Here is a 56,284-nt window from a genome sequence, read left to right as displayed (position 1 = left end):
AGCTCCTGCGGCACGCCGCTCAGCTCGGCGACCCCGGCCCGCGTGTGACGCGGCGGCAGGCCGAGCAGCAGCCGCTCGACCTCCTCGGCCGTGGGCCGCCCCTGGCTGCTCAACGGCCGTCGATCTCGCCGTCCGAGGCGTCCTCGACGAGCCGGAACAGGTCGTGGCGGACGTCCTGGATGTGCGGGATGTCGCGCAGCACGATCTCGCCGCGGTCGCTCGCGGACTCGACGGTCAGGGTGCCGCAGCCGAGCATCCGCTCCACCAGGGTCTGGTCGGAGCTGACCGTGTTGACCTTGGCGATCGGGATCTCGTCGGTGGACTTGTTGAGCACGCCCCGGCTGATGGTGAAGCGGTGGGTGGTGAGCACGTAGCCGGTGTTCTTCCAGCGCAGATAGGGCGTGAACGACCAGATCGTCAGCAGGATCAGCGCGATGACGGCGACGGCGGCCCTGGCGTAGAGGGCGAACTGCCAGTCCGACGGGATGAACCACAGCGCCGCGCCGGAGGCGGCGGCGATGAGCACGAGAGCGACGGCCGGTCCGATGAGGCGCTTCCAATGGGGGTGGAAGGACCGGATCCGCCGCTCACCCTGCGTCAGATGGTGGTCGGGAAGGGTCATGGCCCAAATCGTGCCATCAACGCCGCCCGGGGGCCACGCCGATGCCTCATTCCGCGGGACGCACGTGGACGACGTCGCCGGCGCTCAGCGTGTGGAGCCGGTCCGGCCCCTCGACCTCGAGACAGCCGGAGCGGTCGATGCCGCTCGCCCGGCCGATCAGCGCCGGCCGGCCGGGCAGCTCGACCCTGACCTGGCGGCCGACGGTGGCGCTGGCGGCGAGGTAGGCCGCGCGCAGCCCGCACGCCTCGGCGTCGCCGCCCGCCGCCGTCCACTCGCGGTAGTGGACCTCGACCTCGCGCAGGACGGCCCGCAGCAGCGGATCGCGATCGAGGCAGGCCGCCTCCTCGATGGCGAGCGACGTGGCGGTGGCGACCGGCAGCTCGGTGGCGCGCAGCGAGACGTTCAGCCCCATGCCGACGACCACGGCGTCGTCGGCCCGCTCGGCCAGCACCCCGGCCAGCTTGCGCTCGCCGATCAGCAGGTCGTTGGGCCACTTCAGTCGTACGTCCACCTCGGCCAGGCGGCGTACGGCGGAGGCGGCGGCCACGCCGTACAGCAGCGGCAGCCAGCCCTGCGACGCCACCGGCACCTCCGGCCGGAGCAGGATCGAGAACGTCAGCCCCGAGCGCGGTGGCGCGTTCCAGACCCGGCCGAGCCGGCCGCGCCCGGCCTCCTGCGCCTCGGCCACCAGCACCGCGCCTTCGGCCGCGCCTTCCTGGGCGGCGCGGGCGAGGTCGGCGTTCGTGGAGCCGGTGCTCTCCACGACGGTGACGCCCGTCCACAGGCCGCCCGGACGGACGAGGGCGCGGTTGAGCGCGGCCTCCGAGAGCGGCGGACGGTCGAGGTCGGAATAACGCGAGTCGGGCATCCACCTATCTTTGCAGGGAGAGAGGATGGCGATATGAGCAAGCGTCTTGACCCGCGCAACTGGGCCTCGTGGCGGCCGTTCGGCCTGGGGCTGCGCAAGCCGAACAACTACCTGGAGCTGTGGAAGGCGTTCAAGTCGGTCAAGGGCAACAGACGTTACGCCTGGCGCATACTCAACCAGGGCACCTGCGACGGGTGCGCGCTCGGCACGCAGGGCATGCGCGACTGGACGATGGACGAGATCCATCTGTGCAACATCCGGCTGCGGCTGCTGCCGCTCAACACCATGCCCGCCCTGGACGTCTCGCTGCTGGGCGACGTCTCCGCGCTCGCCGGGCGGCGCAGCGCGGAGCTGCGGGAGCTGGGGCGGCTGCCCTACCCGATGCTGCGGCGGGCCGGCGAGCCCGGGTTCACCCGCGTGTCCTGGGACGAGGCGCTGCGCGTGGCGGCGGACGGGCTGCGCGGCAAGCGGTCGGGCACCTACCTGACCAGCCGCGGCGTGCCCAACGAGAACTACTACGCGGCCCAGAAGGCGGTGCGCGCGCTCGGCAGCAACAACGTCGACAACGCCGCCCGCATCTGCCACTCGCCCTCGACGGTCGCGCTCAAGGAGACCATCGGCGCGGCGGCCACGACCTGCTCCTACACCGACTGGATCGGCTCGGACCTCATCGTCTTCGTCGGCTCGAACCCGTCCAACAACCAGCCGGTCGCGATGAAGTACCTCTACCACGCCAAGAAGGCCGGCACCCGGATCGCCATGGTCAACACCTACCGCGAGCCCGGGATGGAACGTTACTGGGTGCCGTCCAACGCCGAGTCCGCGCTGTTCGGCACGAAGATCACCGACGAGTTCTTCGGCGTGAACGTCGGCGGCGACATCGGCTTCCTCAACGGCGTGCTCAAGCACCTGGTCGAGAACGGCTGGGTGGACAAGGAGTTCGTGGACGCGCGGACGACCGGCTTCGACGAAGCCGGTCGGGCCGTCGCCGCGCAGTCGTGGGAGGAGCTGGAGGCGCTGTCGGGAGCCTCCAGGGACGACATGCTCCGCCTGGCGCGGCTGCTCGGCGAGGCCCGCTCGGCCGTGCTCGTCTGGTCGATGGGCATCACGCAGCACGCCTACGGCGAGGACAACGTGCGCGCGATCGTCAACCTGGCACTCGCCCGCGGGTTCCTCGGGCGGGACAACTGCGGGCTGATGCCCATCCGCGGGCACAGCGGGGTGCAGGGCGGCGCCGAGATGGGCGCGTACGCGACCGGCCTGCCCGGCGGCCTGCCCGTCACCCCGGAGAACGCGGCCCGGTTCACCGAGATGTGGGGCTTCGAGGTGCCGGACTCCCCCGGCCTGACCGCCACCGACATGATCGACGCCGCGCACCGGGGCGAGCTGGACGCGCTGATCTCCTCCGGCGGCAACTTCCTGGAGGTGCTGCCCGACCCGGCCTACTGCAGGGAGGCGCTGGAACGGCTGCCGCTCCGCGTCCACGTGGACATCGTGCTGTCGTCGCAGATGCTGGTGCCGGGCGCGGGCGACGTGCTGCTGCTGCCCGCCCAGACCCGCTACGAGATGGTCGGCGGCGTGACCGAGACCTCCACCGAGCGGCGGATCATCTTCTCGCCCGAGGTGGAGGGGCCGCGCGTCGGCGAGGCGTGGCCCGAGTGGAAGATCTTCACCGAGCTGGCCTCCCGGGTGCGGCCCGAGGTCGCCGACCGGGTCAGGTTCACCGGCACGCCGCAGATCCGGGCCGAGATCGAGCAGGCGGTGCCGTTCTACGCGGGCATCGCGGGCCTCGCCCGCTTCGGCGACAACGTGCAGTACGGCGGGCGCCACCTGTTCGCCGACGGCCGCTTCCAGACGTCCGACGGGCGCGGCCGGTTCTCGGCCGTCACGCTGCCCGCGCTGGAGCGGCCGGACGGGACGTTCATGGTGGCGACGCGGCGCGGCAAGCAGTTCAACAGCATGGTCCACGAGCGGCGCGACGGCTTCAACGGAGCGACGCGCGAGGCGGTGCTGATGAGCGCGTACGACGCCGACCGCCTCGGCCTGCCCGACGGCGCGCGGGTCGAGCTGCGCTCGGGCGGGCGGACGTACGAGGGGAGGGTGCTGCGGGCCCCGTTGCAGCCGGGCAACCTGCAGGTCCACTGGCCGGAGGGCAACGTGCTGCTGGACGAGAGCCGGCGCTCGCCGCAGGCGCGCATCCCCGACTACAACGCCGTCGTCACCGTGCGGCCGCTGTGAAGACGCGGCCCGGCCCCACCACCCGCGCCCGGATCCGCGAGCTCAACGGCTCGGCGGTCCGGGAGCGCCGCGACGACCTGGCCACCGAGGAGCCGCTGGAGATCCGGGTCACCGGGGCCGGCGGCGAGCAGCGGACGGTCGCGATCACCATGCGCACGCCCGGCCACGACTTCGAGCTGGCCGCCGGGTTCCTGCACGGTGAGGGGCTGGCCGGGCCGGGTGACATCGCCTCGATCGCGTACTGCACGGACGAGGACCTGCCGCCGGAGGCCCGCTACAACACGGTCACCGTGCGGCTGCGCGGCGCCGTTCCTGACCTGCCCGCGCTGGAGCGGCACTTCGTCACCTCCAGCGCGTGCGGCGTGTGCGGCTCGGCCGGCCTCGACGCGCTGCGCGACCGCTGCCGCCCGCTGCCGGAGGACACGCTGCGGCTCGCCCCCGCCGTCCTGTACGGCCTGCCGGACGCGTTGCGGCGCGGGCAGGGCGTGTTCGGCAAGACCGGCGGGCTGCACGCGGCCGGCCTGTTCACGGGGGCGGGCGAGCCGGTGGCGGTGCGCGAGGACGTGGGCCGCCACAACGCCGTGGACAAGCTGATCGGCTGGGCCGCGCTGAACGGGCGGCTGCCGCTGGCCGGGCACGTGCTCATGGTGAGCGGCCGGACCAGCTACGAGATCATGCAGAAGGCGCTGGCCGCGGGCCTGCCGGTGGTGTGCGCGGTCTCGGCGCCGTCGTCGCTGGCGGTGGAGCTGGCCAGGGAGTTCGGTATGACGCTGGTCGGGTTCCTGCGTGGGGAGCGGTGCAACGTGTACGCGGGCGAGGAGCGCATTTTGATGGAATGAAGCATTCCGTTCTGATACTCTTGGAACAGAACGAACCGTTCCGAGAGGATCTCGTCATGACGACCGTCACCCCCTTCCGCGTCGCCGTCCCGCAGGCCGACCTCGACGACCTCCAGGCCCGCCTCGCCCTCACCCGCTTCACCGACGAGATCCCCGGCACCGACCAGGGCGTGGCCGTCGAGCGGGTGCGGCGCCTGGTCACCCGCTGGCGCGACGGGTTCGACTGGCGCGCGGTGGAGGACCGGCTGAACGCGTACCCGCAGTTCACCACCGAGATCGACGGCCAGAACATCCACTTCGTCCACGTCCGCGCCGCCGACCCCGACGCCCTGCCGCTCCTGCTCACCCACGGCTGGCCCGGCTCGATCATGGAGTACCTCGACGCGATCGAGCCCCTGTCGCGCCACTTCCACCTGGTCGTCCCGTCCCTGCCCGGCTACGGCTTCTCCGGCCCGACCAAGGAGCTCGGCTGGGACAACCAGCGCATCGCCCGCGCCTGGACCGAGCTGATGTCCCGGCTCGGCTACCACCGCTACGGCGCGGCCGGCAACGACGCCGGCTCCATGATCTCCCCCGAGGTCGGCAGGCTCGCCCCCGAGCACGTGGTGGGCGTGCACGTGACGCAGGTGTACTCCTTCCCCTCCGGCGACCCGGCCGAGTTCGCCGGGCTGAGCGAGGAGGAGCAGGCGGGGCTCGCCGTGCTCGACTGGTTCTGGAAGGAGAAGGGCGCCTTCAACGTCCTGCACTCCCAGCAGCCGCAGACCCTCGCCCACGCCCTCGCCGACTCCCCCGCCGGGCTGGTCGGCTGGCTCGCCCAGCTCTTCGACGAGGACCTGGACGACGACTTCGTGCTCGCCAACGCGGCCGTCCACTGGCTCACCGGCACCGCCGGCTCCGCCCTGCGGCTGTACTGGGAGAACGCCCGCATGGAACAGCCGAAGGAGCCGACGACGGTGCCGCTCGCGCTGGCCATGGGCGAGGGCGACTTCAAGTCCATCCGCCGCTTCGCCGACCGCGACCACAGCCGGATCGTCTCCTGGCGTACGCTCCCCGCCCCGGCCCGCGGCCACTACACCGCCCACACCGCCACGGAAGCGCTCACCTCCGACGTCATCGCCTTCTTCACCACCCTCCGCTGACCCCCGGTCAGCCGGTGTTCTGGAGGCCGGCGGCGACGCCGTTGACCGACAGGAGCAGGAGGGTGGACAGCCGCTCGCGTTCGCGCTCCGAGGGGTTCTCGGTGCGGAGCGCGCGCAGGGCGCGCAACTGCAGGTGGGACAGCGCGTCCACGTACGGATCGCGGAGCTGCACGGCACGCGAGAGCACCTTGCGGTTCTCCAGCAACCGGGCGTGGCCGGTCACGCGGAGCACCAGGTCGCGGGTGCGGTCGTACTCCTCCAGGACCTGCCGGGCGAAGTCCTCGCGCCCGCCGAGCGCCAGATAGCGCTTGGCGATCGAGCGGTCGGTCTTGGCCAGCGACATCTCGGCGTTGTCGAGCAGCGCGTTGAACAGCGGCCACTCCGCGTACGCCGCCCGCAGCTCGTCCAGCGAGTCCGCGGCGGCGAGTCCGGAGCCGAGGCCGTACCATCCGGGCAGGTTGACCCGGGTCTGCGCCCAGGCGAACACCCACGGGATGGCCCGCAGATCGTCGAGCGAGCGCGGCGCGCCGAGGCCGCGGCGGGCCGGGCGGGAGCCGAGCCGCAGCGTGCCGATCTCCTCCAGCGGGCTCACCAGGCCGAACCACTCCGGGAAGCCGGGGGCCTCGGTCAGCGCACGGTACGCCTCCTCCGAGGCCACCGCCACCTGCTCGGCCAGCCCCCGGAACCGCTCGGCGGCGGCCGAGGTCGTGGCGCTCACCGTGGGCGAGGAGGCCAGCAGGACCGCGTTGGTGACCTGCTCCAGGTGGCGGCGGGCGATCGCGATGTGACCGTAGCGGGCGAAGATGACCTCGCCCTGCTCGGTGACCTTGAACCGGCCCGCGACCGAGCCGGGCGCCTGGGCCAGCACCGCCCGGTTGGCCGGGCCGCCGCCACGGCCGAGCGCGCCGCCCCTGCCGTGGAACATGCGCAGCTTGACGTCGTGCTCGGCGGCCCAGGCGGTCAGCGCCTCCTGGGCCTCGTACAGGCGCAGGGTGGCCGCGGCCGGGCCGAGCTCCTTGGCCGAGTCGGAGTAGCCGAGCATGATCTCCATGCGCCGGCCGTTGTCGTCCAGCCTGCGCCGCAGCTCGGGGATCTCCAGCATGCCGCTGAGCACGCCGGGCGAGTTGGCGAGGTCCTCGCCGGACTCGAACAGCGGCACCACGTCGAGCACCGGGGCGCGGTCGCCGAGCGCGTGCCTGGCCAGCTCGTAGACGGCGGCGACGTCGTCGGCCGAGCGGGTGAAGGACACGACGTAGCGGGAGCAGGCCGTGACGCCGAACCGCTCCTGGATCCAGGAGATCACCCGGATCGTGGCGAGGACCTCCTCGGTGCGCTCGGACAGCTCGCCGCCGGCCCGCACCTCCTCAAGGGCGCTCGCGTGCACCTGCGAGTGCTGGCGCACCTCCAGCTCGGCCAGGTGGAAGCCGAACGTCTCCACCTGCCAGATGAGGTGCTGCAGCTCGCCGTACGCCTGCCGCGGCGTGGAGGCGGCCAGCGAGTCCTGCACCAGCCGCAGGTCGGCGAGCAGGTCGGCGGGCGAGCGGTAGGCCAGGTCGAGGTGGCGGCGCTGGGTGGCGGCGATGCGGGCGGCCACGAACAGCAGCCACTGCCGGTGCGGCTCGCGCGGCGAACGCGTGGCCAGCTCGGAGACGATCTCCGGGTGCGCGGCCACGGCCGCCGCGAGCGCCCGCTTCAGCTCCGGCGAGCACGGCGTGAACTGGGCGGAGGCGGTCAGCGTGCGGCCGATGCGGGCGCAGGCGGTCTCCAGCGCGGCCAGCACGTGGTCGGACTGGATCTGGATGGTCTCGCGGGTGACCTTGGCCGTCACGTACGGGTTGCCGTCGCGGTCGCCGCCGATCCAGCTGCCGTACCGGATGAAGGGCCTGGCCTGTGGCGGCCGGGTGCCCGTCGCCGGGTCGAGCGCGGCGTCGAGCGCGCGGTAGACCTGGGGCACCATGCGGAAGAGGGTCTCGTCGAAGGCGGCCATGGCGGTGCGCACCTCGTCGAGCGGGTCGAGCTTGGTGGAGCGGAGCTGGGCGGTGCGCCACAGCAGGTCGATCTCCTCCAGCAGGCGGCGCCGGCTCTCGGCGCGCTCGGTGGCCCCGCGACCCGGGGTGTTGTACTCGGTGAGCTGGTGGCTGACGCGCTGGATGGCGGTGACGACGGCCCGCCTGCGCGCCTCGGTCGGGTGCGCGGTGAGCACCGGGTGCAGCTCCAGGCCGGCCAGCAGCTCGGTCACCCGCTCGTGACCCAGCTCGTGGACGGCCTGCGCCAGCGACTCGCGCTGGACCCTGCCCTCGGTGTCCCGCTCGCGCAGCGTGCGGATCCTGTAATGCTCCTCGGCCAGGTTGGCCAGGTGGAAGTAGCAGGTGAAGGCGCGGGCGACCTCGACCGCCCGCTCGATCTCCCAACCGGCGACCATGGCGGTGATCTCGTCGGCCGAGACCTCGCCCCTGCGCGCCGCGATGACGGCCTTGCGCAACCGTTCGACGTCGGCCAGCAGGTCTTCGCCACCTTGCTCCGCGAGCACCTGACCGAGCAGTTTGCCGAGCAGCCGCACGTCGTGGCGCAGCTCGTCCGGCATCTCCGTCACGGCCGCGCTGCGACGTTCGAACCCCTGGTCAATCATGCTTCGAAGGGTAGCGAGTCGGTTTTCGCGAGCGCAGACCGGTCTCACTTATTGGACTAGACCACTGGTCAGGACGCCTTACCCACGGCCGCCATCAGCTCCGGCAGCCGGGCGAAGCCGATCCGCGCCGCGAGCCGGCGGCCGAGCACCTCGACGAGGAGCCCGTAGAAGGGGGCCGCCACGCTCACCCACAGCAGCCCGAACGCGAGCGGCACCAGGAACGGCAGCGACAGCAGCGCGATGCCGGCCATCGCCCCCATCGAGGACGCGAACGCCTGCCCGCCCTGTCCGGGGGCGGCGCTGCTGAAGGCGTTCATCCGCTCGGGCACCCCGTACGGCAGCACCACACTGGTCATCGAGCCGACCCCGAGCCCGATGCCGAGCGCGCCCCACCCGGCCAGCATCGCGGGCAGGATCGAGCCGGGATGCCCGGTGAACAGCCCGGTGGCGACCGCGATCACGGCGAGCAGCGGCGTCGCGATGAGCGCGTTGGCGAGGTGGCGGCCGGCGAGGTCGGTGCCGAGGTCGCGTTCCGAGCCGAACGTCACGGCGTTCATCCAGAGCGAGCGGCCGTCGAAACCGAACGTGTTGCCCGACTGGAGGGCGATCATCAGCGCGCCGAAGGCGGTGATGACGATCGGCAGCGCCGGGCCGCCCGGCCCGCCCTCGCCGGCCGTGCGGCCGAGCGAGAACGACAGGATGAGCGTGACGACGATGGCGCTGAACCAGCCCACCCGGAAGCGCGGCTCGCGCCTGATGTACTTCAGCTCCTTGCCGACGACGGCGGCGAGCGGCCCGTCGGGCAGCACCCGGTCGATCCAGCCGCTGTCCTTGCGCACCGACGCCGCCTGCGTGGAGACGTCCGGCGTCACCAGCGCCCGGCTCAGCGCCTTGATCCACAGCCAGCCGATCGCCGCCGTGAGCAGCGCCAGGAGCGCCAGCTCTCCCAGGCCGGTCAGGCCGCCGTCGGCGATCGCGTGCGCCGCCATGCCGGGCGGGGTCCAGCGCAGGACGCCGGCCAGCCCGGCCAGCAGCGCCTCGGGGTCGCCGAACCCGCGGTTGAGCAGCAGGTTGGGCAGCTGCGCGACCAGGACGACGAAGAGGGCGGCCACGGCCAGCACGTCCCGGCCGCGCCGGGTGCGGAGCGCGCTGGACAGCCCCGTGGTGATCAGGCGCGAGGTCACCACGCAGAGCGCGAACTGCAGCAGCACGGCGGGCACGCCGAGCAGCAATCCGCCGATCCCGGTAGGGAGCGCGATGAGCGCTCCGGAGGTGACGACGAGCATCGTGAGCGGCCACACGCCGGTCACGGACGCGGTGAACATGCCGATCGCGAGGCTGCGGGCGGGCAGCGGGAACAGCGCGAGCTTGGCGGGGTCGAGCGTGTCGTCGAGGCCGAAGGCCAGCAACGGCACGATCATCCAGCCGATCAGGAACAGGGTGAAGGCGACGATCACCAGCTCGACGGCGAGCTCGCGGGGCGCGAGCCGCAGCAGGCTCATCAGGAGGAAGCCGAGCACGGCCGTGCCGAGCGCGACGACCGTGGTGAGCAGGAAGCCGAGCTTGCGCTGGAGGTCGCCGCGCAGGTTGCCGGCGAGCAGGCGCAGCTTCAGCCGCGCGAAGAGGGCGACCGTGCTCACTGCGCGTCCTGCCTTGGTTCGTCGACGGGGGCGGGAGCGGGGGCTGGTTGGCGGGCGCCGGCGCCGAGCCAGGACAGGCCGCCGCCGCGGGCGTGCCCGGTGCCGCCGACCAGCTCCAGGAACGCCTCGTTGAGCCGCCGCCCGCCGCGGACCTGCTCCAGCGGCCCCTGCGCCACGATGTGCCCCTGGTTCATCACCGACACCCAGTCGCACAGCCGCTCGACGAGGTCCATCACGTGGCTGGAGAAGATGACGGTGGAGCCGGAGGCCGTGAAGCCCCGCAGCACCTCGGTGAGCGTGTTGGCGCTGACCGGGTCGACGCCCTCGAACGGCTCGTCCAGGAACAGCACCGACGGGTTGTGCAGCAGCGCCGAGGCCAGCCCGATCTTCTTGCGCATGCCTGTGGAGTAGTCGACGACGAGCTTGTCGGCGGCCCCGGTGAGGTCCATGACGGTGAGCAACTCCTCCGCCCGCCGCTCGACCTCGGCCTTGGGGAGCCCGCGCAGCCTGCCGGAGTAGGTCAGCAGCTCCCGCCCGGACAGCCGCTCGAACAGCCGCAGCCCCTCGGGCAGCACGCCGATGCGAGCTTTGACCTCGACGGGGTCACGCCAGACGTGGAAGCCGTCGATCTCGGCCGTGCCGCCGTCGGGGCGGAGCAGCCCGGTGATCATGCTGAGCGTGGTGGTCTTGCCCGCTCCGTTGGGGCCGACCAGGCCCGCGAAGCTGCCGGCAGGGACCACGAGGTCGACCCCTGCCACCGCGATCTGCTGCCCGTACCTCTTGAACAGGCCGTGGGTGCGTACGGCATCCGTCATGGAACCACTCTAGGAGGAGGTACTAGCCTTGCGCGCATGAGCGCTGCCGCCGAGTCAAAACCGGAGAAGACGGATAAGCCCGACAAGCCGGACATCCACACGACCGCCGGGAAGATCGCCGATCTGGAGCGGCGGCTGGACGAGGCGGTGCACGCCGGATCCGCGTCCGCCGTCGACAAGCAGCACGCCAAGGGCAAGATGACCGCCAGGGAGCGGGTGCTCGCGCTGCTGGACGAGGGCTCGTTCGTGGAGTTCGACGCGTTCGCCAGGCACCGCTCGACGATGTTCGGCCTGGAGCAGCGGCGGCCGTACGGTGACGGCGTGATCGCCGGGCACGGCACGGTCGACGGCCGGCAGGTCTGCGTGTTCTCCCAGGACGTGACGGTCTTCGGCGGCTCCCTCGGCGAGGTGTACGGCGAGAAGATCGTCAAGGTCCTGGACCTGGCGCTCAAGACCGGCTGCCCCATCATCGGCGTCAACGAGGGCGGCGGCGCGCGCATCCAGGAGGGCGTGGTCGCGCTCGGCCTGTACGCCGAGATCTTCAAGCGCAACGTGCACGCCTCCGGCGTGATCCCGCAGATCTCGCTCATCATGGGCGCGGCGGCCGGCGGGCACGTCTACTCCCCCGCGCTGACCGACTTCGTGGTGATGGTGGACCAGACCTCGCACATGTTCATCACCGGGCCCGACGTCATCAAGACGGTGACGGGCGAGGAGGTGACGTTCGAGGAGCTCGGCGGGGCGCACGCGCACAACACGAAGTCGGGCGTGGCCCACTACCAGGCGGCCGACGAGAACGACGCGCTCGACTATGTGCGGGCGCTGCTGTCCTACCTGCCGTCCAACAACCTGGACGACCCCCCGGCCTACCCGGCCGCCGCGGACCTCGATCCCGATCCCGAGCTGGACGAGCTGATCCCCGACTCGCCCAACCAGCCGTACGACATGCACCGGGTGATCGGGCGGGTGCTGGACGACGGGGAGTTCCTGGAGGTCCACGCGCGGTTCGCGCCGAACATCGTGGTCGGCTACGGGCGCGTGGACGGCCGGCCGGTGGGCGTGGTGGCCAACCAGCCCATGCATTTCGCAGGTTGTCTGGATATCAACGCATCCGAGAAAGCGGCACGCTTTATTCGAACATGTGATGCGTTTAATATTCCTATCCTGACTTTTGTGGATGTCCCGGGTTTCCTCCCCGGCACCGATCAGGAATGGAACGGAATCATCCGCCGCGGCGCCAAGCTCCTCTACGCCTACGCCGAGGCCACCGTCCCGCTGGTCACGGTGATCACCCGCAAGGCGTACGGCGGCGCGTACGACGTCATGGGCTCCAAGCACCTCGGCGCGGACGTCAACCTCGCCTGGCCCACCGCCCAGATCGCGGTCATGGGCGCGCAGGGCGCGGTCAACATCCTCTACCGGCGCGAGCTCGCCGCCGCCGACGACCCCGACGACCAGCGCGCCAGGCTCGTCACCGAGTACGAGGACACGCTGGCCAATCCGTACATCGCGGCCGAACGCGGCTACGTGGACACGGTGATCCGGCCGTCCGAAACCCGCCCCCAGATCGTCCGGGCGCTGCGCGCGCTCCGCAACAAGCGCGCCACGCTCCCACCCAAGAAGCACGGGAACATCCCGCTGTGACCCCGCCGCCGGCACCAGGACTGCGCGTCGTCCACGGCGACGCCACGCCCGAGGAGCTCGCCGCCCTGGTGGTCGCGCTGGCCACCCGGCAGGCCCCGCCGGAGCCCGCTCCGCAGGCCCCTCCGCAAAGATGGCGAAACCCAGCTAGAGGTATGCGTAAGCCTGTCGTCCCAGGGAAGTCGGCATGGCGGATGAGCGCCCTGCCCTAGATAGATCCTGGGAATCGGGTGTCAAGTTCCCCGGGAGTTGGGACTATCTAGAGAAAGTAGGCGTATATAGTCAGCCGATCAACTAACACCGCGGCCTGGAGGACGACATGGCCATCCCAGACCTCATGCCGCATCCTGTGGCAGCCAAGTACGCAGTCCTGGTGGATGTCGGTTATCTCTACGCGGCGGCCGGTGAAGTGCTGCTGGGCGCGAAGGAACGCAAGGAATATCGGGTGGCCGCTGATGAGCTCATCCAGAGTCTGCAGAAACATGCAGAGGAACGTATTTCTGGCGAACTCTTGCGGATCTATTGGTATGACGCCGCCCGTGACCGCGTGCCCACCGTCGATCAGCGGGTCATCGCCCAGCTCCCCTGGGTCAAGGTAAGGCTTGGCAACCTCAACGCCCGTGGTCAGCAGAAAGGCGTGGACGCCCAGATCAGGAGCGATCTGGAGGCGCTGGCCAGGCACCATGCCGTCACCGACACCATCCTGCTGGCCGGCGATGAGGACATGGTCCCGGCGGTGGAGGCGGCGCAGGCGTACGGCGTGCGCATCCACCTTTGGGGTGTCGAGCCGCCTTACGGCACCAACCAGGCCGAACGCCTGGTGTGGGAGTCCGACACCGTCGAAGTGATCTCCGCTGATTTCCTGAGGCCCTTTTTCAGCCGTGCTCCGCAGCCCGTGGCGGTCGCCCCGCCGGTCACGCCGTCGCCCGCCCAGGTCTTCGCCGGCCGCGCGCCGGTCAAGCCGCACGCCAAGCCGGGCCAGGTGGCCAAGCTCGGCCCGAGCCGCCCGCGCGTCGAGGACGTCGGCGAGCACGTGGCACAGAAGTGGATCCTCACCCGTGGCCGTGACAACATCCGCGACCTGCTGCCTGGACCGATCCTGCCGACCGTCATCGACACCGAGCTGCTGATCGAGGCCGAGAAGGAGCTCGGTCACTCGCTGCGGCCCTTCCCCGAGGCGCGGGTGTGGCTGCGCGACGGGTTCTGGGCGCGTGTCTACCGGGAGTTCGACCTGGGGGTCGGCGTCTCCTCCAAGTAGCCGAACATCGCGGACGATCAGGTCCGAAAACCGCCGGTCGCCGCCTCCTGGCAGCGCGTACCGTCGAAGTATGTCTCCACTGGAGCTCGACTTCGACTCCTGTTACCGGGCCGTCTCCGCCAGGGACGCCCGGTTCGACGGGCGCTTCTACACGGCGGTGACGACGACGCGCATCTACTGCCGTCCGATCTGCCCGGCGCGTACGCCTGCGTCCAGGAACGTACGTTTCTACCGGCACGCGGCCTCGGCGGAGGCGGCCGGGTTCCGGCCGTGCAAGCGCTGCCGCCCCGAGCTGTCGCCCGGCGATCCCGGCTGGGACCTGCGGGGCGACCTCGTGGGCCGGGCGCTGCGGCTCATCGACGACGGCGCGGCCGACGAGCAGGGCGTGGCCGGGCTGGCCAGGCGGCTGCACATCACCGAACGGCACCTGCACCGGCTGTTCGTGGCCGAGCTGGGCGCCGGGCCGCTCGCGGTGGCGCGGACGAAACGGCTGCTGCTGGCCAAGCAACTGCTGACGGAGACCGTGCTGCCGATCACGGACGTGGCGTTCGCGGCCGGGTTCGGCAGCGTACGGCAGTTCAACGCGACGATGCGGGAGACGTACGGGTTCACGCCGAGCGAGCTGCGCGCCACGGCCGGGAGCCGTCCGGTCGCCGTGCGCGACCCCGGGGCGGAGAGCGCCGGGCCCGCGCCGCTGCGGTTGCGGCTGCACCGGCGGGAGCCGTACGACGTGGACGGCGTCTTCGCGTTCCTCACCGCCCGGGCGATCCCGAGGCTGGAGAGCGCGGACCGGACCTCGTACGCGCGGGCGGTGCCCGGCGGGACGATCACGCTCACGCCCCGGCCCGACCACGTCGCGCTCGACGTGGCGGTGGACGACACGCGGCAGCTCGCCCGCGTCGTGGCCCGCTGCCGCCGGCTGCTCGACCTGGACGCCGACCCGGAGGCGATCTCCGAGGCGCTCGGCCGGACCTCGCTCGGGCCGCTGGTCGCGGCCCGGCCGGGGCTGCGGGTGCCGGGGACGTTCGACGGGTTCGAGCTGGCCGTGCGGGCGGTCGTGGGGCAGCAGGTCTCGGTGGCCGGGGCCCGTACGCTGCTCGGGCGCATCGTCGCCCGCGCCGCCGCGCCCGACGGCCTCTTCCCCGCCCCCGGCCACCTGCTGGAGACCGACCTCACCGGGCTCGGCCTCACCGGCCGCCGCATCACCACGCTCAAGGAACTGGCCACCAGGATCACCGAGGGCCACCTCGACCTCGACGGCGGCCAGGACCCCGCCGAGGCCGTCGCGGCACTGCTCGACGTGCCCGGCATCGGCCCGTGGACCGCCGGCTACGTCGCGCTGCGGGCACTGCGCGACCCCGACGCCTGGCCCGCGGGCGACCTGGTGCTCAGGAAGCGGATGGCCGCCCTGGGCATCCCCGACGACGAAACCGAGCGGTGGCGGCCCTGGCGGGCCTACGCCGCGCTGCACCTCTGGAGCTCATCATGATCGCTGCACAGCTCGTCCCGACCCCGATCGGCCCGCTCGCCCTGCTGGCCCGCGAGGGGGTGCTGGTGGCGGCCGGCTTCACGGCCGACCCCGAGCAGATGTTCGCCCGGCTCGCTCCCGAGCGGCGCGCGGAGGGGCTGGAGGTGGTGGACGACCTCGGGCCGGCCGCGGAGGCGGTGCGCGCGTACTTCGCGGGCGACCTCGGCGCGCTGGACGGCGTACCCGTCGAGCAGCCCGGCTCGCCCACCCGCAAGCGGCTGCACGCGGTGCTGCGCGAGGTCCCGGCCGGCACCACCGTCTCCTACGCCGAGCTGGCCGAACGCGCCGGACTCCCGCGTACGGCGGCCCGCGCGGCCGGCTCCGCCTGCGCCCAGAATCTCATCGCCCCGTTCGTGCCGTGCCACCGGGTCCTGCCGAGCACGGGCGGCTACGGCGGCTACTACTACGGCGTTCCGGTCAAGGAGTGGCTGCTCGCCCACGAATCGGGAGGAATTACTAACTGAGTGTGATGGATCAATCGCATTCGGTAATGTGTTCGGCATGTCCCCCACACAGGAACACGAGTTCCTGCTCGAACTAGTACGCAACCGCCCATCGCTGGTGGCCACGCTGCTCACCGAGATGGGCGTGCCGGTGCCCGACTTCGACGAGGCCCGGCTGGAGAGCCCCGACTTCACCGACTGCGTCCCGACCGAATACCGCGCGGACTCGGTCGTGGTCCTGGCCGACGGCAAGCCGCTGTCCGGCATCGTGCTGGAGGTCCAGCGCGCTTATCGCGACGAGAAGACCTGGTCCTGGCCGGTCTACCTGGCCACGCTACGGGCTCGGCTCAAATGTCCGTGCACGCTGCTCGTCTTCTGCCCGGACACGCGGGTGGCGGTCAAGTGCGGCCGGCCGATCGACATGGGTCACCCGGGATGGTCCCTCCGGCCGATCGTCCTCGGCCCGGAGCAGGTTCCGATGATCACCGACCTCGAGAGGGCCGTCGCCGAGCCGGAGCTCACCGCTCTCTCCGCGATCGTGCACGGCTCGACCGAGGAGGGTTTCAAGGTCCTGCAGACATTCCACGATGCGCATGAGCACCTGCCCGAGGAGCTCAAAAGTTATTCTGACCTCGTGCTCTCGGTGCTGCCGGAGTTCGTCGTCGCCAAGTTCAAGGAGATCTCGATGGCCATGGGCACCAACTACGAGCCCCGAAGCAAACTGGTCCGCGAGTGGGTCGACCATGGCATCGCTCAGGGGATCGCGCAGGGGGAGGCCAAGGCCGTCCTACGCATCCTCGAAGGGCGGGGGCTCGCCGTTTCCGAGGAGGCGCGGGAACGCATCCACACCTGCGAGGACCCCGACCTCCTGCTCGCCTGGGTCGACAGGGCCCTCACCGTCGAGAGCGCCGACGAGCTCTTCGAGAAGGAGGCCGGTTCCGGTCACTGAGGCCGGACGTTGCTCTGGATCTCGCCGACCGGCACGTCCCGGCTCGTGCCCACTTCGACGGGCGCGAACTGGACCGCCACGTCCCCCTGGACGGCGACCGGCCAGACGGTGGTGACGGTGAGCGTGTACTTCTCCTGCGGCTGGTCCACGGACGAGCGCAGATAGCGCACGCCGCAGGAGAACGTGCCGCCCTTCACGTACGGCTTGCCCTGGGCGCCGCAGCCGCTCACGGTGACCTCGGCCCGGTCGCCGCTGGTGCCCGGGTCGATCTTGATCTCCTGGAGGGTGGCGACCACGGTCGCGCTCATGACCCCGGGGATCGTCGCCGTCACCGACCTGCGCGGCGCGCCGATGCCCTCCACCCACACCCAGGTCGGCAGGTTGACGTAGCTCTTGGCGTCGGGGCTCAGCCTGACCGTCGGCTCGGGCACGGTCAGCGCGGCCCGCGCGATCTCGGCCAGCTCCCGCACGGTGATCCCGGCCGGCGGCGTCTGCCCCGGCGGCACGAACACGAACGGGTCCAGCGCGCTGAAGCACGCCAGGCCCTTGGGGTCGGAGGAGTCGTACGCGGGGCCCCACCAGCGGCCCTGCTGCCCGACCCGCTCCTTGAACTGCTCCAGGAACTTCTCGAACTTCTCGTCGGTCGCGTCCTTCGTGAACTTGAAGAAGAAGTCGCGCAGGCTCTCCTGCGTCTTCAGCATCTCCTCGGCCCCCTGGCCGGGCTCGTACCAGCAGGGCCGCTTGAGCACGTAGCCGTCGGCCTTCCCGCCCTTGGCGTCACCCGAGATGACGATCTTCGAGTGGGTGAGCACGACGCCCTTCGTCCGCCCCTCGTCGATCGTCCGGCCGGGGTCCGGTTTGGGCGCCAGCCCGGCGGTGAGGGCGAGCAGGCCCGCGACGGTCGCGGAAAGGAGGGGGTTCATGCGGGGCACCCTTTCAGGTCGGCGCGGACGTCCCTGATCCGCCACACGTCGTCGTCGCCACGATGCATGGCGAGGGACTGGAGGTACGGGGTGTCGAGCCAGTCGGGGCGGGGCGAGATGGCCTTACCGGTGCGCGCCGAGACGAACCGCATGCCCGCCTCGTCCACGCACATGTCGATCACCGCGCCTTTGCCCGTCCTGGAGACGCGCAGGTCGTAGAGCCGGGCGACGCCGCGCACCGTCTGTTTCCTGTCGAGGAAGTACTTCACCCACTCGTACGCGGCCTGGGCGGCGGTGAGTTCAATGTCGATGTCCTGCAAAGGCCGATCGCTGCCGGCGACGAGCGCCTTGCGCATGGCCACCATGTAAGCGGCGCCCACCTCTGCCAGCGGGTCCCGCTTCGCGGGCCAGTCGATCTCCACCCGGAACTTGCCGCCGCCCATGGCGACGGTCTCCTTGCCCTTCCCTTTGAGGGTCTCCTCCTCGCCGGTCCCCTCCTGGGGGCTTTCCGTAGGCGCCGCCGCGCGGGCGGTGCCGCTGCCGTCCGCCGAGGGCTCGGCCCCCGGCGAGTACGGCCGCTCCGGCTGGCCGCAGCCCGCCAGAACCAGTAAGACCAGCACCATCGCTGCTCGTCTCATGCCGATGACTCCCTCACGACGTGGATGCGCCACGTGGGCAGCAGTTCTTCGATCAGCGCCTCGGTCTCCGGGGCGAGTGCGCCGCCGTACGGGTGCGAGGCGGCCCGCCGGGTCAGGCCCTCGACGACGGCCCGCAGCCGGACGCCGTCCTGGGTGGCGTGCGTGGCCCGCAGCAGGTCGCGCCAGAGCCCTTCGTCGTCTGCCGCGAGCAGCAGCGCCTGGCGGACGGCGGCGACCGCGGCGTCCGGCCGGTCCTGGGCGAGCCGGAGCTCGCAGAGCTGGTGGGCGGCGTCGGCCACCCCGGCGGCCACGTCGTACTCCAGGTCCTCGGCGGCCAGCCAGGCGTACCTGCCGGGCGGCCGTCCGGCCAGCAGCGGGCCCCTGACCAGGCCGAGCGCCTTCTCCAGGAGGACGGGCCTGGCCATCGCGTCGCCGCGCGCGCGGCGGACGAGCTCGCGGAACAACATCCAGTCCGTACGCACCTCGGGCCCCAGCCGCAGCCGCCCGGCCTCGTCCGTGAGCAGGTGGTCGGGCCCGAGCCACTCCGCGACCCGGGCGATCGTGGCGTCTCTGACCAGGTCCTGTACGCCGCGCGGCCATAACACGCCGCCGAGCACGACGGGGTGCACGCCGCCGGGATGCGTGGCCAGGTAGACCAGCATCTCGGCGGCCAGCGCCAGCCGGCCCTCCTCCAGCGGGCGCAGGCCCCGTACCTCGACCGGGCCGAGCAGGCGGATCTCGACGGCCGGCGGGTGCAGCCCGACCAGCGGCTCCGGCTCGGGGATCGGCTCGCCCTCCATGCGGCCGGCGGTGCGGAACAGCTCGACCAGCGCCCGGTAGTGGCGGCGGGGCAGGAGCTGGGCCTCCACCTCGAAGCCGAGCTCGGCGATGCGGGCCTTGCCGTCGTCGGTGATCTCCAGGGTCCAGGTGGCGTGCGGGATGTCGCCCGCGACGACGTACCCGGCGGTGTCCCTGCGGGCCAGCAGCGCCAGCCGGCGCGCCTCCTCGTGCGTGGGCGCGACCGCCGACAGCAGGTAGTGGGCCTCGCGCGGGCTGCCGGTGACCCGGCCGGTCAGCACCTGCTCGCGCGGCGCCGCGGCGGCCTCCAGCTCGGGCAGCACCTCGGCCAGGCCGCCGACGGCCCTGATCCGGTCGGGAGCGATGGCGGTCAGCTCCTCGCCGAACCCGACGAGCGTCACCCGCATGCGGTCGGACCAGCGGTTCGTGGCCAGTTCGACGGCGATCGCGGCCAGGGCGGCCGTGGTCTGCGGGCCGCGTACGTTGATCAGGCCCTGCGCCGCCTCCAGGTCCACGAGCACCCGGCCGCCCGCGTTGACGCCGATGGACACGAGCCCCGGGTACGGCGCGCCGCCCGGCTGGTCCTCCAGCAGCCGGCCCTCGTGGGCGGGCAGCCGCCACACCTGGCCGCCGTCCTGGGCGGTCCAGGGCGCGGGCGGGTCGGGGTCGGGCGGGTGCACCCACAGGTCGAGCGTGCGCGCGGACAGGTGGGCGGCGTACACGGTGGGCGGGGTGCGGTGCCGGGCGGCCAGCTCGGCGCCGAGCAGCCGCAGGCCGATGTCGAGGATGCGGGCCCCGGGCGCGTCGCCGCCCAGCCGGAGCGCGATCTCGGCCTCGGCGGCGTCGCCGTGCGGGCGGACGACGCGGCGGCCGGGCAGCCGGCTCCACAGTTGCTCGCGGCGGCGGCGGGAGAGCACGAACAGCAGCCCGGCGGCGGCCAGCGAGGCGGGGGCGAGGTAGTCCATGAGCTCGCCGGACTGGGCCTCGCGCACCACCGGCTGCTCCCGCCGCTCCTGCTCGGGGAGCCGACGGTCCTGCTCGGGCAGGCGGTGTTTGGCCCCGCCCCTGTTCTCGGCGCGGCGCTCGACGTCCTTCTTCTGTTCGGCCTTCTGCTCGGCCTTCTGCTCGGCCTTCTGCTCGGCGCGGTCGGCGCGTTGCTCGACCGAGCGGGAGACCTCCGCGCGGCCGGGATGGTCGCGCAGCGTCTGCTCGCGCGGCTGGCCGACAGGGACGGTGTGCGTGTGGCGGGCGTCGTCCGGCATGTCGAGCACCCAGCCGGGCCTGATCAGGTCGGCCATCCGCAGCCGGGAGCCGTCGGGCTGCTCCTTGGCCTGGTTGAGGCGGTAGATCTCGTGGTAGCGGCGGCCGTCGCCGAGGCACTTCTCGGCGATCTCCCACAGGCTCTCGTGGTGGCGCCCGTGCGGCGGCTGCACCACGTACACCTTCTTGGTCTGCTGGGTGTCGAGCGTCGCCTTCTCGACGATCGGCGCCGAGTACGCCACCGTCGTCACCGGCGGCGCGACGGGCGCCGGCGCCAGCTTCGCGAACGGCGCGACCATGGCCCCGGCGGTGAACAGCAGCAGCACGGCCCCGACGAGCTTGTTGGCCAGCGCCTGGGTGCCGCCGGACAGCGGCACGCGGGCGGGCATGCCGACCCTGCGGACGCCGGCGTACACCTCGACGAGCACGCACACGAACAGCTGGAACCAGGCCAGCCACACGAGCAGGACCAGCACCGCCGTGATCGTGCTCGGCCCGGCCTGGCTGAGCAGCGTCCGCACGTCGAACTGTTCGGGGTCGATCGGCGGCCCGACGAACCTGAGCAGCGCGTACGGCACCCCGCCCACGAGCGCGACCAGCAGGACCAGCGCGCCGAGCCCGGCGAGCACGTCGCCGGGGCCGCGCCTGGCCGGGATGCGCGCGGGGCTGTGCCGCCCGTGGGCACGCCCGGCAGTGCGCCCACCGGGGCGCCCGGCGGGACGCCCGTGGGGCCGCGCCGGCTCTCGCGTCGGCATCGCCTCTCCTTTCGCCCGCTCAGCGTGGTGCCTCGCGCGTTCCGCGTGCCACTGAGTGAAGCCATTCGGTCTATCTCGCTTGGGGCGCGGCTGTGGCCTCGCCGGTCATGTCCGATCCGGGGAAGCCGATCGCGCCGAGGAAGAACGCCTGCCAGCGCACCGACACGCTCACCGTCACCTGCTCCTGCTGCACCGCGCAGCGGCCGGCGCGTACGTCGTCGCCCTGGGCCGCGACGATCTCGTCGGCCCGCGCGCACACGCGGTCCTCGCCGAGCAGCCGGGTCTCGCCACTGGTGCGCAGCACGTCCTCGTCGATCTGGTCGGCGCCGGCCCGCGCGGCCTGCTCGGCCACGTCGGCGGCCCGCAGCCGGGCGTTGATCGCCCCGCCGCCGTCCACCAGCAGCCCCGCCAGCAGGAACGCGACCACCGAGAACAGCACGGTGAACACCGACATGGACCCCCGCTCGCTCACTCGACCCTCCTGAACTGCTCCAGGGGCACGACGGCGGTGCCGGTGAGCCGCTTGGCGCCGAACCCGGCGAAGCCGAGGTCCAGCTCGCAGGTGACGACGGCCTCCACCTGCCCGCCCTGCTCCCACTCGGAGCCGTCCAGCGACACGGCCGGCGAGCCGCAGGGGCCGGTGAGCGTCGCCCGGGTGATGGCGTCGGCGGCCCCCTGGGCGTCGTCGAACGTACGCTGCACGGAGGCGGCGCGGGCGGCGTCCCTGGCCGCGCCGTTGACCCGGCCCTGCGACTCCACCAGCACCCCGGCCCCGGCCAGGAACAGCAGGAACAGCAGGAAGACCGGGGCCAGCATGACCGTCTCGACGGCCATGGACCCGCGCTCGCGATCGGCCCTCATTCGCAGTCCTCGCCCCCGTTGTCGGGGCGGAAGCACTCGACGGGCCCGCCGGCGGTCGCGCTGATCGTGAACGTCAGTGACGGCAGCAGCGGGATGACCTGTACGGCGCTGCCGGTCACGGTGACGAACCGTTCGTCGGGCTCCCTCTCGGACGTCGTGGCGGTCGCGCCGCCGAGCAGCCGTGGCCCGATCGCGCGGACGATCTCGGTGGCCTTGGCCGTGGCCGTGCCCTCCCAGCCGGCCGAGTCGATCGGCGCCGCCCTGGCCACGCGCGCCCCCTCCTGGGCGGCCGCCTCGGCGACCTGACGCGCGTGGAACCAGAGCGCCACCTGCACGATGAGCAGTGCCACCGCGAGAATGACCGGCATGAGCAGCGCCAGCTCTACCGCGCTGGCGCCACGTTCGCGGGCGCGGCGGCGCGGGCTACTCGTCGCCGCCACCGCCGCCACCGCCGAAGCTCTGCTCGATCTGGCCCTGCTGCTGCTCCACCAGCGTTCTGATCAGCGTGGCCAGCCCGAGCGCGACGCCCGCGATGATGGCGGTGATGATCACCCACTCGACGGCGGAGGCGCCCCGGGTGGGGGCGGTCCTGGCCCGGTGGACGCGTACGGCGAGGCACGCACGGAGATAGACGATCCAGGGATGGTTCATGAGACCCCCAACATCTTCATCGCGGCGGGATAACTGAGAAAGATCACGAAACCGGCGCAGAGCAGGAGCTGGGCGACGAGCATCGACTGCGAGCGCTCGCCCGCGCGTCCCTCGATCTCGGCCAGCTCCCGGCGGCGCAGGGTGGCGGCCCTGGCCGTGAGGGACGAGCGGACCTTGGCGCCGTCGTCGGCCACCAGGCCGAGCGCCGCCGACAGGTCGCGCAGCTCGTCGACGTTGATCTCCTCCCCGAGCTGGCCGAGCGCCTGCCAGGGGGTGATGCCGACGATGCGCGCGCCGCTCAGCGCGTCGCGGATGCGGCCCATCGCCCAGTTGGGCTGCTCGCCGCTGATCGTCACCGCCATCATCAGCGCCTCGGGGACGCCGCGCCCGCCGGCCAGGTTCATGGACACGAGGTCGAGGAACGCGCCGACGACGTGACGGAAGTCGCGTCTGCGCGCCGCGGCCTCCTTGCGGATCTGCAGGTCGGGCAGGAAGAAGAAGACGACCGCGGCCAGCACCGCCACCCAGAACGGGATGGCCGGCGAGCTGCCCCACCCCATCAGCATCAGCCAGCCGAGCAGCAGCGGGAACGCCAGCAGGCCGGCGGCGCCGAGCAGCGCCTTGGTCGCGAGGAACGCCTCGAAGGAACGGCCGAGCAGCGCCAGGTCCGAGCGTACGGACCTGACCTCCCAGCCGCGGGCGGCGTAGAGGGCGGCCAGCCGTACGCCGAGGTTGCGGCGGAACGCGCCGACCTCCTCCTCGGGCAGCAGGAGCTGGATGCGCGGCGCGCCGGCGTCCTCGCGTACGGCGTCCAGCGCGAGCAGCCGCGCCACCAGCCCGGGGCGGGCCGGGAAGATCGCGCGTACCAGTACGAACAGGCCGAGCCCGAGCGCGGCTCCGGCCAGCGCGCCCTCAACCATCGCCGCCCCTTCCGGTCAGCAGCCGCGTCGGCTTGTCGAACCCGGCCAGCCGGCGCATCCACGCGAACCCCGCGCCGAACAGCGCGGCGACGACCACCAGGACGGCCTGGCCGAGCGGGTCGTCGTACTCCTCGACGTAGTCGCCGTTGAACAGCACGAGGAGCGCGGCGAAGCCCAGCGCGGTGATCACCACGATCTGCACGCTGCGCCGGGTGGCGCGGCGCTCGGCCTCGACGCGGCGGCGCATGTCGAGCTCCTCGCGGGCCGAGACGGCGAGCGCGCCGAGCACGTCGCGCAGGCCGGGGCCGCGCAGCTTGGAGTTGAGGATGAGCGCGGCCACCACCAGGTCGGCGGAGGGGTCGTCGAGCTCGTCGGCGAAGATCGCGAGCGCCTCGGGCAGCGCCATCCTGGTGTGCAGCCGGTCGATCATGGCCCGCAGGTGCGGGCGGAGCGTCGGCGCGGCGGCCCTGATCGACGACGGGATCGCCTGCTCCAGCCCGGCCGCGCCGGCGATGGTGTCGCGCAGCGACTCGGTCCAGGCGGCGAGCCCTTCGAGGCGGCGCATGGCGGCCCGCTCCTCGGCCGCGCCGCCCGACAGCCCGCGCCAGGCGAACACCAGCAGCACGGTGCCCACCGCCGCGACCGGCCACCGGGTGATGAGCAGGACCAGCGAGGCGGCCACGGCGGCGACCGCGCCGCGCGTGGTCAGCATCCTGACCAGGTGGCGTTGGGGCTGCGGCGGGCGGGGGCGCATGCCGTACAGGGAGAGGATCAGCAGGAACAGTCCGCCGCCGGCCAGGGCGCCGGCGAGCAGGGCGAACGGGTCCATGGTCAGGCCCATCGGTCACCATCCTCCCGGGGTGTAGCCGTGCGCCATGAGCTCGTCCAGGCACGAGACGGGCGCGTGCGGCACGGCGGAGCCGTCGGGGCCCGGCGCGAACACCTCGCTCGACAGGACGCGGCCGTCGCAGCCGTTGACCTCGCGGACGCTGGAGACGTAGCGGCGCAGGGTGCCGCCGCGGTGGTAGTCGTTGCGCTTCTCGACGAAGACCACGAAGTCGATCGCGCCGGCGATGAGCATGTGGGTGGCGTCGATGGGCAGGCGCTCGCCGGCCTGGAGCGCGTAGGTGGCGATGCGGTTGAAGACCTCCATGCTGGAGTTGGCGTGGATGGTCGACAGGGAGCCGTCGTTGCCCTGCGTCATCGCGTTGAGCATGGTGACGATCTCGTCGCCGAGCACCTCGCCGACGATGACGCGGCTGGGGTTCATCCGCAGCGAGCGGCGGACCAGCTCGGCCATGGAGATCTCGCCCTGGCCCTCGGAGTTGGGCAGGCGCTGCTCGAACGCGACGACGTTGGGATGCAGCTCGGGGAACTGGTCGAGGCCCAGCTCCAGGGCGCGCTCGACGGTGATGAGGCGCTCGCCGGCCGGGATCTCGTTGGCCAGGGCCCGCAGCAGGGTGGTCTTGCCGGCATTGGTGGACCCGGCGATCATGATGTTCTTGCGGGCGGCGACGGCCGCGCTGAGGAACCTGCCGAGGTCGGGGCCGACCGTGCCGTTGCCGACGAGGTCGCTGAGGAAGACCTTGCCGAGGCGGGCGCGGCGGATGGAGATCGCGGGGCGGACGGTGACGTCCATGACCGCGCTCAGCCGCGAACCGTCGGGCAGGCGCAGGTCGAGCTGCGGGTTGGCGGTGTCGAACGGCCGGCTCGACAACCCTGAGTACGCGGCCAGGATCTGGATCAGCTCGACGAGCTCGTCGTCGGACTCGGCGACCGGGTCGTGCATGGCCTCCTGGCCGTCGGCGTAGCTGACGAAGACGCGGTCGCAGCCGTTGATGTCGATGTTCTCGACCTGGGCGTCGTCGAGCAGCGGCTGGAGGCGGCCGACGCCGAACAGCGCGGCGTGGATGCCGGCCGCCAGCGCCTCCTCCTCCTCGACCGTGGGCGGCGTGCGGCCGAGGCCGATCTCGTTGCGCGCGTGCTCCTCCAGGACCTGCGAGATCAGCGCCCTGGCGAACTGGCGCTCGTCCTCGCCGGTCATGGCGGGCAGGCCGTTGGCCTGGTCGAGCCGGCGCTGGTGGGCCAGGCGGTCGCCGACCTCCTGGCGGAAGCGCTTGACCAGCAGGTGATCGATCATCGGTGGCTCACCAGCCTCGCCGCGAGGTCGCGGGCCGTACGGATGAGGAGGGAACGGTCGAGCCGGCCGCCCCACTGGCCGCGCAGCAGCTCGGCGCCCTTGGGGTCGTGGGCCAGGCCGTAGACGAACTGGACGCTCGGGCCGACGATCCTGCGTACGTCGTCGATGGAGGCGCGGTAGGCGCGCGGGTCGGCGATGACGACGACGCCGTGCGCCTTGGTGACCTGGAGGCGTTCGCGCAGGTGGGCGACGTGGTCGAGGGTGGCCCTGGTGAGCAGCACGACCTGCTCGGCCTCGGCCAGCAGGTCGCCGAGCTGGGGGTGGGCGCCGAGCCGGCCGCAGTCGGCGATGACGTCGGCGTCGGGGATCGCGGCCAGCGCCCGGCCGAGCGGGCCCCAGAGCCAGGTGAGGCCGGCGGCCTGCTCGGCGTGGGTGAGCCCGGCCAGCACGTCGAGCCCGCCGATGATCTTCTGGGTGTGCTGGTGGATCTGGGCGGGCTCCAGGCCGCGCCGGGCGGTGGCGCCCAGGGTGAGCAGGCCCTTGCCGGGGTTGAGCACCCCGCCGTCGGCGGCGGGCAGGCGGTAGGCGAGGTCGCCGCCGGCCGGGTCGCACTCGGCCAGCAGCACCGGCCGCGGCCATACGGCGGCCAGTGCCGTCGCGGCCGTGGTGACGCCCGGCGCGCCCTTGTCGGCGGCCAGCACGATCAGTCCCACGTCAGCGTGCCCCCGGAAGCTCGGCGACGGCGATCTCGCCACTGGAGGCGAAACCCACTATTTCCGGTGCGGCCGTTGAATCCACCACTACCGTGATCTGGCCGGAATTTCCTGACCTGGACTTGTCGCCACCGGCGGAGAAGACGAGCGCGTTGGGGGCGAGAACGCGGGTTTGCCCCTGACTGGTGCGGCTGGGCACGTAAATGACCTGAACGCGGTCTCCCCGCTCAATGCCCGCCGGCATTTGGCCGGGTTTAAGTGCCAATCCGACGGTGGCCTTTCCCTCGCCGAGCTCGGTGCTGGCGCGGACGCCCATCCGGTTGGTCAGCAGGGTGCCGGGGAGGATCGTGACCGTCGCGAAGCTGTTCGTGACCAGCTCGCGCTGCGACCAGCTCACGTAGTCGACGCCCTCGCCGGCCACCTTGACCTCTTCGAGCGCCTCGGGCGGGAACTTCTGACCGGCCCCGACCTGCTGTATGACCCTGATGGCCGAGACGCGGCCGCCGCTGTTGAGCACGAGCAGGGTCGTGGCGAGCGCGCCGCCGAGTATGAGCAGGACGGCGAGCGCGGCCAGAGCCGGCTTGCGTTCTCTGGGTGGCACGGGGAGCTTGCGCGAGGCCGGGCCGGACAACCCCGCCGCCGCGTTGACGGCAGGCTTTTCACTGGTCCTCATGGGTGGGGGGCTCCCAAAGTGAATTAAGGAATCCCCGCCATTATGTGGGGCATGTCGGTGCGGCGTGGCCGGAATGCGAGGACCAATGCTCGTTTCGCAGGTGGCGAGATGTCAAGAGGCGATAATCGATGCCTATTTTTTCTATCCAGTTGACGGAAGGGCATTTTCCCCGTTATGCCGGTCACTTGCGTCACATAAGTCACTCCACTCGCGCGCGTTTATCCACAGAACCGCGTTCTCATGCCGGTGACGTCAACCGGCGGGTCTAATCTCGCCGCGGGCGTTACCTTGGCGCCCGGCAGCCATGCCGTACGACAGCTAGTGCCGTCCGACACCTATGCCTCAGGCATCCATGCCGTCCGGCGTCGAGCGAGGGGACCCAAGCGATGCGGATCATGCTCACCGTGCTCGGCGGGCAGGGCGAGCGCGACGTCGTGATCGACGGCGACGACGACGCCACCGTGGCCGCGATCGGCGCGGCGCTCGGCGACCCCGCGCCCCTGGCGCAGGTCGTCCGGCTGCCCAAGTCCCGCGCCCCCTATGGGGCGGCGCCCGGCGCCGACGCGATGCGCGTGCCGCCGCCGCGCCGGGCCGAGTTCGCCGCCCCGCCCGTCGAGCACGAGCCGGTCGTGTGGCGCGACGGGCGGCCGCTCGACCCGCGGGCCAGGGCCGCGTCCGTGCTGCGCGACGGCGACAAGGTCACCCTCGACCCCCGCCTGGCCAGGGCAACGGTGATCGAGGAGCCTGGCGGGGTGGCCGAGGTGCGCGTGGTGGGCGGTCCCGGCGCGGGAGCCGTCCACCGGCTGGGGCTCGGGGCGCACGTCATCGGTGCCGACCCCATGTGCGCGATCGCCGTCCCTGATCCCGCGCTCGCGCCCGAGGCGGTCACCGTCCGCGTGACGCCCGACGCGATCACCGTCGAGCGCACCTGGCGGGCCCGCGACGAGGCCCCCAAGCCCAAGCTCAAGGGGCGGTGGGCCGACGAGGTGGCCGAGCTGACGGCGCGGGTCGCCGAGCGCGAGGCGGCCGAGCACGCCGCCGGCTACACCGAGGTGCCCGAGCTCGATGGCCGGCCGCTCACCGAGCCCGTTGCCTGGCTCGACCAGGCGGTGCTCACCTGCGGCTCGTCGGTGTTCGTGCTGACCGCGGTCGAGCCCAAGGACGCTCACCTGGCGCCGCTCGGCGAGGGCGGCGTGGCCTACAACCGGCCGCCGCGGCTGCGCAGGCCCGAGCCGCAGCGCGCGTTCGTCCGGCCGAAGGAGCCGTCCAGGAGCGAGGGGATGCGGCTGCAGCTGCTGGCCGCGTTCCTGCCGGCCGTGCTGGGAGTGACCCTCGCCCTGGCCCTCCAGGTCTGGTACTACCTGCTCGTCGCGCTCATGACGCCGGTCATCATGATCGGCCAGTGGTGGAGCGACCGCCGCCACGGCAAGAAGCAGCACAAGAAGGCGCTCAAGGAGCACCGCGAACGGCTCGCGGAATACGACGCCGCCGTCGAGCGCGCCCGCGTGGCCGACGAGGCCGCCCGCCGTGCCGACGCGCCCGACCCCGCCCAGGTGCTGCTCACGGCCACCGGGCCGCGGCGGCGGCTGTGGGAGCGCCGCATCCACGACACCGACGCGCTGCGGCTCCGGGTCGGCCTCGCCGACCTGCCCGCCGACCTGCAGCTGACGGAGGAGCAGGGCGGGCCGCTCGACCCGCCGACGTGCCGCTCGGTGCCGGTGGCGCTGCCGATGCGGCGGCTCGGCGTGGCCGGCGTCACCGGCCCGCGCGCCTTCGCCGGCGGCCTGGCGAGCTGGCTCGTCGCCCAGGCCGCCACCCTGCACAGTCCGCGCGACCTCGCCATCGTGCTCATCTCGGCGCACCCCGACGCCGAGGACCGCTGGGGCTGGCTGCGCTGGCTCCCCCACTGCGGGCCGCGCGGCGGCGAGGAGTGCCTGGCGCTGATCGGCGTCGATCCCGAGTCGGCCGCCCGCCGCGTCGCCGAGCTGGCCGCCCTCATCGACGAGCGCCAGAACACCAAGATCCCCGAGCTGGGCAAGATCCCCACCGGCTGGGACGACCTCGGCGGCACCGGCGCCGACCAACCGGCCTTCTCCTCCTACGACGTACGCCCCTACGACATCCTGGTGATCCTCGACGGCGCCCAGGTGCTGCGCGGCCTGCCCCACATGCCGCAGGTGCTGCGCCAGGGGCCGCGCTCCGGCGTCTACACCCTCGCCATCGACGACGACCAGCGCCTGCTGCCCGAGGAGTGCCAGACGGTGGCGGCCTGCGGCCCCGACGGGCTGGTCCACCTGCGCGGCGGCGGCCTCGATGTCATCGGCCCGGTGCTGGGCGACGCCGTCTCGCCCGCCTGGTGCGATCGCCTGGCCCGGGCCCTCTCCCCCATCCGCGACGTCAGCCGCGACGCCCCCGGGGGCGACCTGCCCGACGCGGTCCGCCTGCTCGACCTGATGGGCCTGCCGAGCCCGTCCGGCCCGGAGCTGGCCGCCCGATGGCGGGCCCACGGCTCCACGCAGGCGCTCATCGGCGTCGGCCCCGACGGGCCGTTCACCGTCGACCTCCGGCTCGACGGCCCCCACGGGCTGATCGCCGGCACCACCGGCGCCGGCAAGTCCGAGCTGCTGCAGACGCTGATCTGCGCGCTGGCCGTCGCCAACCGGCCCGACCAGCTCACGTTCGTGCTGATCGACTACAAGGGCGGGGCGGCTTTCAAGGAGTGCGTACGCCTGCCGCACACAGTCGGCATGGTCAGCGACCTCGACGGCCACCTGACGCAGCGGGCACTCGACTCGCTGGCCGCCGAGATCCGCCGCCGCGAGCGCCTGCTGTTCCAGGCGGGCGCGAAGGACCTCGACGACTACGCCGGGCCCGTCTCCCTGCCGCGGCTGGTGCTGATCATCGACGAGTTCGCCGCGCTGGTGGCCGAGCTGCCCGACTTCGTCACCGGGCTGGTCGACATCGCCCGCCGGGGCCGTTCACTGGGCATCCACCTGATCCTCGCCACGCAGCGGCCCGCCGGGGTGGTGACCGCCGACATCCAGGCCAACACGTCGCTGCGCATCGCGCTGCGGGTCACCGAGCCCGCCGAGTCGTCCGACGTCATCGACCTGCCCGACGCCGCCCAGATCTCCAAGAACACCCCCGGCCGGTGCTACGTGCGCTCCGGGGTGGGGGCGGCGGTCGCCGTACAGACGGCCCGGGTCGGCGGACGCAGCCCCGCCCTGCCCGCCGCCGGGGGCGGGACGCCGACCGCCGACGTCCGGGTGATCGACGTGGGCTGGCGCGCCCTGGGCCGCGCCCTTCCCCGGGCGCCGCGGTCCGAGGAGGAGTCGGCGGTCACTGACCTCACGCTGGTGGCCGACGCCCTGATCGAGGCCGCCCGGCTGACCGGCGTCCCACCACAGCCCAGCCCCTGGCTCGACCCCCTCCCCACCCTGTTCGTCCTCCCCCTGCCCGCCCCTGCCCGCGCACCTGCACCCGCCCTCGGCGGAACGCCCGCGTACGACGCCTCCGGCCCGCTCTCGGAGAACGCCGCTGGAGCGCCGGCAGGCGACGGCGCTGGGACGTCTGCGCACGACGGGGCTGGAACGTCTGCGCACGACGGGGCTGGAACGTCTGCGCACGACGGGGCTGGAGCATCCACACACGAGGATGCTGGAACGTCTGCGCGCGACGGCGCTGGGGGGCCTTTGCGCGACGCTGGCGGGGCACCTGCCCCCGGTGCTGCCGATGGGCCGCCGTTGCAGGCGTCGGGGGTGCCCTTCCGTGGTGACCCGCTTCAGGCGCGGGCCCGGGTGAAAGGCTCCGGGCAGCCGTCGTTCGACAGCTCCGGCCGGCCGGGGAAGGCGAACGTGCATCCGGCGTCCGTGACCGGAGCACCGCCCGTGTCCCGGCCCGGCCCGACGCCACCCTCCGGCTTCGGCGCCCCACCCGCCACTGACCCCACGGCCCCGGCGGCCACCGACCCGGCCGCCCCCGACCTCGGCATACCGCCTGCCACCGGCCCCGCCATCTCGGCGGTCGCTGATCTCGGTGCCGACTCCCGCGTGGGTTTCCGTGGGGTGGAGGAGGACGTGTTCGTGGAAGTGGAGCCGGTGCCGTTCGGGATCACTGACCGCCCGTGGGCGCAGGACCGGAAGCCGCTGACGCTGGACCTGGCGCACGGCGGGCATCTGCTCATCGCGGGCGCCGCGCGCAGCGGCAGGTCCACGGCGTTGCGGACGATCGCCGGCTCCATCGCCGCTCACACCTCTCCCGCCGACGTCCACCTGCACGCGATCGACTGCGGGTCCGGGGCGCTGCTGCCGCTGGTGGCGATGCCGCATTGCGGCGCGGTGGTGACGCGGGACCAGCTCGACCGGGTCGAACGCCTGCTCAACCGGCTTCGCGCCGAGATCGGCCGCCGCCAGCAGCTCCTGGCCGAAGCGGGCCATGCCTCGCTGGCCGAATACCGGCAGGCCGGGCATCGGCTGCCCTGGCTGGTGTTCATGATGGACCGGTGGGAGGGCTTCGTGGCCGCCTTCGAGAGCTACGACTACGGGCGGCTGATAGAGGCGCTGCTGCAGCTGCTGCGCGAGGGCCCGGCTGTGGGGCTGCGCGCCGTGATCACCAGCGACCGGTCAGGGCTGCTGGGCCAGGTGTCCACGGTGTTCGACGACCGGCTGCTGCTCCGCCTGTCCGACTCCGCCGACTACGGGCTCGCCGGGTTCCCGCTGAAGGGGCTGCCCTCTTCGGTGCCGCCGGGGCGTGCGCTGTCCCTCGGCGACCACGGCATCATCGAGCATCACATCGCCCTGCTCTCCCCCGATCCGGCGGGGCCCGCGCAGGTGGCGGCGTTGCAGTCACTCGCCCGCGCCGTCCCCGTCCCCCTTTCGTACGACTCCGCCACTGGCACTGGTACGGGGGCGGGCGGCGGGTACGGGCGGGGCGGGGCGGCGCACGCGGTCTCGTCGTCCGGAGGGCGGGGCGGGTGGCGGTGGCCCGGGCAGCCGCCGCTGCGGGTGGACGCGCTGCCGATGCGCATCACCGTGGCCGAGACGTTCGGCCTGGATCCGTCGTTCAGGCCGCCGTCGCCGCTGTGGGCCCTTGTGGGCGCCGGGGGCGACGCTCTGGCGCCGCTGGGGCTCGATCTGCTCGCCCACGGCCCGGCCGCCGTGATCGCCGGGCCGGCCCGCTCGGGGCGGTCGTCGGCGCTGCTGACGGCAGCCCGGTCCCTGATCGAGCGGGGGACGCCGGTCATCGCCGTCACGCCCCGCCGCAGCCCACTGCGCGGCCTTGACGGGCTGCTGGCGGTGCTGGACGGCAACGCGGGCAACCTGGCGGAGCTCGTCGCCGACCTGCACGACTACGTCGTCCTCGTGGACGATGCCGAGCTGGTCAACGCCGACTCTCCCTTGGGGATGGCTCTGGAGGAGGTGCTGCGTTCTGGGCGCGATGGTGATCACGCCCTGCTCGTCGCGGGCACGACCGGGGACCTGGCCGTCGCCTACCGCGGGTTCGTCGCCGAGGCCCGCAAGTCCCGTACGGGGGTGCTGCTCGCGGTGCAGGGACAGACGGACGGGGACCTGTTCAACATCCGGTTACCTCGGGGGACGGTGGGCGGGCCGCCCGGACGTGGCTTCCTGGTGACGACCGGCACCATCACGCCCATCCAGGCCGCCCTTCCCGACATCGGCTGATTCGTCGGTGGGAGGAGTCGGCAGGTCCGGCCGTTTCCGCAATAGGGCTCAGCCGGTCCGGTTGTCTGCGCCGGATGGGCTCAGCTGGTCCGGCGGTCCGCGCAAGCGAGGTCGGCCAATCCCGGCTGTTTCTGCAGGAGGGGTCGGCCGATGCCGGCTGTTTTCGTAAAGAAGGTCAGCCGATTTGGCTGTTCACTACTGAGTCGGAGTCGGTGCCCCAGACGTCGTCGTCCTCGTGGAGCCAGGTCGTTGACTCCTGCTTCTCGGAGTGTTGCGCCCCGCCCCCGCCGCCGGCGCCCATCGGGAGGAAGGGCATGCCCGCGTTGCCGGTGGTGGCGCGGGTGGCGGCGGTGGTGATGGCCGGGTTCGCGCCGGTGATGCCTCCGCCCGTCGCCGTGCCCGGGCCTCCCGCGGTGGTGCCCGGCGGGTACGACGTCGACGGCATGTTGTACCCGGTGTTGCCCGTGGTGCTGGGGTGGGCGGTGCCGGTGGTCGGGGTCCAGCCGTTGGTGTTCGTGGGGGTGTAGTCCTGGAGGCTGGTGGTGCGGTTGGCGGACGGGTCCTGGTAGGCGGCCGGGTTGAACGCCGGGTTCGAGCCGTTCGGCGAGTTGGAGCCGAGCGACGAGGTGTCCGGGTTCTGGAAGGTCGGCGCGCCGGGGTTGCCCGTCCCGTTGCCGTTGTTGCCGTTCGTCCCGTTGGGGTCGCCGGTGCCGTTCGGGTTGGTGCCGTTGGGGTCGAAGGCGTTCGGGTCGAGGGCGTTCGGGTTCGGCTGGTTCGTCGGGAAACGGTTGTTGGGGTCCGTCGCCGAAGGGTCGTAGTTGATCGGGTTGGTCTGGAGGCCGCCCGGCCCGTACGGGTCGGGGTTGCCGGTCGGGTACGGCGGGCCGCCCTTCGGGTACGTGACCGTCGGCGGGGTGATCTGCGGCCCCGTCGGGTAGTCGATGTCCCTGAGCACCTTCTCCACGGTGTCCGGGATCATCGTGTGGACGTGCGCCAGGTCGTTGGCGAACGTCTTCAGGTGGAGGCCGGCCAGCTCGTCCTGCGAGCCGAAGTCGTTCTTCGCGTTGTCGCCGGCGTAGACGCCGCTGTAGGTGCTGAAGAGGTCGGGGACGCTGTCGTCCCAGGTGCCCCCGAGCATTCCGCCCTGGTTCGCCCAGGTCGGCAGGATGCCCTTGATGTCGTCGTCGATGAACTCCTGGTGCTTGCGCACCACGGTGGAGAGGGCCTGGACGGGCTCGTGCATCTTCTGGAGCTTGGTGGCCAGCTCGCCCAGCGTCACGTGCAGGATGCCGAGGGCCTTCTGCGCCTCGACGGAGGCCTTGCCGTCCCACACCTTCGCGAGCTGGCCGGCCTGCTCCTCCAGGGCCTTCTGGACGTCGCCGACGGCCTTGTGCGCGTCCTTGTACGCGGTGGCGGCCTGGGCGATGCGCTCGGCGTTGAAGCCCTTGATGAAGCTCACGACCCCGGCGACGTGACGGCCGTCCGTCTCCACGGACCAGTCGCCGCAGCTGGACTTCAGCCAGTGGGTCTTCTTCTTCTCGCCGCCCATGCGCTCAGCCTCCGCCCTCGTTGGCCGCGTTCGTGATCTTGTAGTTGCCCGCTCCCGCGTTCACCAGGGCGATGGCGACGGACAGGTTGTTCAGGGCTTCCTCGTAGACGTTCAGGAACTCCCGGTGGGCCTGGTCCAGCGTGTCGGCGAAGGACTCGCCGGCCTGCCAGCGGCCGACGCTCCGCAGATGGTCGCTCTCGGCCTTGAGTGAACCGTTGAGGCTGAGGTCATGGATGGAACCCGGGTATTCGCCGTAGTTGCCGCCACCCATCGGCTTCATGGCTTCGCGCAGCGCCTCGGCGATGCTGGCGATCTTCTTCGCGTCGTACGTGACGCCGTCACGCTCGGCTTCCAGGCCGGGCCAGTTCTTGGGCGGTTGCGTTTCTCCCACGAGACCTCCCCCTCGGCACTCGATCAAGCACCTTACTTGAATGTTCCTTTTCCGTACAGAAGACTCAGTGTCAACATGCGTAACATGATGCGCTATGCAGACGCAGAAAGATCTTTATCAGGCGCATCGGCTCATGACGCAGCGCCTGGGTCTCGCGTTGCTGCAGGGGGAGCCGGACGTCCCCGAGTCGCCCATGCGCAGGCAGAACGTCGCCACGTTCGCGGGCATCCTGATCGCGGTGCTGGTCGTGGCCGCGTTCGGGATCTGGGGGCTGCTCAAGCCGGGCAACGCCACCAAGCTCACCGAGGCCGGGCAGCTCCTCGTCGAGGAGGAGACCGGCGCCTCCTACGTCTACAACCAGCAGACCGGCAAGCTCCAGCCGGTCGCCAACTACGTCTCCGCCCGGCTCCTGCTCGACAACGACGACGTCAAGGTGCGGACGGTCTCCACGGACTCGCTGGCCGGGTTCGCGCGCGGGCAGAAGGTGGGCATCCAGGGCGCGCCGGACTCGCTGCCGAAGCGTGAGCGGCTGGTCAAGGCCCCCTGGTCGGCGTGCGTGGTCGAGGGCGCGGACGCCTCGGGGGTACGCAAGCCGTTCGTGACGCTCGTGGGCGGCATGGACGTCGGCGGGACGCCCGTCGGCGGCGAGGCGATGGTCGTCAACGACGGGCAGCAGAGCTGGGTGCTCTGGGCCAACCAGCGCATGCGCGTGACGAACGTGGACCGCCTCACCGACCAGTCGCCCCGCCGCGTCCCGGCGTCGTGGATCAACGCTATCCCGGCCGGCGTCGACTTCGCCGCCCCGGGGGTTCCGCAGCGGGGCAAGAAGGTACGCGGGCCGGGCGGCACGGCGTCCAGGGTCGGGCAGGTCTACAAGGTGCCGTCGGTGGCCGGCGCGGGCGAGCGCTGGTATGTGCTCCTGGCCGACGGGCTGGCGCCGATCAAGCACACGCAGGCGATGATGCTGCTCCTGGACCCGGCCAGCAAGGCCGCCTACGGCCGGCAGCAGGTGCGCGAGACGGCGATCGACGCGGCGAGCGCCAACGCGGCCAAGGCGTCGGCGCACCAGATGCTCAACAGCGGGCTGCCGGACACGATGCCGCGGTTCCGCTCGCCGGGCGTCTCGGCCCCGCTCTGCGCGGTCTACCGTGACACGGAGAAGGGCTCGGCGCGGGCCGTGCTGACCACGGGCGGCGCCATGCGCATCCCGACGCCGGGCGCGAGCGCCGGCGCGGAGAAGGTGGACCAGGTGCTGCTCCCTGCGGGCAGCGCGGTGCTGGCCGGGACCCTGCCGGGCGACGGGCAGCTCGCGGCGGTGCAGCAGTACTCCCTGATCACGGAGCAGGGCCGGAGGTATCCGCTGGTGTCGGCGGACCTGGTGACCAAGCTGGGGTACGACGCCAAGGACGTCGCGCCGGTGCCCGCCCACCTGCTGCGGCTGATCCCCGACGGGCCGGCGCTGGACCCGGCGGCGGCCAGGACGCCGGTGCAGGAGGTGCAGGGCATCCAGCCCCAGACCCCTGCCCAGTGACGACAGGACAGAGGCCCTGACGACGATCCTGCCGGCCTCCTCGCTGAACGACCCCGCCACCGGCTACCGGTGGACGCTCAGCACGGCCGGGCAGATCGGTGCGAAGGCCCGCGTGCTCACGTACGAGGGCTCGGGACACACCGTGTACGGCCGGAGCGCGGGCACCGTCGGCGCGGTCGACCGCTACCTGATCTCGCGGTCGGTCGCGGCCGACGGGGTCCGCTGCCCGGAGGTCCGGCCCTCCTGAGCGGTGACGCTAGGCCGAGAGGCCGCTGCCGCCGTACTTCTTCGCCGTGGCCTCGTCCATCTTCGGCATGAGGGAGCCGGCGTCCTCGTTGTACTCCAGCCCGTCCTGGGTGAACGGCGTCTTTCCGCCGTTCTGCATGGTGGACATCTCGGTCGGGAGGGCCTTGAGGGTGGGGAAGACCTTGCCGGCCATCTCGCTCGCCTGGATGGCGGAGTACAGGGCGAAGGTGAGACCGCCGGCCACCATGATCTGCTTGCCGAGCACCTTCTTGATCGCGGTGAGAGTGATCTTACCGAACGCGGCGGCCACGCCCTCGGAGAAGGCGGCGGTGAGCGGGCTGGCCTTCGAGACCACCTTGTAGATGGCGAGCCCGGCCATGGCGGCGGCGATGGTGCAGCAGACGTAGGTGCACACCTTGTAGAAGCCCGCCGTCGAGTCGACGCCGTCGCCCGTGGCGTTGCGGACCTCCTTGAGCTGCTTGAGCGAGTCCTTGTAGCTCGCGTGCACGGTCTCGAAGGACTTGAACGCCTCGCCCTCCCACGTGCCGTCGTCCTGGAGCTGCGTCTTCAGGTTGGCCAGCTCGGCGTCCAGCTTGTCCAGTTCCTCGACTTCACCCCTGTGATCGGACGTGCGCCAGTTCTTGGCCGCGTTCTCCATGCCTTCCGGGTCCGAGACCAGGGTGCCGATGGCGCTGGCGACGTAGAAGGCCCAGGGCTGGGCGATGAAGAAGGCCGAGCCCAAGGCGGTGGCGGCGGCGGCCATGGACATCTCTTTGTAGATGCTCACAGAAGATCGTCCTCCAGACCGAGCACCGGCGGCGCGATGTCCTCGTCACCGCCCCAGACGCCCTCGTCCTCGCCGAGGCCGACGGTCTTGTCGCGGTCGCGTTCCTGGTTCGCGTTCCCCGCGCCGCTCATCGGCATCATCGGCATCATGGGCATGCCGGACATGCCTGCCCCTGCGCCACGCATTCCGGCGGCGGCCGCGTTGCCGGGTAGGCCCCCGCCGAGGCCGATGCCCCCGCCGACGCCGGTGCCAGGGACCGAGCCGGTGCCGGGCAGGCCGAGGGAGCCGGGGACGTTCGTCCGGGTGCCGAGCCCGCTGGAGCTGGGGTCGAACCCGGGCACCTGCGGCGTGGGCGTGGCCGTGGGCTGGAACGACGACAGGTCGGTCCGGTTCGGGTTCAGCGCGGCGTCGAGGTCGGGGACCCGGGTGTCGGCCGGGTCCAGGCCCGGCAGGTTCGTCTTCGGCAGGTCTGTGCCGGGGAGGTTCGCGCCGGGCAGGTTGCCGTTCGGCAGGTCGGTGCCGGGGAGGTTCGTGTTCGGCAGGTTGCCGCCGGGGACGTCGCTGTTGGGCAGGTCGGTGTTGGGGAGGTTCGTGTTCGGGAGGTTCGTGTTCGGCAGGTCGGTGTTGGGGAGGTTCGTGTTCGGGAGGTTCGTCTTGGGCAGGTCGGTGTTCGGGAGGTTCGTCTTGGGCAGCTTGGTGTTAGGGAGGCCACCGCCCGGGAGCGTCGTCTTCGGCAGGTTGTTGGGATCGCCGCTGGCGTCGTCGGCCTTGGTGTAGTTCTTGTCGGCGGCACGCAGTGCGGGGTCCCAGCTCTCCAGCGCCTCCTTGGCCCTGGCCAGCGCCTCACGCTGACTCTGGATGGCCTTCTCGTGCACGTTCTGCACGCCCCAGCCGAGCACCCCGAAGTGCGGCCAGGGCACGGGCAGGCTCTCGGACCGCGCGTCCACCTGGCCGATGAGCTTGGTCTGATCGTTGATCTTCCCGCCGGCCTTGGACAGCTCCTCCTTGGTGAAGGAGATGCCCGACGACGGCTTGCCGCCGGCGGTGAGGCCCGGCATGCCCGGGATGTAGGGGTCGCTCATCCGATCACGGGATCCGTGGTGTCATGCGCTGTCGTCCAGCAGTTCGGGTCCTCGGACAGGAACGTGTTCCGCTCCAGGTCGCTTCCCCCGCCTCCGCCGCCGCCGGCTCCCGTGAGCGGCATGAGCGGCATTCCGCCGGCGACCCCGCCCGCGCCGCGCAGACCGGCCGCCGCCGCGGGCGACTGCCCAGCGATGAGGCCCGGCGAGCCGATCACGGAGGGGACGCCGCCCGGAGTGATGCCTCCCGGCGTGTAGCCGATGCTCGGCGGCGGGGTGATCGTGGTGATGGCCCCCGGCGTGGTGCCGGTGAACGTCGGGGTGAAGGCGGACGGGTTCAGCGTGGGGGTCGCCTGCGGCTGGAAGCTGGCCATGTCGGTGCGGCGCGGGTCCGTACCGGAGCTGCCGTCGGTGGTCGTGCGGTCCTCGTTGCCGATGACCGGGGGGACGGTGCCGTCGCCGGGGTTCGTGCCGGGGTTGGTCCCGGGATTCGTCCCTGGGTTCGTGCCGGGATTCGTGCCGGGGTTCTGGGTCTGGCCCGGGTCGTTGCCGTTCGGGTTGGAACCGTTCGGGTCGTTGCCGTTCGGGTTCGAGCCGTTCGGGTTCGAGCCGTTGGGGTTCGAGCCGTTCGGGTTGGAACCGTTCGGGTTCGAGCCGTTCGGGTCGGTGCCGCCGGGGTTCGTGCTCGTGGAGCCGGAGCCCAGGCCGGAGGAGCCCGTGCCGTTGGGACCGCCGTTGCCCGACCCGAGGGTGGGGCCGGTCGCCCCCGATCCAGTCGGGTAGTTCACGGTCTGCGGGTTGATCGGCGACTGGAGCGTGACGGTCGGCAGCTCGTACGAGACGTCGTGCGGAACCTGGATGTTGTAGAGGTTGACGATCTCCTGGTTGAGCTCGTGCAGCGCCTTCTGCGCCTGCAGCGTCTCCGCCCGCTCCACCTCCAGGGCGGTCTTGCTGACCCTGTCCGTGAGCACCGGCTGGTTGACCTTGCCCTGGGTCTCCGTGAGGCGGCCCGCATAGCTCTGCAGGGCCACGCCCATGAGGTTGAGCTTGGTCGACAGCTCCCGGCCCGAGGCGTGCAGCATCTCCAGCGCGTGGCGGGCCTTGGCCGCGTCCGGGCCCTTCCAGACCGCGGCGATCTTGGCGGCGTGCTCCTGCAGGGCGCCGACCGCCGCGTCGACCTTGGTGGAGGCGTTCACGTAGGTCTGCCCCGCGCCCGAGATGGTGCCCGGGTCGGTGTTGCCGAGGAGCTGCTTGATCTCGTCGCCGCTCTGCGAGGGCTTCTCGCCCTGCGGCATCCTCTCGAAGGAGAGGATGACGACGACCTCCCGCTTACCCATCAGGCGTCACCCTCGTTTCCCTTGCGGGCGCGGTCCAGGTTCTCCGCGCTGAGCTCGACGGCCTCGACCACGCTCTGGTACGCGTCGATGAACTTCTGGTAGACCTCGGCGAACTTCGCGCCCGCGTTGCTGGAGCCGACGGTCGCCGCGAGGGCCAGGGCGTCGTTCCACTGCCCGATCTGGGCCGCACCGAGCTCGTTGCCGGTGGACATCTGGTTGATGTTGCCGTTCGGCCGCCCGCCGTTGCCCAGCATGGCCTCGAAGCTGATCCTCAGCTCCTGCGCGACCGCACGGATGGCCTTGGGGGAGTTCTCCCGAGCGTCCCCATCGCCGTCGAAGAGATGCTTGTCGACGGCCAGAGGGTCGGGACCGCCCTCCATCGCGTCTTTCTGCGTCATGCCTCACCCTCAAACGACAGAGCTCTCGGCCACCGCGCCGCAGGCTGGGGCGATGGCCGAGAAGGAGAAGAACGAGCCGGGCTAGTCCGTCCAGATGCTGATGTTGCGCTGCTCAGCGGCCTGGTAGTTGCCCTTGGCGACGTCGACGGCGTTGGCGGCCTTGAACAGCTGCTCGCCCATGGCCTTCTCATGCGCGTTCCACTCCGCGCGCTTCGTGTCGAAGTAGTTCTGGGCCTCGCCCTCCCAGTTCGAGCCGAGGGTGTTCTTGATGTCGGCGTAGAGGTCGTCGGTGACCCGGTCGAGCTCCGTGACGATCTTCTTGAGCTCTTCGTAGGCCGACCCGAGGGAGCCGAAGTTGACGTAGGTGTAGTCGTCGGGCTGAACGGACATCAGGTCAGCTCCCGTTGTTGGCGTTGATGAGAGAGTCGATGCGGCCACCGGAGGCACCGGCGGAGGCGAAGCCACCGACGATGTCCATGTTCTGGTCGGCGGCGTTGCGGTAGACGCCGGCGCCGATGTTCAGCTTGTCGTAGATGCCCTCAAGGATCTTGATGACGCCCTTGAACTCGACGTCCCACTGGTCCATGGCCTCGCTGAACTTCTTGTAAGCGCCGCCCTGCCACTGGAGACCGGCCTTGATCTCCACCACTCTCTGGCGCATGCCCTCGATGTACTGCGCGGTGTCCTGGCAATAGCCCGCCGCCGTCGTCAGCTGAGTCGGGCTGGCCCCGTACAGTGACACTGGACCTCCAAAGGTTGTCCTGCTTCGTCAGTCGCGGCGAGCGGTCTCCCCCGTGAGGACGGCCTACCCCCGCAGACAACATCAAGTGGCATGTTAGTCACCATCTACCCCGTAGATCCCAGAAACATCAAATAACGGATTGGTCGCACAAAGGCGGCCTTCCGGTGAATACGCTGGTAGATGCCCTAATATGCTCTGACTTCAGAGAAAAGATCTGTGTCGGCGACGAGCGTCAGAGATCCAGCCGCCGCCGGATGCGGTCGAGCTCGCCCATCACGTCGGTGAACGCGCGGTCGTAGATCTCCTCCGCCTGCTTCACGTCCTCCAGCAGCTTCTCCGGGTTCCTCGACAGGTCGACGTCCTGGCCCAGGGTGTCGACCATCATGTCGGAGAACGCGCGCTGGAAGTCGGCGGTGGCCTCGGCGAGCGTGGCCTTGATCAGCTCGGCCAGCTCGCCCGAGGACAGCCGCATGGCCTTCGGGTGCAGCTCCAGCAACTGGACCCCGTCCTGGCCGTACTCGACCTTGACGAAGCCGTTCTCGTCCTCGGCCCGGCCCACGCACTCGCCCACGCTCTCCTGGAACTTCCCCAGGCGGCCGAGCTGGTCGTCGATGCCCTTCATCAGCTTGTCGACGTCGATCTTGGCGAAGTCGCCGAACTCCTGCATACCTACCTCCTCCTCAGCCGGACAGCCCGCGTACCCACGTGTAGACCTCAAGGACGCCGAGCGCGAGCGGGAAGAGCTGGACGATCAGCGCGACGTCCAGGATGTCGGCCGCGCGCCCCCAGAACGGCGACGGCTTGCCCGTCGCCAGCCACAGCCCGATGCCCACCGTCATCAGCGCCAGCCACAGGATCCCGATCGCCACGGCCAGCGAGCCCACGATCCCGCCCTGGCCGAACAGCGAGACCGCCAGCACGGCGAACCCCGTCAGCCCGACCCCGATCAGCCACAGGCGCTGGCCGCGCCCGCGGAACACCCGGGCCCGCATGATCAGCGTGAGCGACAGCGAGACCGTCATGGCGTCGGCCACCCAGCCGTCGGTCAGCACCAGCAGGACCAGCGTCGCCAGCGCGCAGACGCCGATCACGGCGATCATGCCGGTGGCGTAGCCCTGCGCGATCCTCGTGCGCTCCTGGATCGCGGCGGCGTCCAGGCGCTGGTTGTCGTTGCGCAGCTCCTCGGCGGTGGTCGGCATCGCCGGCAGCGGCACCTTGGCCAGCCGGAACGACAGCGTGGGCACCAGCGGGCTGAGCGCCAGCAGCAGGGCGGTGGCCAGGGCGGCCACGCCCGCGGGCGGCGGCGACCACACCATGATCACGGCCGCGCAGATGCCGCCCACGGACGCCGCGCCGGCCGCGCCCAGGAAGCCGGGCACGCCGTCGGAGATGAGCGCGCCGGCGATCCCGGCCACCAGCGCGGTCGTGGCCAGCGCGGCCAGGAAGTGGGGCGCGCCGAAGCCGGCCGCCGTGCCGGGCGCGAACAGGCCCGCGACGAAGCCGTACGGCAGCGCCGCGTGCCCGACCAGCGCCCCGGCGAGCGAGTCGCCGACCGCGCGGGACAGCAGCGTGCCGGTCACGACCAGCAGCAGCGCCAGCAGCCCCGCGACGATCGTGACGGTCAGCGCCGGCATGCCGGACACCGTCAGGCCGATCGCGCCCAGCGCGAGCAGGGCGGCGGCGCCGCTCGCGCCCACGACCCTGGTGTGCTTGGCGCTCCACGCGCCGCGGCCCTCGCGTACGCCGCTCGCGACCACGTCGGCGACGTCGTCGTACAGGGCGGGCGGCAGGATCGCCTCGCGCGGCCTCAGATAGAGGATCTCGCCGTCGAGCACGCCCAGCGAGCCGAGGCTCTGCCCCAGGTCGAGCGGCTGGCCGCCGAGCCGCTGCAGGGTCCAGCCGGGCGCCGCCGCGGCCTCGCCGCCCACCTCGCCCAGCGCGCGCAGCAGGCCGGGCAGCACGTTCGGCAGCGGGATGTCGGCGGGCAGCGCCAGGTCGGCCTTGCGGCGCGGCCCGACGATCGTGATGTGGCACTGCGCGGGCAGCGGCACCGGCACCTGGGCCAGCGCGCCCTGCTGGAAGGGCCCATGCGGCGGCCCCGGAGGCCCGAAAGACCCCGGTGGTCCCAAAGGCCCCGGCGGTCCCGGGGGGCCCGGCGGGCCGGGTGGTCCGGGCGGGCCGGGCGGGCCGGGCGGGAATGCGGGCGGCCCGCCGCCGTAGCCGGGTGGCGGCCCCTGAACAGGGGGCGGTGGACCGGGCGGAGGCCCCTGAACAATTTGTTCCACTCTCAACTCCGTCCCCACCAATGGTCACGGACAACAGAGAACATATCGGGTCTCTTCTGATAAGAACGTCTCGATGAGCATCGTCGTCGTACGTCGCCCTGAACGCCGCCCCGGCCCCAAGCCCCCGCGCGGCGAAGTCCTGCTCGAATCTCCGCCGGAGATTCCCGAGGTCCAGCCGCAGGGCTTCACCGCGGTGCTCACGTACCTGCCCATGGTGGCGGGGGCGGCGGCGATGGCCCTCATGTTCACCGCCTACGGCAACGCCAACCCCATCATGTACGTGGCCAGCGGCCTGTTCGCGCTGTCCATGGTCGGCATGAGCATCGGCCAGATCGGCCGCCAGGCGGGCGAGCGCAAATATCGGCTGAACGGCGCCCGGCGCGACTATTTCCGCTATCTGAGCCAGGTGCGCAAGCGGACCAGGCGCGCGGCCAAGCAGCAGCGCGAGGCCCTGGAGTGGAGCGGCCCCGAGCCGGACGCCCTGTGGTGGATCGCCATGAGCCCGCGCCTCTGGGAGCGGCGGCCCCGCGACGACGACTTCGCCACCGTACGCCTCGGCACCGGCGTCCAGAAGCTCGCCGTCCAGCTCATCCCGCCGGACTCGAAGCCCATCGAGGACCTGGACGCGCTGTCGGCCGGCGCGCTGCGCCGCTTCATCAGGGCCCACTCCACGGTCGCCGGGCTGCCGGTCGCGGTGGCCTTGGGGTCGTTCGCCCGGATCCGGATGACCGGCGACCCCGAGACCGTGCGCGACCTGGTGCGGGCGATGATCTCGCAGCTCACCGTGTTCCACTCGCCGGACGACATGCGGATCATGGTGTGCGCGGGCGCGGAGTGGATGGCGTACTGGGAATGGGTCAAATGGCTGCCCCACGCCCTCCACCCGGAGGAGGTGGACGCCGCCGGCCAGGTGCGGCTGATGACGGAGAACATGAACGAGCTGGACCGGCTGGTCGGCGACGAGCTCAGGGAACGCGCCCGGTTCCGGCCCGGGGCGGCGGCCGACTCGCTGCCGTACCACGTGCTGATCGTGGACAACGGGCACGTGCCGCAGGACTCCCAGCTCGGCAGCGACGCCATCCAGGGCGTGACCGTGATCGACCTGTCCGGCTCGACCGGCGAGGTGGAGGAGAGCAGCACGCTGCGGCTGGACGTCCACGCCGACGGCTTCCACATGGTCAAGATCGACCACGCGGGCAAGGAGCACCACACCCGGCTCGGCGACCCCGACCGGCTCGACTTCCTGCGGGCCGAGGGCCTGGCCCGGCAGCTCGCGCCGCTGCGCACCTCGATCGGCTCCGGCGGCGGCGAGGTCGAGGACGTGCTGGCCGCCAACACCACGCTGACCGACCTGCTGGGCGTCGGCGACCCGTCCCTCGTGGACCCGGCGATCGTGTGGCGTCCGCGCGCGGGCCGCAACCGGCTGCGCGTCCCCATCGGGCTCGGCGCCGACGGCCGCGTCGTGGAGCTGGACATCAAGGAGTCCGCGCAGGGCGGCATGGGCCCGCACGGGCTGGTGATCGGAGCCACCGGCTCCGGCAAGTCGGAGCTGCTGCGCACGCTGGTGCTGGGCCTCGCGGTCACGCACTCCTCGGAGATACTCAACTTCGTCCTGGTGGACTTCAAGGGCGGCGCGACCTTCCTCGGGCTGGAGTCGCTCTCCCACGTCTCGGCGGTCATCACCAACCTGGAGGACGAGCTCCCGCTGGTGGACCGCATGTACGACGCCCTGCACGGCGAGATGGTGCGCCGCCAGGAGCTGCTGCGCGCGGCCGGCAACTACGCCTCGCTCCGCGACTACGAGCGGGCTCGCGAACAGGGAGCCGAGCTGGCGCCGCTGCCGACCCTCTTCGTGGTGCTGGACGAGTTCAGCGAGCTGCTGTCGGCCAAGCCGGAGTTCATCGAGCTGTTCGTGATGATCGGCCGGCTCGGCCGCTCGCTGGGCGTGCACCTGCTGCTGGCCTCGCAGCGCCTGGAGGAGGGGCGGCTGCGCGGCCTGGACACGCACCTTTCGTACCGGATCGGCCTGCGGACCTTCTCGGCGATGGAGAGCCGGGTCGTGCTCGGCGTCGCCGACGCGTACGAGCTGCCCTCCGCGCCGGGCAACGGCTACCTCAAGTTCGACACCACGGGCATGACCAGGTTCAAGGCCGCCTACGTCTCCGGCTCCTACCAGTCGGACAGCCGCCGGCCCGGCTCCAGCGACGGCAACACGATCCTGCGCCAGGTCGTCGAGTACGGCTCCGGCTACGTGCCGCTCCCCGTCGTGCCGCAGCAGGTCGAGGAGGCCCCGTCGACCGAGATGGACGAGCGCGGCCCCCAGGCGAGCCTGCTCGACGTCGTGGTGCAGCGCCTGGCCGGGCACGGGCCGGCGGCCCACCGCATCTGGCTGCCGCCGCTCGGCGAGCCGCCCACGCTGGCGCACCTGCTGCCGCCGCTGTCGGTCACGCCCGAACTCGGCCTGTCCACGCCGAACTGGCAGGGCCGGGGCAAGCTGCACGCCGTCGTCGGGATCATCGACAAGCCGTTCGAGCAGCGGCGGGACCCGTACTGGCTGGATCTGTCCAGCGCGGCCGGGCACGTCGGCGTGGCCGGCGGGCCGCAGAGCGGCAAGAGCAACGTGCTGCGTACGCTCATCACCGGCATGGCGCTCACCCACACGCCGCGTGAGATCCAGTTCTACTGCCTCGACTTCGGCGGCGGCGGCCTGGCCGCGCTGGCCGGACTGCCGCACGTGGGCGGCGTCGCCACCCGCCTCGACGCCGAACGGGTACGCCGCACCGTGGCCGAGATCGTGACCATCATGCGCCAGCGCGAGCGCGCCTTCGCCGATCGCGGCATCGACTCCATCGCCACCTACCGGCGGATGGTCGCCGACGGCACCGCCGACAGCGACGGCTTCGGCGACGTGTTCCTCGTCGTGGACGGCTGGCTGACCATCCGGCAGGAGTTCGAGAACCTGGAGGCCGTCATCACCGACCTGGCCGCCCGCGGCCTCGGGTACGGCATCCACGTGGTGGCGGCCACCAACAAGTGGTCGGAGTTCCGGCCGAGCATCAGGGACCTGTTCGGCACCAGGATCGAGTTCAAGCTCGGTGACGCGTACGAGTCGGAGATCAGCAGGAAGGCGTCGCTGGCGGTGCCGGAAGGCGTGCCGGGACGCGGCCTGACCAGGGACGGCATGCACTTCCTCGCCGCCCTGCCGCGCGTGGACGGCCAGCGCACTTCCGAGGACGCCTCCGAGGGCGTGCGCTCGCTCGTGGACATCGTGCGGCAGTCGTGGCAGGGCCCCGCGGCGCCGCCGGTGCGGCTGCTGCCCTCGCTGCTGCCCGCCGCCGACCTGCCGGGGCCCGAGCAGACGGGGCCGGGCCGGATCGCGCTCGGCATCGACGAGGACAGCCTCGCGCCGGTCTCGCTCGACTTCGACAACGACCCGCACTTCATCGTGTTCGGCGACAACGAGTGCGGCAAGTCGAACGTGCTGCGGCTCATCATGGAGGGCCTGGTCGCGCGGAAGACGCCGAGCGAGGCGATGATGATCGTGCTCGACTACCGGCGCTCGCTGCTGGACACGGCCGTGACCGACCACCGCATCGGCTACGCCGCCTCCAGCACCGCCGCCGCCGAGCTGATCCAGGACGCCCGCTCGGCGCTGCTCAAGCGGCTGCCGCCGGCCGACCTGACGCCCGAGCAGCTGCGCTCGCGGAGCTGGTGGCAGGGCTCGGACCTCTACATCGTGGTGGACGACTACGACCTCGTGGCCACCTCCAGCAACCCGCTCGCGCCGCTCGCCGACCTGCTGCCGCAGGCCCGCGACATCGGCCTGCACCTGGTGCTGGCCCGGCAGGCCGGCGGCGCCAGCAGGGCCATGTTCGACCAGGCCGTGCAGCGCATGAAGGAGATGGCCAGCCCGGCGCTGATCATGTCGGGCAACCGCGAGGAGGGCCCGCTCTTCGGCAACGTCCGGCCGACGCCGCTGCCCGCCGGGCGTGGCTACTACGTGGATCGCCGGCAGGGGGCGCGTCTGATCCAGACCGCGTACATAGGAGAGGCATGACCTACGTCGACGTGCACGTCCAGGCGCTTGAGGAGTGCGGGCGGCAGGTGCGCAGGGTCCGGAACATGCTCGACTTCGAGGACGCGTTCGTGGACTCGAGCGTGAAGAAGCCCGTGGGCGACACCGAGAGCCGACTGTTCGGGAGGCTGGCCGGCGCCGGCGCCCTCGCCGACCAGGTGGACGCCGTCTGGAAGGCGCTCAAGGACGAGCTCAAGGAGGGCCGCGAGCGCCTGAAGACCGTCGAGCGCGCGCTCGGCGAGGTCGCCACCAACTTCCGCGACGCCGAGACGGGCGTACAGGTATGAGCGTCGTCTCCGAGCTCGCGGCGTTACTCGAGAAGGTGAAGGGCGACCCGGAGGGGATCAAGGACCTGGCCGCCGCCCTGCGCGTGGCCGGGAGCCACGCGAGCACCTCGACCAACGCCCTGTCCAGGTCCGTCACGGCGGTCGGCGCCGCCTGGAAGGGCGAGTCTGCCACCGCCTTCACCGAGTACATGGACGCCTACCCCAAGGCGGGCAGCGACCTGCGCGAGGCGCTGTCCGCCTGCGCCAAGTCGCTCACCACCGTCGCGGGCAAGATCGAGGACGCGCACACCACGGTCAACACCCTGCACGTGAACGCCGTCGCGGCCGAGAACGACTACAAGAGCAAGCACAAGAACGCCAAGCAGGCGGACATCGACGCCTACGTCAAGAGCAAGCTCGGCGACGACCCGGTCGTCAGGGCCAAGAACGCTGTGGACGACGCCGAGGACGCCCTGACGGCGGCCAAGGGGGAGCTGGACAAGCAGCTCGGGTCGAAGAAGTTCGGCTTCTTCGCGGGCATCAGGCAGCCCGGCGGGGCCGACTTCCTGCCCGGGGAGCACAAGCCGGACTGGCAGAAACGGCCCGGCTACCACCCCACCAAGCCGTCGTCCACCCAGCCCATCGTCGGCCCGGTGTCCAACCCCACCGACAACGGCCCGGCCACCGATCCCAACACCAACGACCCGGCGGCCGATCCCAACACCGCCGATCCCAACGCCAACCCGGCCGCCAACCCCAATGGCAATCCGGCCGCCAATCCGAACACCACGGACCCGGCGGCCAACCCCGCCACCACCGATCCCAACGCCAACCCCACCGCCACGGATCCCAGCGCCGACGCGACCACCGACCCCAACACGACGTCGAACGCCGGCGCCAATGAGCCCGAGATCAACGCGCCCGGCGTCGTCGAGCCCGACCTCGGCCCGTCCGACCCCGGCACCGAAACCGACACCAGCGCCGACACGGGCGCCGGCGAGACGGCCACCGACGCCCAGATCCTGCCCTCGTACGGCGACATGCCCGCCCCGAAGCAGGAGGTCGTCGACTGGATCAAGGAGGCGCTGACCGTCATCGAATCCCCGGAGATGGCGGACATCCTGCGCGAGCGCGGCCTGGACATCAGCGACCTGGGACCGAACGACCCGGTGGACCTCACCCGCATCTGGGCGATCATCTACCACGAGTCCGGCGGCGACCCCACCGCCATCGGCGACTGGGGAACCGGCGCGCAGGCCGACGTGGCCCCTCAGGGCCTGATGCAGACCATCCCGGCCACGTTCGAGGCCCACCACCTGCCGGGACACGACCAGATCCAGGATCCGGTGGACAACATCATCGCCGGCGTGCTCTACATCTACAGCAAGTACGGCAACCTGGCCGACCACCCCGGGATCGCCTCCCTGGAGAGCCAGGGCGGCTACCAGTCGTACTGAGGAAACGGCAGGTTACGCGAATGTGAATGGCATTCGCATTTTATCGCCCGACAGGGGAAATGGCCGTTTATCAGCGCTAACGCGGTGATACAAAGATCATCGTGTCGACCGATCCGTCCATCGCCGCCCCCTCGGCGACGCCGTCCGCGACGCCCGCGGTCACCAGCCCGTGCCCGCACACCCCCACGTGCCCTCCCCCGGTCTGCCTGCCCCCGTCGCTGCGCCCCGTCGCGTCCCCGTCCGCCTCGCCCTCGGCGAAACCGCCGGGGAAGCAGGACCCCGCGGCCGACAAGTCGAACCTCCCCGGCTACGAGACCAGCACCGGCACCATCGACGCCTTCGCCGGCGCCATGACCGACTCCGGCGACGGCGTGCACCTCGTCAAGCAGCGCACCCCGCGCTTCGAGGGCTGGAACCTCGCCCCCCTCGCCGGCGTGCCCGTCGTCGGGCTGATGTTCACCAACCGGTTCAACACCATCGCCGACACCTGGAGGGACAGCGCCGGCATCCTGGGCGACGTGCTGCGCAGGGACGCCGGCAAGGTCACCCTCTCGGCGTCCAACTACCGGCAGGCGGAACAGGCGAACAGGAAGAAGTGAGAGCCACCGCATGAGCACTCCGCCGAACCAGCCGCCCAAGCTGATCGTGCCCGGCCAGAGCACCCCGCCCCAGGGCAACCAGCAGCTCTTCCTGGCGAACAGGAACAACACCGTCTCCGGCACGGTCCAGGTGAAGCCCGCGGCGGCGGTCGCCCGTACCGATCCCGGGTTCTTCAAGCGGCTGGTCACCGGGCTCAACCCGCTGCGCCAGAACACCCGCGCCGCGATGGCGATGTCCGGGCTCGGCGCGGGGGCGCTGGCCCTGGACGTGGCGGCCACGCTCAACCTGGGCAACCCCTTCCTCTTCTACGACCGGCGGGAGGCCTGGAAGGAGATGTCCGGCGCGCTGGAGGGCAACAGGTCGAACCTGTGGCGCGGCTACTTCGACCAGATCTCGCCCAACTGGAAGGGCACCGCCGCCGAAACCCTCCAGCAGTACGTGCGATTCAACGTCAACGGCCTGTTCAGCCAGCTCGGCAAGGTCGGCGACGAGATGAGCGGCGCGATGCACGGCCAGTACAAGGAGGTGCTGGAGTACGACCTGTCGGTCTTCGGCCTCTACGCCGCCTCCGCGCCGATCCTGCGTTCCCTGGCCGCCATGAGCACCACGCACCCCGTCGCCAGGGTGGCCCTGATGACCCAGGTCGGCGTCTTCACCACCGCGCTCGGCAACCTGGTCAAGCAGTTCGCCGACGTCTACAACTCCTACGAGGGCGACCTGAACAAGCTGGAGCTGAAGCTCAACGACCTCAAGGGCGCCTTCTACAACTCCGGCGACCCCGCGAAGGGCCCCCGCGACCTGCGGCTCTCCCCCGCCCTCGCCGACCCGCAGCGTACGGACGACATGTGGAAGCCGAAGGGGGCCGACCTTTGAGCCAGATCGACGCCTTCGCGGCGGGCAGGGAGGGCGACGTCCCCGGCCTGCTGCGGGAGATGAACGCCTGGTCGGCGCGGATCGCCGGCACGCTGGACGAGCTGGCCGCGGAGCGGATGGAGGGCAAGGACGCGAGCGGCGCCGTCCTCGCCCGGGTGTCCGGGACCGGGCGGCTGCTGGGGCTGCACCTCGATTCGAGGCGGTTGCGGGAGCTGGACCACGTCCGGCTCGCCGGGGCCGTCATGGAGGCGGTGGCCGCCGCCCGCGGCGCGCTCGGCGAGCGCCTGGAGGAGCTGACGGCCGCCCTGTCCGGCCCGGACGGCGGCGGCCCTGACGATCCGCTGGCGGCGCACGTCGAGCGCGTCATGCGGGAGGGATGAGCGGTGCGTGAGCTGGACGAGGCCATGGCCCGGCTGGAGGCGCTGATGGCCGGCGCGCGGCAGGCCGAGGAGGCGGTGGCCGAGTGGAGTGCGCGCCGCTTCACCGGCCGCGCCGACGAGGGCCGGATCGAGGCCACCACGGACGCCCTCGGCGTCCTGCTCGACCTGCGGATCCATCCGCTGAGCCGGGCCCGGCTGGACGCGCGGCGACTGGCCGACGCGATCACGTCGGCGATCGCGCGGGCGGAGGAGGCCGCCGAGGCCGCCAGGAACGCCCTGATGCCCGGCGCCTGATCGGCCCCGTACGACGAAGAAACCCCCTCCGGTCCCGGCCGGAGGGGGTTTCTCGCGTTGTCGTGAGGCGGGTCAGCCGCAGTTGGCCCAGCCGGCGCTGGTCCCCGCGGAGCCGACGCTGCCGGAGAAGCGGACGCACTTGCCCTTGCCGTTGAGCTTGACCGGCCCGGCGTAGTACTCGAAGTTGCCGCTCTGGTTCCTGGAGCCGCCGCCCTGGACCTCCAGGGTGACGCTCACCGGGGTGGACTTGCCGACCTCGGACGTCTTCATCGTCACCACGCAGTTCTCACCGGTGGAGGCGTTGTAGAGCTGGAAGGTCTCGCCGGTGCTGAACGACTGCTTGCGCTGCACGTAGAAGCCCTCGCCGCAGACCTGGCCCGGCGAGTACGGGTTCTTGATCACCGGGGCCGAGGTCGTCGGGACCGACGTCGGGGCCGCGGTCGGGCGGCTGGACGGGGTCCGCGTCCGCGTCGGCGTCGTCGTGTGGGTCGGCCGGGCCGTCGGCTGCGAGCGGGTCGGGGTGACCGTCGGAGTCGCGGACGGGACGACCGTCGGGGTCGCGCTCGGGGTCGGGGTCTCGGTGACGGTCGGCGTCGGCGTGGCCGTGACGGTGACCGTGGGGCCGGCCGTCGGCGTCTCCGAAGGTCCCATGGTGGCCACGTTCGTCGGCGTGGGCGTCGGCGTCGGCGTCTCCCGCATCGTCACGGTCACCGTAGGCTGGGGCGCGGCGGTCTGGGTCGCGGCCGGCTGCGTGCTGACCGGCGGCTGCGCGATCCGCTGGGTGTTGATCGGCAGCGGCGACGGCACCGTGCTGTACTCGGGCGGCGTCGGCGCCTGCGAGGTCCAGTCGCTGGGCAGCGTCATGGGGCCGACGTCGTTCTGGTCGGTGCCGGGGGTGTTCGCCCAGGGAACGGTGACCTCAGGCTGGTTCTGCCCGGTCTGGTCCTGGTTGTTCGGCTGGGGCAGGCCGTTCTGGTTGGCGTTGGCGTTGACGCTGGCGTCGCCGGCCGCGGCCGGGCCCTGCGTCTTCTGGTCGCCAGCGGCGGCCACCGGCTCGAACTTCTGCGTGGCGGCGTACTGGTTGGCGCCCCACAGCCCGACGCCGGACAGCAGCGCGAGCGCGCCCACGGCGGCGGCCAGGCCGAGCGGGAACTTGCGCGGCGGGCGAGAGGGGACGGTCTGCCCCTGCACCGGCGCCTGCCGCTGCTGCTCGCGCGGCGGCTCCCACATCGGCGGGGGCGGCAGCGGCACGCCCTGCACCGGCTCGGGACCGGCCGGCGCGAGCCCGCCCTGCGGCGGCACGGGCGGCGGCCCCCAGGTCTGCTGCGGCGGCACACCGTCCATCGGCAGGCCCGGCACCGGCGCGCCAGGACCCGGCATCCCCTGCATGGGCACGCCCTCGACGGGCATCCCCTGCGGCGGCACGCCGGCGATCGGCGGGCCGGGCACCGGCGCGCCGGGAGCGGCCAGGCCCGGGATCACCACGCCCTGCAGCGGGATGCCGTCGAGCACGACGTCCGGCCCGGACTCCAGCTTCTGCGCGACGCCGCCCCGCTTGTCGCCGAGGAGCTGCAGCAGCGCCATGTAGGTGGTGGGCCGCTGCCCGGTGTCCTTGGACAGCGCCGCCTGCACGACCCGGCGCAGCGGCTCGGCGAGCGAGCCGAGCTCGGGCTCGCCGTTCAGCACCGCCTCTTCGTCCTGGCCGAAGGGCGGCTGCCCGGTCGCGGCGAAGGCGACGGTCGCCGCCCAGGCGAAGACGTCGGCGTACGGACCGTAGGCCAGGCCCCTGATCTGCTCCGGCGCGCGGTAGCCGATCTCCCCGGCGGGCTCGCCGAGGTCGACGTCCGTCACGCGGGGGCCGTCCGGGCCGAGGATGACGTTGTGCGGGGTCAGCCCCCGGTGGGTGATGCCCGCCAGGTGCACGGCGGTCAGCGCGGTGAGCACGCCCACCGCGACCCGCTCCAGCGCGTCGGCGTCGAGCGGGCCGTCCGCGGCCACGGCCTCGGCCAGGCTGCGGCCCTCGACGTGCTCGCGGACCACGTAGGCGTGGCCCTCGTGGAGGCCGGCGTCGAGGGTGCGGGCCACGTACGAGCTGGACACCCGTTGCACCCCGGTGAGCCGAGCGACGTCGTCGCTGCCCGCCTCCTGAGCCGAAGGCAACACCTTGATCACTCTTAAGGGCGCGTCGTCGGACTCCTTGCCGAGAAAGGCCGCGCCGCGCGGCCCATCGGTCAGACGTCCTGCGATGTCGTACGCGCCCAGCTTCGCGGGATCACCCGGACGCAGGGGGTGCATCTTCATCCCTTCGGTGAAAGATAGATCTTGAAGGGACATTCAACCGCATCTGCCACATTTACATCAGCGGTTTCACTGGCGAATTGACAATTCACCCACAAGTAACGCTTTGGGACACCGTGGAGTAACAGTTAGGACGCCCGTCCCGGCCGCCAGCCGCGCTGCCTTCCCCGCGGAACCAGCAGCACCAGCGCGCCCGCGGCCAGCATCGCCATGAGCGCGCCCGTCCCCACCGCCATCGCGACCCCGATCGCCGTCTCGTCGCGCGGCGGGACCTTCGCCACGGCGTTCGCCGGCAGCGCGGTGGGCGGCGGCTCGGCCACCACGGGGCCGTTCGCGTCCTCGTACGGCAGGACGGCGGTGAGCGCCAGCAGCGGGTTGACCATGCCCGTCCCGGTGCCGGCCCCGGAGGTGCCGTCGGCGGTGGCGATGATGCGCCGGCGCACCTGCTCCTGGTTGAGCTTGGGGAAACGGGCCCGGACCAGGGCGGCGGTGCCCGCCACGTACGGCGAGGCGAAGCTCGTGCCCTGCAGGCCGCGCATGTAGGAACGGCCCGGCCAGGGGGCGGTGATGTCGGCGCCCGGGCCGAGCACGCCGACCGGGGTGACGGCGTTGGAGGAGTCGGCGCGGCGGCCGTCCGGCGTGGCCGCGCCCACCGCCAGCACGCCGTCGTAGGCCGCCGGATAGGAGGGCTCGGCCTCGTCGTCCTGGTTGGTGATGTTGCCGGCGGCGGCCACCACGACGATGTCGTTGTCCAGCGCCCGCTGGATCGCGGCCCGCAGCGACGGGTTGTCGGAGGCGCGTACGGACACGTTGATGACGTCCGGCTTGGCGTCCACCGCGTCGTTGATGGCGTTGACGAGGTTGGTGAGCACGCCGTCGGTCTTGTTGCTCTGCTTGAACATGAGCAGCCGGGCGTCCGGCGCGACGCCGTGGAACGGGACCCCGGCGAGGTAGCGGGCGCCGATGATGCCGGAGACGGCGGTGCCGTGGCCGACGCAGTCGCGGTAGCCGGTGTGCGTCTCGTCCACGATCTTGGAGATCTGGACCTGCGGGTGGTAGTCGGCACCGCTGTCGACGACCGCCACCGTCACGCCCGCGCCCCTGGTGAGCCGCCAGGCGGACTTGATGTCCAGCCGCTTCTGCGCCCAGGGCTCGGTGGCGGGGAGCTTGACGGTGCCCTTCTTCGGGTTGCAGTCGTCCGCGACGGTGGCCGCCGCGGCGGGGGCCGCGGCGAGGTGCAGTGCGAGCAGGCTCGCCAGGAGGGCGCGACCGATCATGTCGAAAGAGGGTATATCGCCCGGCTCGCTCCGGTTCACCCGCTCCGGTTCACTCGCTCGGGTTCAACGGAAGGAAGCCCCAGCGGGTCGCCAGGGCCTCGTTCCGTTGCTCACTTCGTGGCGGACTCGATGTTCTGGCGGTAGGTGCCGATGACCCGCGAGGCCTCCTGCAGCTCCTCGGTCATCCGCTGGAACGCGGTGCGGTAGTTCTGCCAGGCCTGCTGGAAACGCTGCGCGCCCGGGCCCGTCCACGCGGTGCCGACCTTGGCCGCCTCGCGGTCGAGCGCGGTCATCGTGGTGCGGACCGCCTCTGACTGCTGGGTGAACTGGCTGGCCATCTGCTGCATTTCCGCGGGGTCGCCGCCGAGCATACTCTGGCTCATGCATACCTCCTGGACCGTGTGAACTGGACCGTGTGAAAGCGCCATCACACTAAGCGGGCCCACTGGTCTTCGTCCGGGTTATGCCGAGCGGCTATGGTCTACCCGAGGAACATTCGGGATTAATGACGCGGAGGTTCGTCCGGTCATGCGCCAAGTTGTGGTGACGGGCGGCGGCACCGGCATCGGTTACGCGATCGCCGCGGCGTTCGCCGCACGGGGCGAGCACGTCACGATCACCGGCCGCCGCGAGCACGTGCTGAAGGAGGCCGCGGACCGCATCGGCGCGGAGTACGCGGTCTTCAACGCCGCCAGCCCGGTCGCCGTCCAGGAAGCGCTCGGCGCCCTGCCGCAGCACGTGGACGTGCTGGTCAACAACGCCGGCGGCAACACCAACCTCGACCGCAAGCAGCCCGGCGACCTCATGGACGTCGCCGAGGCGTGGTGGGCCAACCTCAACGCCAACCTCATGTCCGCGGTGCTCGTCACGACCGCGCTGACCCCGCGCCTGGCCGACGGCGGCCGGGTGATCTCCATCGGCTCGATCGCCGCCCGCGGCACCGGCTCGGGCTCGTACGGCGCCGCCAAGGCCGCCCTGGAGTCCTGGACCGCCGACCTGGCCGCCGAGCTGGGCCCGCGCGGCATCACGGCCAACGTGGTCTCCCCCGGCCTCGTCCTCGACACCGAGTTCTTCCGTGGCCGCCTCACCGAGGACGGCATCAGGGCCCGCGTCGACAACACCCGCAACGGCCGCCCCGGCACGCCGTCCGACGTGGCCGATACCGTTCTGTTCCTCGCCGGCGAGGGAGCCGGGCACGTCACTGGGCAGGTGCTTCACGTCAACGGCGGCGCCTACCTGGGTCGCTGAACCATCGATTTCGGGAAGGACGGTCGTCGGTGCGGAAGGTGCTGATCGCCAATCGCGGGGAGATCGCCGTACGGGTGGCCCGCGCGTGCAAGGACGCCGGGATCGGCAGCGTGGCGGTCTACGCCGACCAGGACAGGGACGCGCTGCACGCGCGGCTGGCCGACGAGGCGTACGCGCTGGGCGGGCAGTCCCCGGCGGAGACCTACCTCGACATCGCCAAGCTGCTCGACGTGGCCGCCCGCAGCGGCGCCGACGCCGTCCACCCCGGCTACGGCTTCCTGTCGGAGAACGCCGCCTTCGCCCAGGCGGTCATCGACGCCGGGCTGACCTGGATCGGCCCGCCGCCCGCCGCCATCGCCGCGCTCGGCGACAAGGTGCAGGCCAGGCACATCGCCCAGAAGGTCGGCGCGCCGCTGGTCGCCGGCACCAAGGACCCGGTGTCCGGGGCGGACGAGGTCGTCGCCTTCGCGAAGGAGCACGGCCTGCCGATCGCGATCAAGGCCGCCTACGGCGGCGGCGGACGCGGACTGAAGGTCGCCCGCACCCTGC

52 protein-coding genes (1 of these 52 cut by a window edge) are annotated in these 56,284 nt (G+C 72.0%); 21 read left to right on the top strand and 31 right to left on the bottom strand.

All coding sequences use genetic code 11. The features are described 5' to 3' along the window. The 3 genes in view from BMW85_RS33685 to BMW85_RS33675 are tightly spaced (at most 46 nt apart) and all read right to left on the bottom strand, a layout consistent with a single transcriptional unit that may run on beyond the window. A protein-coding gene (locus BMW85_RS33685; RefSeq protein ID WP_091089688.1) for an adenylate/guanylate cyclase domain-containing protein crosses the window boundary here: on the bottom strand, window positions 1–113 show its beginning. 859 nt of this gene lie to the left of the window's left edge; the window shows 113 of its 972 coding nt (coding positions 1–113); its start codon is at window positions 111–113; its stop codon lies beyond the left edge, outside the window. Further along, window positions 110–622 (bottom strand): PH domain-containing protein, encoded by a 513-nt coding sequence (locus BMW85_RS33680; protein ID WP_091089686.1) that lies wholly within the window; start codon window positions 620–622, stop codon window positions 110–112. Before BMW85_RS33680 ends, BMW85_RS33685 begins: the two co-directional genes overlap by 4 nt. Window positions 623–668: 46 nt before the next feature. Further along, entirely contained in the window at window positions 669–1,490 is an 822-nt protein-coding gene (locus tag BMW85_RS33675; protein WP_091089683.1) for a biotin--[acetyl-CoA-carboxylase] ligase, read from the bottom strand. A gap of 33 nt (window positions 1,491–1,523) precedes the next feature. Here BMW85_RS33675 and BMW85_RS33670 point away from each other — a divergent pair, with 33 nt between their 5' ends. The 3 genes from BMW85_RS33670 to BMW85_RS33660 are packed head-to-tail and all read left to right on the top strand — an operon-like array spanning window position 1,524 to window position 5,706. Then, a complete protein-coding gene (locus tag BMW85_RS33670; RefSeq protein WP_091089682.1) occupies window positions 1,524–3,728 on the top strand; it encodes an FdhF/YdeP family oxidoreductase in 2,205 nt (734 codons plus the stop codon). After that, window positions 3,725–4,567: a formate dehydrogenase accessory sulfurtransferase FdhD gene (gene fdhD / locus BMW85_RS33665; protein WP_091089679.1), complete on the top strand. Its 843-nt coding sequence runs from the start codon at window positions 3,725–3,727 to the stop codon at window positions 4,565–4,567. The genes BMW85_RS33670 and fdhD overlap by 4 nt, the downstream gene beginning before the upstream one ends. A gap of 56 nt (window positions 4,568–4,623) precedes the next feature. Beyond that, entirely contained in the window at window positions 4,624–5,706 is a 1,083-nt protein-coding gene (locus BMW85_RS33660) for an epoxide hydrolase family protein (protein ID WP_091089677.1), read from the top strand. A 7-nt stretch (window positions 5,707–5,713) separates the two neighbouring features. Here the strand turns inward: BMW85_RS33660 and BMW85_RS33655 are convergent, their stop codons facing one another. The 3 genes from BMW85_RS33655 to BMW85_RS33645 all read right to left on the bottom strand — a co-directional run bounded on the left by BMW85_RS33655 (window position 5,714) and on the right by BMW85_RS33645 (window position 10,790). Next, a complete protein-coding gene (locus BMW85_RS33655; protein WP_091089674.1) occupies window positions 5,714–8,335 on the bottom strand; it encodes a phosphoenolpyruvate carboxylase in 2,622 nt (873 codons plus the stop codon). Between the two features lie 68 nt (window positions 8,336–8,403). Next, window positions 8,404–9,975, bottom strand: coding sequence for a hypothetical protein (locus BMW85_RS33650; RefSeq protein ID WP_091089673.1), 1,572 nt, complete (start codon window positions 9,973–9,975; stop codon window positions 8,404–8,406). Further along, entirely contained in the window at window positions 9,972–10,790 is an 819-nt protein-coding gene (locus BMW85_RS33645; RefSeq protein ID WP_091089671.1) for an ABC transporter ATP-binding protein, read from the bottom strand. The genes BMW85_RS33650 and BMW85_RS33645 overlap by 4 nt, the downstream gene beginning before the upstream one ends. A 36-nt stretch (window positions 10,791–10,826) precedes the next feature. Here BMW85_RS33645 and BMW85_RS33640 point away from each other — a divergent pair, with 36 nt between their 5' ends. The 6 genes from BMW85_RS33640 to BMW85_RS33615 all read left to right on the top strand — a co-directional run bounded on the left by BMW85_RS33640 (window position 10,827) and on the right by BMW85_RS33615 (window position 16,609). Further along, complete coding sequence (locus tag BMW85_RS33640; RefSeq protein WP_091089668.1) at window positions 10,827–12,434, top strand: acyl-CoA carboxylase subunit beta; 1,608 nt, start codon at window positions 10,827–10,829, stop codon at window positions 12,432–12,434. Then, window positions 12,431–12,643, top strand: a complete 213-nt coding sequence (locus BMW85_RS33635) for an acyl-CoA carboxylase subunit epsilon (protein ID WP_091089666.1) — start codon at window positions 12,431–12,433, stop codon at window positions 12,641–12,643. Before BMW85_RS33640 ends, BMW85_RS33635 begins: the two co-directional genes overlap by 4 nt. A 107-nt stretch (window positions 12,644–12,750) precedes the next feature. Beyond that, a complete protein-coding gene (locus tag BMW85_RS33630) occupies window positions 12,751–13,689 on the top strand; it encodes an NYN domain-containing protein (RefSeq protein WP_026214889.1) in 939 nt (312 codons plus the stop codon). 70 nt (window positions 13,690–13,759) lie between these two features. Further along, a complete protein-coding gene (locus BMW85_RS33625; RefSeq protein WP_091089664.1) occupies window positions 13,760–15,178 on the top strand; it encodes an AlkA N-terminal domain-containing protein in 1,419 nt (472 codons plus the stop codon). Then, the gene (locus BMW85_RS33620; RefSeq protein ID WP_091089661.1) at window positions 15,175–15,681 is read left to right on the top strand and encodes a methylated-DNA--[protein]-cysteine S-methyltransferase; all 507 of its coding nucleotides are present in this window, start codon (window positions 15,175–15,177) and stop codon (window positions 15,679–15,681) included. Before BMW85_RS33625 ends, BMW85_RS33620 begins: the two co-directional genes overlap by 4 nt. 37 nt (window positions 15,682–15,718) lie before the next feature. Beyond that, complete coding sequence (locus tag BMW85_RS33615; protein ID WP_143082494.1) at window positions 15,719–16,609, top strand: hypothetical protein; 891 nt, start codon at window positions 15,719–15,721, stop codon at window positions 16,607–16,609. On the opposite strand, the gene BMW85_RS33610 is transcribed toward BMW85_RS33615, so the two are convergent. From BMW85_RS33610 to BMW85_RS33555, 12 genes are all read right to left on the bottom strand, one after another. Beyond that, window positions 16,603–17,532, bottom strand: coding sequence for a hypothetical protein (locus tag BMW85_RS33610; protein WP_245775217.1), 930 nt, complete (start codon window positions 17,530–17,532; stop codon window positions 16,603–16,605). The genes BMW85_RS33615 and BMW85_RS33610 overlap by 7 nt on opposite strands. Beyond that, on the bottom strand, window positions 17,529–18,170 hold the full coding sequence (locus tag BMW85_RS33605; protein ID WP_143082493.1) for a hypothetical protein: 642 nt from the start codon (window positions 18,168–18,170) through the stop codon (window positions 17,529–17,531). Before BMW85_RS33605 ends, BMW85_RS33610 begins: the two co-directional genes overlap by 4 nt. Then, entirely contained in the window at window positions 18,167–20,983 is a 2,817-nt protein-coding gene (locus tag BMW85_RS33600) for a bacterial transcriptional activator domain-containing protein (protein WP_245775216.1), read from the bottom strand. The genes BMW85_RS33605 and BMW85_RS33600 overlap by 4 nt, the downstream gene beginning before the upstream one ends. A gap of 70 nt (window positions 20,984–21,053) precedes the next feature. Further along, window positions 21,054–21,455 (bottom strand): Rv3654c family TadE-like protein, encoded by a 402-nt coding sequence (locus tag BMW85_RS33595; RefSeq protein WP_245775215.1) that lies wholly within the window; start codon window positions 21,453–21,455, stop codon window positions 21,054–21,056. Then, window positions 21,452–21,844 (bottom strand): TadE/TadG family type IV pilus assembly protein, encoded by a 393-nt coding sequence (locus BMW85_RS33590; RefSeq protein WP_091089648.1) that lies wholly within the window; start codon window positions 21,842–21,844, stop codon window positions 21,452–21,454. Before BMW85_RS33590 ends, BMW85_RS33595 begins: the two co-directional genes overlap by 4 nt. After that, on the bottom strand, window positions 21,841–22,284 hold the full coding sequence (locus tag BMW85_RS33585; protein WP_245775214.1) for a TadE/TadG family type IV pilus assembly protein: 444 nt from the start codon (window positions 22,282–22,284) through the stop codon (window positions 21,841–21,843). The genes BMW85_RS33590 and BMW85_RS33585 overlap by 4 nt, the downstream gene beginning before the upstream one ends. Continuing rightward, window positions 22,268–22,495: a hypothetical protein gene (locus tag BMW85_RS33580; protein WP_091089643.1), complete on the bottom strand. Its 228-nt coding sequence runs from the start codon at window positions 22,493–22,495 to the stop codon at window positions 22,268–22,270. Before BMW85_RS33580 ends, BMW85_RS33585 begins: the two co-directional genes overlap by 17 nt. Further along, window positions 22,492–23,415 carry a type II secretion system F family protein gene (locus tag BMW85_RS33575; RefSeq protein WP_091089640.1) on the bottom strand — a complete coding sequence of 308 codons (924 nt, stop codon included), beginning with the start codon at window positions 23,413–23,415 and terminating at the stop codon, window positions 22,492–22,494. The genes BMW85_RS33580 and BMW85_RS33575 overlap by 4 nt, the downstream gene beginning before the upstream one ends. Continuing rightward, complete coding sequence (locus tag BMW85_RS33570) at window positions 23,408–24,256, bottom strand: type II secretion system F family protein (RefSeq protein ID WP_091089638.1); 849 nt, start codon at window positions 24,254–24,256, stop codon at window positions 23,408–23,410. Before BMW85_RS33570 ends, BMW85_RS33575 begins: the two co-directional genes overlap by 8 nt. Window positions 24,257–24,259: 3 nt before the next feature. Beyond that, window positions 24,260–25,555 carry a TadA family conjugal transfer-associated ATPase gene (locus BMW85_RS33565; protein ID WP_091089635.1) on the bottom strand — a complete coding sequence of 432 codons (1,296 nt, stop codon included), beginning with the start codon at window positions 25,553–25,555 and terminating at the stop codon, window positions 24,260–24,262. Further along, window positions 25,552–26,268: a hypothetical protein gene (locus tag BMW85_RS33560; RefSeq protein ID WP_020545802.1), complete on the bottom strand. Its 717-nt coding sequence runs from the start codon at window positions 26,266–26,268 to the stop codon at window positions 25,552–25,554. The genes BMW85_RS33565 and BMW85_RS33560 overlap by 4 nt, the downstream gene beginning before the upstream one ends. A gap of 1 nt (window position 26,269) precedes the next feature. Then, a complete protein-coding gene (locus tag BMW85_RS33555; protein ID WP_091089633.1) occupies window positions 26,270–26,941 on the bottom strand; it encodes a hypothetical protein in 672 nt (223 codons plus the stop codon). 386 nt (window positions 26,942–27,327) lie between these two features. Here BMW85_RS33555 and BMW85_RS33550 point away from each other — a divergent pair, with 386 nt between their 5' ends. Next, window positions 27,328–32,622, top strand: a complete 5,295-nt coding sequence (locus tag BMW85_RS33550) for an FtsK/SpoIIIE domain-containing protein (RefSeq protein WP_091089631.1) — start codon at window positions 27,328–27,330, stop codon at window positions 32,620–32,622. Window positions 32,623–32,797: 175 nt separating this feature from the next. Here the strand turns inward: BMW85_RS33550 and BMW85_RS33545 are convergent, their stop codons facing one another. Both BMW85_RS33545 and BMW85_RS33540 read right to left on the bottom strand, forming a co-directional pair. Then, complete coding sequence (locus tag BMW85_RS33545; protein WP_091089628.1) at window positions 32,798–34,171, bottom strand: WXG100 family type VII secretion target; 1,374 nt, start codon at window positions 34,169–34,171, stop codon at window positions 32,798–32,800. A gap of 4 nt (window positions 34,172–34,175) precedes the next feature. Continuing rightward, window positions 34,176–34,562 (bottom strand): hypothetical protein, encoded by a 387-nt coding sequence (locus BMW85_RS33540; protein WP_091089624.1) that lies wholly within the window; start codon window positions 34,560–34,562, stop codon window positions 34,176–34,178. A 94-nt stretch (window positions 34,563–34,656) separates the two neighbouring features. On the opposite strand from BMW85_RS33540, the gene eccB reads away from it, so the two are divergent. Both eccB and BMW85_RS33530 read left to right on the top strand, forming a co-directional pair. Continuing rightward, window positions 34,657–36,093: a type VII secretion protein EccB gene (gene eccB, locus BMW85_RS33535; RefSeq protein WP_091089621.1), complete on the top strand. Its 1,437-nt coding sequence runs from the start codon at window positions 34,657–34,659 to the stop codon at window positions 36,091–36,093. Then, window positions 36,083–36,340 carry an alpha/beta hydrolase gene (locus BMW85_RS33530; protein WP_091089619.1) on the top strand — a complete coding sequence of 86 codons (258 nt, stop codon included), beginning with the start codon at window positions 36,083–36,085 and terminating at the stop codon, window positions 36,338–36,340. The genes eccB and BMW85_RS33530 overlap by 11 nt, the downstream gene beginning before the upstream one ends. Before the next feature lie 9 nt (window positions 36,341–36,349). Here the strand turns inward: BMW85_RS33530 and BMW85_RS33525 are convergent, their stop codons facing one another. The 8 genes from BMW85_RS33525 to eccD form a co-directional block, all read right to left on the bottom strand. Continuing rightward, window positions 36,350–37,126: a WXG100 family type VII secretion target gene (locus BMW85_RS33525; protein ID WP_091089617.1), complete on the bottom strand. Its 777-nt coding sequence runs from the start codon at window positions 37,124–37,126 to the stop codon at window positions 36,350–36,352. Then, entirely contained in the window at window positions 37,123–38,208 is a 1,086-nt protein-coding gene (locus BMW85_RS33520; protein ID WP_091089615.1) for a pentapeptide repeat-containing protein, read from the bottom strand. Before BMW85_RS33520 ends, BMW85_RS33525 begins: the two co-directional genes overlap by 4 nt. Next, a complete protein-coding gene (locus tag BMW85_RS49915; protein ID WP_177241018.1) occupies window positions 38,205–39,542 on the bottom strand; it encodes a WXG100 family type VII secretion target in 1,338 nt (445 codons plus the stop codon). Before BMW85_RS49915 ends, BMW85_RS33520 begins: the two co-directional genes overlap by 4 nt. Beyond that, window positions 39,542–39,940, bottom strand: coding sequence for a hypothetical protein (locus BMW85_RS33510; protein WP_091089613.1), 399 nt, complete (start codon window positions 39,938–39,940; stop codon window positions 39,542–39,544). The genes BMW85_RS49915 and BMW85_RS33510 overlap by 1 nt, the downstream gene beginning before the upstream one ends. 81 nt (window positions 39,941–40,021) lie before the next feature. Further along, entirely contained in the window at window positions 40,022–40,330 is a 309-nt protein-coding gene (locus tag BMW85_RS33505; protein ID WP_091089611.1) for a WXG100 family type VII secretion target, read from the bottom strand. A 4-nt stretch (window positions 40,331–40,334) separates the two neighbouring features. Beyond that, the gene (locus BMW85_RS33500) at window positions 40,335–40,682 is read right to left on the bottom strand and encodes a WXG100 family type VII secretion target (RefSeq protein ID WP_091089609.1); all 348 of its coding nucleotides are present in this window, start codon (window positions 40,680–40,682) and stop codon (window positions 40,335–40,337) included. 232 nt (window positions 40,683–40,914) lie between these two features. Continuing rightward, a complete protein-coding gene (locus BMW85_RS33495; RefSeq protein WP_091089606.1) occupies window positions 40,915–41,349 on the bottom strand; it encodes a YbaB/EbfC family nucleoid-associated protein in 435 nt (144 codons plus the stop codon). A 13-nt stretch (window positions 41,350–41,362) separates the two neighbouring features. Continuing rightward, complete coding sequence (gene eccD / locus BMW85_RS33490; RefSeq protein WP_091089604.1) at window positions 41,363–42,739, bottom strand: type VII secretion integral membrane protein EccD; 1,377 nt, start codon at window positions 42,737–42,739, stop codon at window positions 41,363–41,365. Between the two features lie 301 nt (window positions 42,740–43,040). On the opposite strand from eccD, the gene eccCa reads away from it, so the two are divergent. The 7 genes from eccCa (at window position 43,041) to BMW85_RS33450 (ending at window position 50,912) form a co-directional block, all read left to right on the top strand. Then, a complete protein-coding gene (eccCa, locus tag BMW85_RS33480) occupies window positions 43,041–47,024 on the top strand; it encodes a type VII secretion protein EccCa (RefSeq protein WP_091089602.1) in 3,984 nt (1,327 codons plus the stop codon). Next, window positions 47,021–47,329, top strand: a complete 309-nt coding sequence (locus tag BMW85_RS33475; protein WP_091089599.1) for a hypothetical protein — start codon at window positions 47,021–47,023, stop codon at window positions 47,327–47,329. The genes eccCa and BMW85_RS33475 overlap by 4 nt, the downstream gene beginning before the upstream one ends. Next, a complete protein-coding gene (locus BMW85_RS52120; RefSeq protein WP_091089597.1) occupies window positions 47,326–48,765 on the top strand; it encodes a transglycosylase SLT domain-containing protein in 1,440 nt (479 codons plus the stop codon). Before BMW85_RS33475 ends, BMW85_RS52120 begins: the two co-directional genes overlap by 4 nt. A 101-nt stretch (window positions 48,766–48,866) precedes the next feature. After that, a complete protein-coding gene (locus tag BMW85_RS33465; RefSeq protein ID WP_091089595.1) occupies window positions 48,867–49,364 on the top strand; it encodes a hypothetical protein in 498 nt (165 codons plus the stop codon). 10 nt (window positions 49,365–49,374) lie between these two features. Further along, a complete protein-coding gene (locus BMW85_RS33460; RefSeq protein WP_091089592.1) occupies window positions 49,375–50,238 on the top strand; it encodes a hypothetical protein in 864 nt (287 codons plus the stop codon). Beyond that, complete coding sequence (locus BMW85_RS33455; RefSeq protein ID WP_091089591.1) at window positions 50,235–50,618, top strand: YbaB/EbfC family nucleoid-associated protein; 384 nt, start codon at window positions 50,235–50,237, stop codon at window positions 50,616–50,618. The genes BMW85_RS33460 and BMW85_RS33455 overlap by 4 nt, the downstream gene beginning before the upstream one ends. A 3-nt stretch (window positions 50,619–50,621) precedes the next feature. Then, entirely contained in the window at window positions 50,622–50,912 is a 291-nt protein-coding gene (locus BMW85_RS33450) for a YbaB/EbfC family nucleoid-associated protein (RefSeq protein WP_091089588.1), read from the top strand. 72 nt (window positions 50,913–50,984) lie between these two features. Here the strand turns inward: BMW85_RS33450 and BMW85_RS33445 are convergent, their stop codons facing one another. From BMW85_RS33445 to BMW85_RS33435, 3 genes are all read right to left on the bottom strand, one after another. Continuing rightward, window positions 50,985–53,213, bottom strand: coding sequence for a serine/threonine protein kinase (locus BMW85_RS33445; RefSeq protein WP_177241017.1), 2,229 nt, complete (start codon window positions 53,211–53,213; stop codon window positions 50,985–50,987). A gap of 125 nt (window positions 53,214–53,338) precedes the next feature. Beyond that, window positions 53,339–54,487 (bottom strand): S8 family serine peptidase, encoded by a 1,149-nt coding sequence (locus tag BMW85_RS33440; RefSeq protein ID WP_091089583.1) that lies wholly within the window; start codon window positions 54,485–54,487, stop codon window positions 53,339–53,341. Between the two features lie 110 nt (window positions 54,488–54,597). After that, the gene (locus tag BMW85_RS33435) at window positions 54,598–54,870 is read right to left on the bottom strand and encodes a WXG100 family type VII secretion target (protein WP_026214895.1); all 273 of its coding nucleotides are present in this window, start codon (window positions 54,868–54,870) and stop codon (window positions 54,598–54,600) included. 145 nt (window positions 54,871–55,015) lie between these two features. Between BMW85_RS33435 and BMW85_RS33430 the strand changes: the two genes are divergently transcribed. Both BMW85_RS33430 and BMW85_RS33425 read left to right on the top strand, forming a co-directional pair. Continuing rightward, window positions 55,016–55,735 (top strand): SDR family oxidoreductase, encoded by a 720-nt coding sequence (locus BMW85_RS33430; RefSeq protein WP_091089580.1) that lies wholly within the window; start codon window positions 55,016–55,018, stop codon window positions 55,733–55,735. A 29-nt stretch (window positions 55,736–55,764) separates the two neighbouring features. After that, the coding region (locus tag BMW85_RS33425) for a biotin carboxylase N-terminal domain-containing protein (RefSeq protein ID WP_281249634.1) at window positions 55,765–56,284 on the top strand (520 nt) is incomplete at its 3' end.

It is taken from the genome of Nonomuraea wenchangensis (genome assembly GCF_900111685.1).
GTDB classification, from domain to species: domain Bacteria; phylum Actinomycetota; class Actinomycetes; order Streptosporangiales; family Streptosporangiaceae; genus Nonomuraea; species Nonomuraea wenchangensis.
The sequence above is the reverse complement of the archived record's forward strand: the minus strand, read 5'-3'. Positions and strand labels throughout refer to the sequence as shown.

What these genes read in the sequence shown, in the direction of transcription:
- BMW85_RS33680 (WP_091089686.1), bottom strand. Translation starts at nt 622, where the DNA reads ATGACCCTTCCCGACCACCATCTGACGCAGGGTGAGCGGCGGATCCGG.
- BMW85_RS33675 (WP_091089683.1), bottom strand. Translation starts at nt 1,490, where the DNA reads ATGCCCGACTCGCGTTATTCCGACCTCGACCGTCCGCCGCTCTCGGAG.
- BMW85_RS33670 (WP_091089682.1), top strand. Translation starts at nt 1,524, where the DNA reads ATGAGCAAGCGTCTTGACCCGCGCAACTGGGCCTCGTGGCGGCCGTTC.
- BMW85_RS33660 (WP_091089677.1), top strand. Translation starts at nt 4,624, where the DNA reads ATGACGACCGTCACCCCCTTCCGCGTCGCCGTCCCGCAGGCCGACCTC.
- BMW85_RS33655 (WP_091089674.1), bottom strand. Translation starts at nt 8,335, where the DNA reads ATGATTGACCAGGGGTTCGAACGTCGCAGCGCGGCCGTGACGGAGATG.
- BMW85_RS33645 (WP_091089671.1), bottom strand. Translation starts at nt 10,790, where the DNA reads ATGACGGATGCCGTACGCACCCACGGCCTGTTCAAGAGGTACGGGCAG.
- BMW85_RS33640 (WP_091089668.1), top strand. Translation starts at nt 10,827, where the DNA reads ATGAGCGCTGCCGCCGAGTCAAAACCGGAGAAGACGGATAAGCCCGAC.
- BMW85_RS33630 (WP_026214889.1), top strand. Translation starts at nt 12,751, where the DNA reads ATGGCCATCCCAGACCTCATGCCGCATCCTGTGGCAGCCAAGTACGCA.
- BMW85_RS33625 (WP_091089664.1), top strand. Translation starts at nt 13,760, where the DNA reads ATGTCTCCACTGGAGCTCGACTTCGACTCCTGTTACCGGGCCGTCTCC.
- BMW85_RS33620 (WP_091089661.1), top strand. Translation starts at nt 15,175, where the DNA reads ATGATCGCTGCACAGCTCGTCCCGACCCCGATCGGCCCGCTCGCCCTG.
- BMW85_RS33615 (WP_143082494.1), top strand. Translation starts at nt 15,719, where the DNA reads ATGTCCCCCACACAGGAACACGAGTTCCTGCTCGAACTAGTACGCAAC.
- BMW85_RS33610 (WP_245775217.1), bottom strand. Translation starts at nt 17,532, where the DNA reads ATGAACCCCCTCCTTTCCGCGACCGTCGCGGGCCTGCTCGCCCTCACC.
- BMW85_RS33605 (WP_143082493.1), bottom strand. Translation starts at nt 18,170, where the DNA reads ATGAGACGAGCAGCGATGGTGCTGGTCTTACTGGTTCTGGCGGGCTGC.
- BMW85_RS33600 (WP_245775216.1), bottom strand. Translation starts at nt 20,983, where the DNA reads ATGCCGACGCGAGAGCCGGCGCGGCCCCACGGGCGTCCCGCCGGGCGC.
- BMW85_RS33590 (WP_091089648.1), bottom strand. Translation starts at nt 21,844, where the DNA reads ATGAGGGCCGATCGCGAGCGCGGGTCCATGGCCGTCGAGACGGTCATG.
- BMW85_RS33580 (WP_091089643.1), bottom strand. Translation starts at nt 22,495, where the DNA reads ATGAACCATCCCTGGATCGTCTATCTCCGTGCGTGCCTCGCCGTACGC.
- BMW85_RS33575 (WP_091089640.1), bottom strand. Translation starts at nt 23,415, where the DNA reads ATGGTTGAGGGCGCGCTGGCCGGAGCCGCGCTCGGGCTCGGCCTGTTC.
- BMW85_RS33570 (WP_091089638.1), bottom strand. Translation starts at nt 24,256, where the DNA reads ATGGGCCTGACCATGGACCCGTTCGCCCTGCTCGCCGGCGCCCTGGCC.
- BMW85_RS33565 (WP_091089635.1), bottom strand. Translation starts at nt 25,555, where the DNA reads ATGATCGATCACCTGCTGGTCAAGCGCTTCCGCCAGGAGGTCGGCGAC.
- BMW85_RS33555 (WP_091089633.1), bottom strand. Translation starts at nt 26,941, where the DNA reads ATGAGGACCAGTGAAAAGCCTGCCGTCAACGCGGCGGCGGGGTTGTCC.
- BMW85_RS33550 (WP_091089631.1), top strand. Translation starts at nt 27,328, where the DNA reads ATGCGGATCATGCTCACCGTGCTCGGCGGGCAGGGCGAGCGCGACGTC.
- BMW85_RS33545 (WP_091089628.1), bottom strand. Translation starts at nt 34,171, where the DNA reads ATGGGCGGCGAGAAGAAGAAGACCCACTGGCTGAAGTCCAGCTGCGGC.
- eccB (WP_091089621.1), top strand. Translation starts at nt 34,657, where the DNA reads ATGCAGACGCAGAAAGATCTTTATCAGGCGCATCGGCTCATGACGCAG.
- BMW85_RS33520 (WP_091089615.1), bottom strand. Translation starts at nt 38,208, where the DNA reads ATGAGCGACCCCTACATCCCGGGCATGCCGGGCCTCACCGCCGGCGGC.
- BMW85_RS49915 (WP_177241018.1), bottom strand. Translation starts at nt 39,542, where the DNA reads ATGGGTAAGCGGGAGGTCGTCGTCATCCTCTCCTTCGAGAGGATGCCG.
- BMW85_RS33510 (WP_091089613.1), bottom strand. Translation starts at nt 39,940, where the DNA reads ATGACGCAGAAAGACGCGATGGAGGGCGGTCCCGACCCTCTGGCCGTC.
- BMW85_RS33505 (WP_091089611.1), bottom strand. Translation starts at nt 40,330, where the DNA reads ATGTCCGTTCAGCCCGACGACTACACCTACGTCAACTTCGGCTCCCTC.
- BMW85_RS33495 (WP_091089606.1), bottom strand. Translation starts at nt 41,349, where the DNA reads ATGCAGGAGTTCGGCGACTTCGCCAAGATCGACGTCGACAAGCTGATG.
- eccCa (WP_091089602.1), top strand. Translation starts at nt 43,041, where the DNA reads ATGAGCATCGTCGTCGTACGTCGCCCTGAACGCCGCCCCGGCCCCAAG.
- BMW85_RS33475 (WP_091089599.1), top strand. Translation starts at nt 47,021, where the DNA reads ATGACCTACGTCGACGTGCACGTCCAGGCGCTTGAGGAGTGCGGGCGG.
- BMW85_RS52120 (WP_091089597.1), top strand. Translation starts at nt 47,326, where the DNA reads ATGAGCGTCGTCTCCGAGCTCGCGGCGTTACTCGAGAAGGTGAAGGGC.
- BMW85_RS33460 (WP_091089592.1), top strand. Translation starts at nt 49,375, where the DNA reads ATGAGCACTCCGCCGAACCAGCCGCCCAAGCTGATCGTGCCCGGCCAG.
- BMW85_RS33445 (WP_177241017.1), bottom strand. Translation starts at nt 53,213, where the DNA reads ATGAAGATGCACCCCCTGCGTCCGGGTGATCCCGCGAAGCTGGGCGCG.
- BMW85_RS33440 (WP_091089583.1), bottom strand. Translation starts at nt 54,487, where the DNA reads ATGATCGGTCGCGCCCTCCTGGCGAGCCTGCTCGCACTGCACCTCGCC.
- BMW85_RS33435 (WP_026214895.1), bottom strand. Translation starts at nt 54,870, where the DNA reads ATGAGCCAGAGTATGCTCGGCGGCGACCCCGCGGAAATGCAGCAGATG.
- BMW85_RS33430 (WP_091089580.1), top strand. Translation starts at nt 55,016, where the DNA reads ATGCGCCAAGTTGTGGTGACGGGCGGCGGCACCGGCATCGGTTACGCG.